A 57,671-nucleotide genomic window follows, 5' to 3' on the forward strand; every position below is an offset into this window, starting at 1 on the left:
ATATGGCAGGACGTTGCACAGTGGCTTCAAAACTAGCGATTGCGGGCATTCTGCCGGATGGCGGCTAACGCCTTATCCGGCCTACAAATACTATGCCCTAATGTCTGTCGCGTTTATCGGCGCGTTTCGCCAGCCAGTCGCCGAGCATCTGTACAACCTGCACCAGAATAATCAATGCGACCACGGTGACAATCATCACCTGGGTTTCGTAGCGGTAATAACCGTAGCGAATCGCCAGGTCGCCGACCCCGCCGCCGCCGACAATCCCGGCCATCGCGGAATAGCCAATCAGACTCACCAGCGTGATGGTCAGCCCGCGTAGCAGACCGGCGCTGGCCTCTGGCAGCAGTACGGTGCAGATAATGCGCATCGGGCTGGCGCCGAACGCTTCTGCCGCTTCGATAATCCCTTTATCCACCTCACGCAGCGCGCTATCAACCAGACGCGCATAGAACGCTATCGCCGCAACAGAGAGAGGGACGGAGGCGGCAATCGGCCCGATGGTATTGCCGAGCAAAAATTGCGTGAGCGGCAACAGCAGCACCAGCAAAATCACGAACGGCACCGAGCGGATAATGTTCACCAGAACCGAACTCACCAGATACACGAAGCGATTCTGCCAGAACAGATTCCGGTCGGTGACAAAGATAAGGAAGCCGAGCGGCAGCCCGCCGACAACCGCCAGCACCGTTGAAATGCTCAGCATTTGAAAGGTTTCATTGAACGCCAGCGTTAAATCCGGCAGTAAATCATCCACGAATCACCTCCACCTGCGCAGTACGTTGCCGAATATGCGCTACCGCGGCATCCACCGCTGACGGGTTGTGCGGCGCAGTCAGTTGCACCACTAAAATCCCCAGCGCGCGTTCGCCGATATATTCAATTTTGCCGTGCAGAATGTTCACCGCTACGCCGAACTTCACCGCCACATCAGACAACACCGGCTGCTCCGCCGAATCACCGATAAACAGAATTTTCAGTAACTGACCGGGCAGATGCTGGCGCAGACGTTCCGGTAGCGTCAGATTGAGAGTGTGCGACACCAGTTGCTGTGTGAAGGCGTGTTGCGGATGAGCGAAAACATCAAACACGTCGCCCGACTCTACCACTTTGCCGCCGGACATCACCGCCACGCGATCGCAGATGGACTTGATCACATTCATCTCGTGGGTGATCAGCACGATCGTGATCCCCAGCTGTTCGTTAATCTGTTTGAGCAGCGCCAGAATGGTCGCTGACGTTTCCAGATCCAGCGCGGAAGTCGGTTCGTCGCAGAGCAGTACATCTGGATGGTTGGCGATCGCGCGGGCAATCCCCACTCGCTGCTTTTGACCGCCGCTAAGCTGTACCGGAAAGCGGTTCGCCTTATCCGCCAGCCCGACCAGCGCCAGAATTTCGGCGACGCGCGGGGCGATCTTGCTGCGCTCCCATCCGGCGGATTTCAGGCTGAAAGCGACGTTTTGCGCCACCGTGCGGGTATGCATCAGATTAAAGTGCTGGAAAATCATCCCAATACGCTGGCGGGCTTTACGCAGATTCGCCCCTTCCAGCGCAGAGATCGCCACACCGTTCACTTTCACGCTTCCCTGACTCGGGCGCGTTAAGGCATTAAGGGTACGCAGCAGCGTACTTTTTCCCGCGCCGCTGGTGCCGACAATGCCAAAAATTTCGCCCGCCGCTATCCGCAGGCTGACGTCATCCACCGCGCGGGTCGATGCGCCACGGCCTGCCGTGAAATCCACGCAGACCTTTTCAATCTCAATCATGCTCACCTCAGAAATGCGAAAAGGGCAGTCGCCGCTGCCCCGTTAATTCCCTTGCGCAGCGATTATTTGTCTGCGGTCATCCATTCCGGTTTCTGGAAGGCGCTGTAAATATTCTTCGGATCGTCAATGACCTCACGGTAGGCCGGAGATTTCACCGCATCGACAATATCTTTCGCGAACGGCTTGTCGGCATCTTCACTGCGTACGGCAATGATATTTTTCAGGTTTTCATCCAGTTGCTCTTGTTTTAGCGCGCTGGAAAGATCCAGCCCCGCCGCAACGGCGAAATTACCGTTAACCAGCGCGCCGGTCACGCCATCCAGCGTGCGCGGCAGCTGCGCCGCTTCCAGCGGTTTAAACACCAGCCCTTTCGGGTTGCTGGCGATATCACGCTCGGAGGCTTTCGTCGGGTCGATATTGTCTTTAATGGTGATAAGACCGATTGATTGCAGGAAACGCAGACCGCGCGCCAGATTGGTCGGGTCATTCGACAGGGTAATAATGTCCCCTTTCTTCAGCTCGTCCAGGCTGTTGATTTTACGGGAATAGAACCCCATTCCGGCCGTCGGCACGACGATCAGCTTCGTCAGTTTCAGCCCTTTATCGGCAGTGAATTTTTCAAAATAGAGCGTATGCTGGAACAGGTTAGCGTCAATGCTGCCGTTGGATAACGCCATGTTTGGCTGAACATAGTCGCTAAATTCGCGCACCACGACCTTGTAGCCTTTCTCCTTCAGCGTTGGCGCGATGGCCTGTTTAACCATATCGCCATACGGACCCGGCGCGACGCCGAATACAATAGTCTGTGGATCGCTATTAGCATGAGCAAATTGCAGGCCGCAGGCCAGCAAAAGCGCCCCGGCGGCAACGCGTAAACTCTGACGCAGTCCCATAACTTCTCCCTTTTAAATGTTGTGATGCAGTGCGGTACGCCGTGCGATGCGGCGTTGTTCATTTGGGCCTGAATACAAGGCTATTTGTTAACATGACACAGTTCACAACCTGTTGTCCTTGAAATTATTTCATGATGTTGCAGAGTATGTCGTTGGAAGGGGATGGGCAGAAATGAAAAAGCCGGATAGCGGCATAAATGCCTTATCCGGCCTGGACGCTCTATTATTGCGCTGCACTCGTAGGCCCGATTAGCGCAAGCGCCATCGGGCATTCGGTTTGGCAGGCGTCAATTAGAAGTCGTAACGCAGACGAACCAGGTTCATATCGCCCAGATCGTCGGTGCTGGAGGTGAATACGTGTTCGTAATCCACGCGGAAACCATAATCCAGTTGGAAGCTAATACCAACGCCATTATCAATACGCTGGTAGTTACGGCCGTTCACATATTCAATACGGTCACCCATAAAGTACGGCTGAATAGATTTCACCGCATACTGGTTGATCGGGAATTTATAACCGGCAAAGTATTCAACACCCCATGCGTCGCCCGCAAAGTAGTCATGCGCGTCTACGCGTTTGGTGGTCATGAAGTTCTGATACCAGCCGCCGCCCAGCGCGAAGGTCCAGTTATCCGGCGTCCAGCTAAGCGCAGTACCAACGATATTTTGATCGTAGTCTTTACCGTCGCCGCCGTTACCTGGGCGCATTTCCGCACGCGTATAGTTCCACGCCGTACCCCAGGTCAGATCGTCCGTGATGTGGTAATCCGCACCCAGAGAACCGCCGCCTTTACGCTTGTAGCGCAGGCCGTTGTTCGGGTTGTAATCATCGCTGAACAGATAAGACGCGTAGAGATCGACGTCGCCAACTGTTTTCTTATACTTCAGGGATTTACGGGTACGGTAAGAACCGTCGTAGTCGCCGTTGATACCGTTGCCTGGCGCCTGACCAATCATGTCATAGTCCCAGATATCGGTTTTCACGCCAACCACATCATAATAAACGCTGTTCTGTTGACCGAAAGTCAGCGTACCCCAGGTATCGCTTTTCAGACCGGTGTACAGCATACGACGAGTGGTGTCGTTCGCGCCGTCTGCGTAGTGGTTATCCCAGTTGAACATCGCCGGGAAGTTAACGCCCAGCTCGTAGTAGCTGACCCAGCTAATGTCATCAAACAGATAGTAATCAGCCGCGAAACGGAAACGGGTGCCGCCATCGAAGCCATTACGTTTGTAACCATTTTTACCGTCGTCGCCAGCCATATTCTGGAACTGAGGACGAATACTGCCGCCAACGGTGAAGTTAAGACGGCTCAGCGGATTACCCGCCTGTGGATCTTGTTTCAGAACAGTGATTTCCGCCTGAGATGCGAAAGACGTTAATGCCACTGCCGCGCCGATCGATGCCGCCAGCGCTGTTTTTTTTATTGTCATTATATTTTCCTTGGTAGATTTACCCGTCATTATTCGCACTGCTGGCAAAATACCGGCAACGTAAAAAACAACGGGCATAGCCCGCTAACTATTTAGCAATTAAATATTAACTGGTATTAATCCTGTCGTGTTGGCGGGTTTTTAATGTTTTGTGCTACTAAAAATCGAGGGGTTAACAATTCGTGCCACATAGGGAGTACACACCAGTATAAACACCGGTGCGTAATCATCACGTATATAAATTATATTATTAAAACTACACACCGGTATAAAAACCGGTGTGTGATCATCACATCTATAAATTAATTATTAAATTGGCGAAATAACGCTTTGCCTTTTAACAGACTCGCGCCGAGCCATCCGCCGCATAATGAAAGTAATAATGCGCCGCAGACGGGCAAAATAATCCACACGCGCCAGTCCGGTTCCCACGGAAAATCGAACACCTGGCTTTGCAGCACCGCCAGCGCAGTTTCCGCGCCGATCGCCGCCACCAGCCCGGAGACCATACCCAGCATGGCAAATTCACACCAGAGCGTGGTGCGCAGCAGTTTTTTGCCCGCGCCTAAAGTGCGCCAGACCACCAGTTCCTGATGACGTTGACGCATTCCGACCTGAACCTGCGCCAGTAACAACAGCATGCCGCAGGCCGTGACCAGCACCACCATCACCTCCAGCGCCCGGCTGACTTGCTCCAGCACCTGACCGACCTGTTTCAGGATCGCGCCGATATCCAGCAGGCTGATGGTCGGGAACTCGCGATTAAGCTGCGTCAGCATGCCGTTGCCATTTTCCCAACGGAAGCTGGTAAGCCAGCTCTGCGGCTGCCCGTCCAGCGCGCCGGAGGGGAAGATAAAGAAGAAGTTAGGCCGCAGACTTTCCCAGTCTACTTTGCGCAGGCTGCTGACCGTCGCGCTAAAGTCCTGGGTATCGCCCATAAAGGTCACGCGATCGCCGAGTTGTATATTCAGCCGCTTCGCCAGCCCTTCCTCTATCGAGACCTCTCCCGCTTTTGGCGGCCAGCTTCCGGCGGTAATCGGGTTATGATCCGGGCGCGTATCCTGCCACGTCAGATTCAGCTCACGGTTAAGCGCTTCGTCCTGATTTCCTTCGGTCGGCAGACCATTAATCTCCGTCAGTCGCGCCCGCACGATCGGGAAGAATGCCTCCGGGATCACCTGATGCTCAGACAGGAAGGCTTTCAGCGGCACCACCTGTTCAGAAGCGATATTGATGAGGAAATAGTTCGGACTTTCCGGCGGCAGTTGTTGTTGCCAGCGATCCAGCAGATCGCCGCGCAGCACCAGCAGAAGCGCCAGCAGCATAAAGGAGAGCGAAAAAGCCGAGAGCTGGCTTAACGTGGACCACGGCTGGCGCAGCAGTCGGCTTACGGCCAGGCGCAGAGGCAGCGATGTCAACGTCATACCGCGCAGCACGTTCAACAGCATCCAGCCCAGCACACCGCAAAGTAGCGCCAGCACCACCGCGCCGGCCAGCACCGCCCACAGCAACATGCTGCCGCCCATCAACCCCGCGAGCAGCGCGACGACGACAACCGTGACCACCGGAAGATACATCTTCAGCGGCCAAACACGCGCAACCACATCACGCCGCAGCACACGCAACGGCTGCGTCGCCAGCAGCAAACGATACGGACGCAGTCCAACCAGCAAAGAAATGATGATCATCGTTCCCAGCGCCCACAGCCACGGCCAGAGGCTGGCTGGCGGCAGAACGGCGGGTAACACCGGTTTAAGCAGCACCATTAGCACGTTCTCGAACAGTAACCCAATGGCGCCTCCCGTCACGGCGGAAAGAGCCAGCAGCATCCCCCACTGCCCGACGATCAGTTTGCGCAGCTGCGCCCTGCCCGCCCCCAGCGTTTTGAGGATCGCAATCAGATCGTAGCGGCTGCGGCAGTAGTGGCTCATCGCCACCGCCACGGCCGTGACTGCTAACAGCAACGTTAACAGCGCCGACAGCAGCAGGAACTGCTGCGAGCGTTCAAGCGATTTGCCCAGCGCGCCTTCATCTTGTTCCAGTCCGTACCAGCGATGTTCAGGCTTAAGCTGCGGCAATAGCCACTTTTCATAGCCGTCCAGCTGCTGCGGCGTACCGCCAAACTTATAGCGCCACGTCACGCGACTTCCCGGCTGTACTGCGCCCGTTTTTTCAACATCCGCAATGTGCATCATCAGGCGTGGAGCCATCTGGAAAGGGTTAAACCCGGAATCCGGCTCCTGTACCACCGCGCCAGCAATACGCAGCGTGGCGTCACCGACGTCGATGCTGTCACCCGTTTTCAGGTTGAGGAGCGCCATCAGTCTTGGCGCCAGCAACACGGAACCCGGCTGCGGTTTTAACCCCGGCGGATTCGTTTGCAGCTCACCGTACATCGGATAAACGTCATCCACCGCTTTGACGCTGGCCAGCTGCGGCGTATCGTCTGCAAAGGTCATGGTGGCGAAAGTCATCTGTTCGCCCACTTTCAGACCGCGTTTGCGCGCCTCATCAATCCACGCCAGCGGCACCTCGCGCGAACTGCGCAGCGCCCGGTCTCCGGCCATAAAATCACGGCTTTGCTGACTTAAACCCTTTTCCATGCGGTCGCTGATATTGCCCAGCGCCAGCACGCAGGCCACCGCCAGACTCAGCGCCAGCCAGACAATCAGTAAGGAAGGTGAGCGCCATTCGCGCCAGAACCAGCGTGCAATCATGCCTCCTCCTGCAACTGCCCATCCACCAGGCGTAATCGCCGGTCGCAACGCGCCGCCAGCTGCGGATCGTGCGTCACCAGAATCAGGGTGGTGCCATGTTCGCGATTAAGCGAAAACAGCAGGTCGGCGATTTTATCCCCGGTCTGCCGGTCAAGGTTTCCCGTCGGTTCATCGGCAAACAGCACGTCTGGCCGCCCGTTGAACGCTCTCGCCAGCGCCACACGCTGCTGCTCGCCGCCGGAAAGCTGGGCCGGAAGATGATCAAGACGTTTCCCCAGACCCAACTGTTCCAACAACGCTTTCGCGCCATCGCGGCTTTTCCCGCTGTTCTCCCCCCGCAGCAAGGCGGGCAGTTCAACGTTTTCCAGGGCATTCAACGTGGGAATCAACATAAAAGACTGGAAAACAAAGCCGACATGCTGCGCGCGCAGCTGCGCCCGCGCCTCTTCATCCATCGTGTGCAGAGACTGCCCGACCAGATTCACCTCGCCGCTGCTGCCATCATCCAGCCCGGCCAGAATCGCCAGCAGCGTCGATTTCCCCGATCCTGACTCGCCGATCAGCGCAATGGTCTCGGCGCGTTTGACAACCAGTTCAACTCCGGTAAGGATGGAAAGCTCATGCTCACCCTGACCGACGGACTTCTTAAGACGATGAACTTCAACAATGTTTTCCGCTGGCATTTGCCCTTCCTGTTTCTGGTCCTGTTAACGTTCCGCGCCGCCGCAGCGGACACGTTATTAATTCTGGGTGACAGCCTGAGCGCCGGATACCGCATGTCCGCCAACGCGGCCTGGCCTGCGCTGCTTAACGACAAATGGCAGGATAAAACGCCGGTCATCAATGCCAGCATTAGCGGCGACACCTCGCAGCAAGGCCTGGCGCGTCTGCCTGCGCTGCTGAAGCAGCATCAGCCCCGCTGGGTTCTGGTCGAGCTTGGCGGCAATGACGGCCTGCGCGGTTTTCAACCTCAGCAAACCGAGCAAACCCTGCGTAAAATCCTGCTGGATGTGAAGGCCGCAAACGCCGAGCCGTTGCTCATGCAAATTCGTCTGCCCGCAAACTATGGTCGCCGTTATAATGAAACCTTTAGCGCCATCTACCCACGGCTTGCTAAAGAGTTTGATATTCCGCTTCTGCCCTTTTTTATGGAAGAGGTTTATCTGAAACCACAATGGATGCAGGACGACGGTATTCATCCTAATCGCGACGCCCAGCCGTTTATTGCTGACTGGATGGCGCAACAACTAACCCCATTAGTTAACCACGACTCGTAAATCAACGGAGATCCTGACAGGTAAAGTTATGCAAAAATCGGTCTTAATTACAGGATGTTCCAGCGGAATCGGTCTGGAAAGCGCTCTTGAACTGAAACGTCAGGGTTTTCAAATTCTGGCAGGTTGCCGTAAACCCGATGACGTCACGCGGATGAACAGCATGGGATTCACCGGCGTGCTGATCGACCTCGACTCGCCGGAAAGCGTGGATCGCGCCGCAGACGACGTGATCGCCCTGACCGATAATCGTTTATATGGGATCTTTAACAATGCCGGATACGGCGTGTATGGCCCGCTTACCACTATCAGCCGCACGCAGATGGAGCAGCAGTTTTCCGCCAATTTCTTTGGCGCGCACCAGCTCACTATGCGCCTGCTCCCCGCTATGCTGCCGTACGGCGAAGGGCGCATTGTGATGACCTCATCCGTGATGGGGCTGATCTCCACGCCAGGGCGCGGCGCCTATGCCGCCAGCAAATATGCGCTGGAAGCCTGGTCTGATGCGCTGCGCATGGAGCTGCGCCACACGGGTATTAAGGTCAGCCTGATCGAACCCGGCCCGATTCGTACCCGGTTTACCGATAACGTCAGCCAGACCCAGAGCGACAAACCGGTAGAAAATCCGGGGATTGCCGCGCGTTTTACGCTCGGGCCAGAAGCCGTTGTCGCTAAAGTCCGCCATGCTTTTGAGAGCGACAAACCGAAATTACGCTACCCGGTTACGATGGTGACGTGGGCGATCACGCTGCTGAAGCGCGTGCTGCCGGGACGCGCGATGGACAAAATTTTGCAGGGTTGAGTTGAAGCGCGCGCGTCAGCCCCCATGTAAAAGAGAACCAGACATAAAGAGAGTGACTCCATGTCCGTACAAAATATTGTCAATATTAACGAATCTAACCTGCAACAGACCCTCGAACAGTCGATGACCACCCCGGTTCTGTTCTATTTTTGGTCTGAACGCAGCCAGCATTGTCTGCAACTGACGCCAGTGCTGGAAAGCCTTGCCGCACAGTACAACGGCCAGTTTATCCTCGCGAAGCTCGACTGCGACGCCGAGCAGATGATCGCCTCCCAGTTTGGCTTGCGCGCTATTCCTACCGTGTATCTGTTCCAGAACGGTCAGCCGGTCGACGGCTTCCAGGGGCCGCAGCCGGAAGAAGCGATTCGCGCGCTGCTCGACAAAGTGCTGCCGCGTGAAGAAGAGTTGAAAGCGCAGCAGGCGATGCAACTGATGCAGGAAGGCAACTACATTGAAGCGCTGCCGCTGCTGAAAGACGCCTGGCAGCTCTCTCATCAGAACGGCGAGATCGGCCTGCTGCTGGTGGAAACCCAGATTGCCCTCAACCGTACGGAAGACGCCGAAGCCGTGCTGAAAACCATTCCGTTACAGGATCAGGACACCCGCTATCAGGGTCTGGTCGCGCAGATTGATTTACTGAAACAGGCGGCCGACACCCCGGAAATCCAGCAACTGCAACAGCAGGTTGCGGACAATCCAGAAGATGCAGCGCTGGCGGCGCAACTGGCGCTGCAACTGCATCAGGTCGGGCGTAACGAAGAGGCGCTGGAGTTATTGTTCAGCCATTTGAAGAAAGATCTCGCCGCCGCAGACGGTCAGGCACGGAAAACGTTCCAGGAGATCCTCGCCGCGTTAGGCACCGGCGATGCGCTGGCGTCGAAATTCCGCCGTCAGCTGTACGCGCTGTTGTACTAATCCGCTGCATTTTGCCCGATGGCGCTACGCTTATCGGGCCTACAAACGCTAAAAATACCGATCCCCCTGGCATCACATCTTCTTTAAATGCGTCACCACCAGTTGGTGGCGCGAATTATAGAATTTCCGGTAGGTTAAATAGCAGGCGATAATGGTCGACAGGCTTGCTGTGGATAGCAGCATAAAAGTCACCATTATCTGATACTTAATCGCTTTTACCGGATCGATACCGGCAAAAATCAACCCGGACATCATCCCCGGTAAGCTCACCAGCCCAACCGTTTTTGCCGAATCAATGGTCGGGATCAGCGACGCGCGAATACTGTCGCGAATAAGCCCCGCAGACGCCGTTTTCGGCGTTGCGCCCAGACTGAGCTTCTCCTGAATTTGCTGCTGCTCGCTGCTGAATCGCTGGCCCAGATTGTTGTAGCACAGCCCTACCGCCACCATCGCGTTACCCGCAATCATGCCGGAAATCGGGATCACCTGCATCGGCGTAAACTCGATAGATCCTGACAATACCAGTACCGCCAGCGTCAGCCCCGCTCCGGTCGTAATCGCAATAAACGACGAGGTAAACGCTTTATCAATATATTTACTGCGTTTTTGCGCGTTATACGCCGCGTTAAAACAGATAAACAGCACCATCAATAATGTCAGGATGGCGTGATTGACGCCAAAAATGTATTTCAGAACATAGCCGACGATAACAAGCTGGATTACCGCACGGGCAACGCTCCAGAGAATATCTTTTTCCAGCGCCAGTTTCTCTTTGTGGCTAATCAGAATAGCCACAACCACCAGCATCATCGATAACGCCAGCGACTCATTCGTTATATTATGCTCGTTCATAGGTAGCTTCCTGCATTTCTCCGGCATGAGGCTGAAGCGTAATCACATTATCCGCATGATTAATTTCATCTTTATCGTGTGTTACCCACAGCACGGCAATATTTTTATCGCGAACATAGCGATGAATAATGTCATTCACATTCTCTTTATTACGCTCATCCAGCGCACTGGTGATCTCATCCAGCAGCAGAACCTGCGGCAGAAACTGTAAATTACGGATCAATGAGATACGTTGTTTTTCCCCGCCGGAAAGCGCCGTAATGTTTTTCTGTAAAATGGTTTCCGGTAGCTCAAACTGCGCCAGATCGGCAAGAAAAGCCTTCGGTTCCGGCGTTTTGTTGCGGATCTGCCAGGGAAAAATCAGGTTGTCATACACCGTATCGCCAAACAGCACTGGCGTCTGGGCGCAATAAGAGACCTGCTGGCGGTAAGTTTCGGGCTTAAGCGTGGCAATCTCTTCGCCTTCAAACAGGATATCCCCCGTATCCGGGCTGATTAATGACGCCACAATCTTTAGCAATGTGCTTTTACCGCACCCGGATGGGCCGGTAATCAGTTTAAATTCCCCGGCATTCAGCATGAAACTGATGTTATTGAGAATTTTCGTGGCGCCAGCCTGGTATCCCACCTTTCTTAGCTGGAGCAAAGGGCTGCTCTCTTTCATCTCACATCCATTTTTCACATCTTTAAAGTAAACAGTGTATCCCTGTAATTTATAAGAGGGGAACTCACTTTGATTAATCGGGTATAATTTGATTAAACAGACCGCAAAGACCGTTTTTTTACATGGACAGCACGACAGGAGGTTTATCAATGCTTATTTTTATCCCTATTCTCATTTTCGTGGCGTTGGTGATAGTCGGCGCAGGCGTCAAAATTGTCCCACAGGGATACCAGTGGACCGTGGAGCGTTTTGGCCGTTACACCAAAACCCTGCAACCAGGCCTGAGCCTGGTGGTGCCGTTTATGGACAGAATTGGTCGCAAGATCAACATGATGGAACAGGTACTCGATATCCCGTCGCAGGAGGTTATCTCAAAAGATAACGCCAACGTCACCATTGACGCAGTGTGCTTTATTCAGGTTATCGACGCTCCGCGCGCGGCCTATGAAGTCAGCAATCTTGAGCTGGCCATTATCAACCTCACCATGACCAACATCCGTACCGTACTGGGGTCAATGGAGCTGGATGAAATGCTTTCCCAGCGCGACAGCATCAACACGCGCCTGCTGCACATTGTCGATGAGGCCACCAATCCCTGGGGCGTCAAGGTTACGCGTATTGAGATCCGCGATGTTCGTCCACCGGCGGAATTGATTTCATCCATGAACGCCCAGATGAAAGCAGAACGTACCAAACGCGCCTACATTCTGGAGGCGGAAGGGGTGCGCCAGGCTGAAATTCTGAAAGCTGAGGGTGAAAAACAGTCGCAGATCCTGAAAGCGGAAGGCGAACGCCAGTCTGCCTTCTTACAGGCTGAAGCGCGTGAACGTTCCGCCGAAGCGGAAGCCCGCGCCACCCAGATGGTCTCTGAAGCGATCGCCGCCGGGGATATTCAGGCGGTGAACTACTTCGTGGCGCAGAAATACACCGAAGCGTTGCAGCAGATTGGTTCGTCGGGCAACAGTAAGGTTGTCATGATGCCGCTGGACGCCAGCAGTCTGATGGGCTCCATTGCCGGGATCACCGAACTTATCAAGGACAGCACCAGCGAACGGAACAAATCATGATAGCGATGATTCTGGTTCACCCGCATATTTTCTGGCTGAGTCTTGGTGGGCTACTGCTGGCCGCCGAGATGCTGGGAGGGAACGGCTACCTGCTGTGGAGCGGTGTCGCCGCCGTGATTACTGGCCTGGTGGTCTGGCTGGTGCCACTCGGCTGGGAGTGGCAAGGCGTTATGTTCGCCGTATTGACGCTGCTGGCGGCCTGGCTGTGGTGGAAGTGGCTGGCACGGCGCGTGCGTGAGCAAAAACCGGCTGACAGTCACCTCAATCAACGCGGGAAACAGCTGGTAGGCCACCGCTTTATTCTGGAAACCGCGCTGGTCAACGGACGCGGCCACATGCGCGTCGGCGACAGCTCCTGGCCCGTCAGCGCCGACGCGGATCTGAGCGCCGGAACGCAGGTGGAGGTGATTGCCATCGAAGGGATAACGTTGCGCATTAAGGCCGTGTGATCAACGGCGGGCTTTACCTTTGTGATGACAGCAGCCGGAAAGATTATCAATGATCGGGCAATCGGCGCTGTCATTACCCGGGCATGACTCCGCCAGGGTCAGTAATTGCGTGCGCATAGCCTGCAATTCGCTGATGTGGCGTTCAATCTCAGCGACCTTTTCCAGCGTACGTTTTTTCACATCTGCGCTATGGCGCCCCGGATCGTTAAACAAATTCACCAGTTCACCGCACTCTTCCAGGTTAAAACCGACCTGACGCGCCTGACGCAACAGCGTTAACTCGTTTAAATGCTGCTGGCTGTAAGTGCGGTATCCGTTTTCACTGCGCAGCGGCGGCGTCACCAGCCCTTTCTCTTCATAAAATCGAATAGCCTTGCTGGTTAAGCCTGTTTTTTTCGCAACATCGCTAATATTCACATCTCCCCCCCCGCAGAGCATGTTGATGCCGAAGCTCATTATAACCCACATCGCCCCCATGCTATCACGGGGTGGAATGCCCCTGGCGCCTGTGCAATAAATCCTTAGCAATCCTACTGTTATGTGCGATCTCGCTCACACTTATGGTTGTCTTGCTTGCAACATATTGATACAGATCAAAGGTGCATTAATTATACACCTTTCAACCTTGAACTTGTGGATACATCTTCTATATAAACGCGAATGATAATGATGATCATTTACATACTCATAAAGGTTCTCACATGTTGCCACGGATTAGCCAACGGCCATTTATTCTTTCGGCCCTGACATTATGCGTTTCAGGTGCTGTTTCAGCAGCCACGACAACTACAGCACAACATCATAAAGTATCGGATGACGACACGTTAATCGTCACCGCTAACCGCTCAGAAAGTAGCCTTTGGGAAAGCCCGGCCACGATTCAGGTTATCGACCGCCAGGCCATACAGAATTCCACCAGCGTGTCGATTGCGGACGATCTACAGGACATCCCCGGCGTTGAGGTTACTGATAACTCTCTGGCAGGACGCAAACAGATCCGCATTCGCGGCGAAGCCTCTTCACGCGTATTAATTTTGATTGACGGCCAGGTCGTCAGCTATCAGCGCGCCGGGCAAAACTACGGCGCCGGCTTGCTCATTGATGAATCGTCGCTTGAGCGTATTGAAATCGTTAAAGGCCCCTACTCGGTGCTCTATGGCTCGCAGGCCATTGGCGGCGTGGTGAACTTTATTACGAAAAAAGGCGGCGATAAGCCGCTCGGCGGAAGCGTCAAAGCCGTTTACAACTCCGCGACCGCAGGCTGGGAGGAGTCGGCCGCCGCCTGGGGCAGCATCGGCAACTTTGACTACCGCATTAACGGCAGTTATTCCGATCAGGGCAACCGCGACACGCCTGACGGCAGATTGCCCAACACCAATTTCCGCAACAACAGCCAGGGCGTCTGGCTTGGCTACAATCTCGATCGCCATAAATTTGGACTATCACTCGATCGCTACAAAACGTCTACCCAAACCTGGATTAGCGATGCGGATAACCAGTATGACGAATTCAGCGTCCGTATTCCGAAACTGGAACGCGAAAAGGTCGGCGTTTTCTATGACTATGATGCCGATGGCGATTACCTGAAAAAAATCCACCTCGACGCTTACAGCCAGACCATTGAGCGTAAATTTGAGAATCGGGTAAAAACCACCCAGGTAATCCCAAGCCCGATGATTCAGGCGCTGACAGTCAGCAATCAGACCAACACCAATGATAAACAGTACACGCAGGGTGTGACGTTACAGAGCAACTTCTCACTGCCAGCAAACAACGAGCTGGTTATCGGGACGCAGTATCAGCACGACAAAGTGAAGCAGGACACCAATAGCAGCACGCGTCAGACAGCGGCAACCGGCGTCTTCGATATCCAGACCAATACCCTGTCACATATTGAGGCTGAACAAGGTAACGCCTCAATATTTGCGCAAAACGACTGGCGTTTTGCCGATGACTGGACCTGGACCGTCGGCGCACGTCAGTACTGGCTCTCTTCTAAACTGAACCGTAGCGACAGTCTGAGCGGCACAACCTGGCAGTCATCCGGTGGAAAGTCAGCGCATGACGATGAGTTAGTCACCTCAACCAGCCTGCGTTACTCCGGTTTTGATAATCTTGAGCTACGCGCAGCCTATGCTCAGGGATATGTCTTCCCGACGCTGGTTCAGTTGTTTATGCAAACGTCTGCGGGCGGCAGAATCACCTATGGCAATCCTGACCTGAAGGCTGAGCACTCCAATAACTATGAGCTGGGTGCGCGTTACAAAGGCAATATGTGGCTGATTGACGGGGCGATTTACTACTCCGAAGCCAAAGACTATATCGCCAGTCTCGCCTGTTCAGGGCAAGCAATTTGTAATGGCAGCAGCACCTCATCCTACTACTACGACAACATCGACCGCGCCAAAACCTGGGGGATGGAGTTGACGGCGGAATACAACGCCTGGGCCGTATCGCCTTATCTGAGCGGCAACCTGATTCGTCGTCAGTATGAAGGCGACGTGCAGAAAACCTGGGATACCGGCGAACCGATGCTGACAGGCCGCGCAGGTCTGAAACACACGCTGCTACTCAATGCCGCGAATATCACTTCCGATCTCTTCATCCGTGCGGCATCCAGCGCCAAAGACAACACGGGAGAGACTGAAATTCGCTATCCGGGCTGGGCGACGCTTAACCTCGCCTTTAATACTGAGTTTGGTCCGCAGGATCAGTATCAGGTCAATCTGGCGCTGAACAACCTGACCGATAAACGTTATCAGACCGCTCATGAATCTATTCCAGCGGCGGGCTTTAACGCAGCGATTGGTTTTGCGTGGAATTTCTGACGATGAAGAGACTTGTCATTGGCTTGCTGGCGCTGGTTAGCGCCTTCAGCGTGCAGGCGGCCGAACGACTGGTGGTGGCGGGCGGCTCTCTCAGCGAGCTTATTTTTGCGATGGGCATCGGCGATCGCGTTGTCGGGGTGGATGAAACCACCTCTTATCCCCCCGAAACCGCTGCACTGCCGCATATTGGCTACTGGAAACAACTGAACAGTGAAGGCATTTTATCGCTGCGCCCGGACAGCTTTATTACCTGGCAGGACGCAGGTCCGCATATTGTGCTGGAGCAGTTGCGCACCCAAAAAGTCAACGTTGTCACCCTGCCGCGCGTTCCGGCCACCGTTGACCAGATGTATGCCAATATTCATGCCCTGGCGAACACACTCCAGGTTCCTGAGCAGGGCGACGCGCTGGTTAACCACATTCGCCAGCGACTGGATCGTGTGCAGGACAGCGTGAAGGCGAAAGGCGCGCCGGTTAAGGCGATGTTTATTCTTTCTGCGGGGGGCAGCGCCCCGCAGATCGCCGGTAAGGGCAGCGTCGCTGACGCGATTCTGACCCTCGCAGGCGCGCAGAATGTCGCCCAGCATGCGCAATATAAAAGTTACAGCGCGGAATCGCTGATTGCGGCAAATCCGCAGGTGATTGTTGTGACATCACAGATGGTCGAGGGCGACATCAATCGCCTGCGCGCCATTGCCGGTATCACCCATACCTCCGCCTGGAAAAATCAGCGGATCGTCGCCATTGATCAGGCGTTGATTCTGGGGATGGGTCCCCGCGTCGCTGACGCCGTTGAAACTCTGCACCAGCAACTCTGGCCTCATTAAATGGATTTGGCATTACAATTATGAATACTCAACACACGCTGGATCTCACTCCACATTTCGCGCTGGAGGGGAACCAGCCCTTTAAGGATCGTCGGGCCACAATGCCGTGGCGTGGTGCGATTCCTGTTGCAAAAGAGCAATTGTCGCAAACCTGGCAGAACGTCATCAGCCAGACCGTTCCACCGCGCAAAAGACTGGTGTATTTACATATCCCTTTTTGCGCAACCCACTGTACTTTCTGCGGTTTTTATCAGAACCGCTTTGAAGAGGATCATTGCGCACGCTATACCGACGCTCTGCTACGTGAAATAGAGATGGAAGCCGACAGCACGCTGCACCAGTCAGCGCCCATTCATGCGGTGTATTTCGGCGGCGGAACGCCATCTGCGCTGTCGGCCAGGGATCTGGCCAGGATCATCACCACGCTGCGTGAAAAACTGCCGCTGGCGCCGGATTGCGAAATCACTATCGAAGGTCGGGTGCTCAACTTTGATGATGCCCGTGTTGATGCCTGTCTTGATGCGGGCGCCAATCGGTTTTCTATCGGCATTCAGTCTTTCAACAGCAAGATCCGCAAGAAAATGGCGCGCACCTCGGACGGCCCAACCGCCATCGCCTTTATGAACGGCCTGGTGCGGCGGGATCGCGCCGCCGTGGTGTGCGATCTGCTGTTCGGCCTGCCCGGTCAGGATGCCGCCCTGTGGGGTGAAGATCTGGCGATAGCCCGCGATATCGGGCTGGATGGGATCGATCTGTATGCGCTGAATTTGCTTCCCAATACGCCGCTCGGTAAAGCGGTTGAAAGTGGCCGGACGACCGTTCCTTCCCCCTCAGCGCGTCGCGACCTCTACCTTCAGGGCTGCGATTTTATGGAGAGCGCGGGCTGGCGCTGCATCAGCAACAGCCACTGGGCGCGTACCACCCGAGAACGCAACCTGTACAATCTGCTGATCAAGCAAGGCGCTGACTGCCTCGCCTTCGGCTCCGGCGCAGGCGGTTCGGTCAACGGCTACTCCTGGATGGTGGAGAGAAACCTTTCCACCTGGCATGAAACTATAGCCGCCGGGAAAAAGCCGTTAATGATGATGATGCGTACCGCCGAACGCGGCTTTCAGTGGCGCCATACGTTACAGGCGGGGATTGAAACGGCGCGCGTACCGCTTGATGAGCTGACGCCTCACGCGGAGCAACTGATTCCGTTACTGACCCAATGGCACAACGCGGGGCTGACCCGCGATGCGTCAACCTGCCTGCGTCTGACCAACGAAGGACGCTTCTGGGCAAGCAATATTTTGCAGTCTCTTGACGAGCTGATTCAGGAACTTAACGCACCGCGCATCGCGGTAGATAAACCATAAAAGGAGTAACTTATGAGCCATGTCTCTTTACAGGATTTTTTGCGCACTGAGCCGGACGGAACGCTGGAAGCGATCGCCGCACAGTACAACACCACGCTTTTAGACGTAGTCAAAAACCTGCCCTCTCATACCCTGGTCAGCGGCGATAAATTCGATACCGTCTGGGACACCGTCAGCGAATGGGGCAAAGTCACAACCCTGGTGCACACCGCCGATGTCATTCTCGAATTTACCGGTGAACTGCCCTCCGGCTTCCATCGTCACGGTTATTTCAATCTGCGCGGTAAAAAAGGCATGACCGGCCATATCAAAGCGGAAAACTGCACGCACATCGCCTTAGTGGAACGCAAGTTTATGGGCATGGACACTGCGTCTATTCTGTTCCTCAACCAGGCGGGCAGCGCCATGTTTAAAGTCTTCCTCGGTCGCGACGAGCATCGTCAGCTACTGGGCGAACAGGTTGACGCCTTCCGCACACTGGCCTCCTCTCTGAAGGAAAACACCTGATGACGCCGTGGTTACTTTTCGGTGCCGGCGGTACAGGCGTGGGTGCCAGAACGCTTGAACTCGCGCTGGCGCAACAGCGCCCGGTCGTTGCCGTGATTCGTCACCCGGAAACCGCGGCCCTTTTGCAAAGCAAAGGCGTTCAGGTATTTATTGGCGATGCCTGCGACGCAAGCGTCGTGTCCTGCGCCTGCCATGCCGCAGGGCCGGAGGCGCTTGTCATTTCATCAATGGGGGGAAACCAGGATTATCTGGCGCACAGAACCGTTATTGATGAAGCCGAAAAAGTGGGCATCAAACGCATGATTCTGGTGACGTCGCTGGGATGCGGCGACAGTTGGGCATTTTTATCCCCTCGCGCGAAAGCCGCATTCGGCCAGGCCGTGCGGGAAAAAACGCTGGCGGAAAGTTGGCTGCAAACCAGTCAGCTGGATTATGCCATCCTGCGGCCAGGCGGTTTACTGAATGGCGATGCGACAGGTAAAGCGCAGCGCTACCAGGGACAGGAGTGCCACGGGTTTGTGATGCGTGCGGATGTCGCCGCCCATATTCATGAACTGGCCTGCGCGCCTGCGCTTAACAATCAGATCTACAGTCTGGTTGAGCCTGAACTAAAGCCGGTGTGATCCCCTCGCGGCGCGGACATCCGCGCCGCAATGACGTTATGGAGATTCGAGTGTTCAAGGATTCACTCTCTTCCCTCAGTGTATTGACGGGGCTTTCACTCTTGCTGATCGCACTGGTGCTGTTCGGCGCCAGCCAGGGGGCGCTGAACATCAGCTTCAGCGCGCTGTTTAACGAAGAGTACCGGGATATCTGGCTGAACATCCGTTTGCCCCGCGTTCTGTTGGCCGTGCTGGTTGGCGGCGCGCTGGCGACAGCGGGCGTGATCATGCAGGGACTTTTTCGCAACCCGATGGCCGATCCGGGGTTGCTCGGCGTCAGCAGCGGCTCCGCGTTAATGGTCGGCGTCGCGATCGTTTTCCCTCTTTCGTTGCCCGTCGTTCTGGCGCTCTATGAACAGATGATCTTTGCCGTCGCCGGCAGCGTGGTGGTCTGCGCGGTTATTTTTCTGATCAGTCTGCGCCACGCTCACGGCGGCATGATGCAACTGCTGCTGGCCGGGATTGCGATTAATGCGCTGTGCGGGGCGGCTATCGGCATACTGAGCTATGTTGGCGACGAACAGCAATTACGTCAGTTGACGCTATGGATGATGGGCAGCCTCGGTCAGGCGCAGTGGCCGACGCTACTGGTGGCCAGTTCGTTCGCGCTGCCCGCCATCGCCGCCACCGCCTGTCTTTCCGGGACGCTGAACCTGCTGCAATTAGGGGATGAAGAGGCGCACTATTTGGGGGTAAACGTAAAGCGTAAACGTCAGCAGCTGTTGTTGCTCAGCTCCCTGCTGGTGGGCGCTGCCGTTTCGGTAAGCGGCGTGATTGGCTTTATCGGTCTGGTGGTTCCCCATTTAATTCGCATGATCATCGGCGCAGACCATCGCTGGCTCATTCCCTGCTCTACACTTGCAGGGGCATGTTTGCTCCTGGTTGCCGACACGCTGGCACGCACGCTGGTACAGCCTGCGGAGATGCCGGTCGGCCTTCTGACCAGCCTGATTGGCGGCCCCTGGTTCCTGTGGCTCATTCTGAACAGCCGGAGGGTGGTATGATTGATGCCCAAAATCTGGTTTACAGCATTCATGGACGCCGTTTAACGGACAATGTTTCGCTGACTCTGCCTGGTGGTGAAATCGTCGCTATTTTAGGGCCGAATGGTGCCGGGAAATCCACGCTGCTGCGCCAGCTTACCGGGTATCTGAAGCCCGACTCTGGTCGCTGTACGCTTCTGGGCAAGCCGCTGACCGAATGGCCGCTAACGGAACTGGCGAAGACCCGCGCGGTGATGCGCCAGAACAGCCACATGGCGTTCCCGTTCAGCGTTCGGGAAGTCATTCGCATGGGCAGGCACCCTCATCGGACGCATAATCTACGCGATGAAACCGAGCACATCATGGCGTTGTGCGATTGCAGCCAGCTGGCCTCGCGTGATTACCGGCAGTTGTCGGGCGGCGAACAGCAGCGGGTACAGCTGGCGCGCCTGCTGGTTCAGCTCTGGGAACCCGAGCCCTCGCCCAAATGGCTGTTTCTGGATGAACCCACCTCCGCGCTGGATATTCACCACCAGCAGCATCTTTTCCGTCTGCTGCGCCAACTGGTGCGTGAACGACAGTTCAACGTCTGCTGCGTGCTGCACGATCTCAATCTTGCCGCACGCTATGCCGACCGGGTGGTGCTGATGGCAAACGGCCGCCTTATTGATAACGGCAGGCCGCTGGAGGTGCTGAAACAACAGGCGCTGAAAACGCTTTACGGCGCGGATATCACGGTTTTAAACGATCCATCAAATCTCTCACCGCTGATCGTCCTCGATCGGTAAAACTTGCGGAGCATCGAATGCTGATGCTCCATTTTCTGTAACAATTGCCTGTTATAAGTGATCGCTTTCTCAATTCTGACTCTTTCAACTGGTCATTCTACGCGGGTAGATTTATTAATCTGCGGTAAAAATATAATATCTACGCGAGTAGAACGTGAAGAGTATAAACCTGCGACTTATGTCGACAGCTAACTTCAAGGAGTTCTTATGAACACGCATTCATCCTCTGTTCCCCTGACGGACGGCCAACAGGCAGCTCAGGAACGACTGGAAACCCCCGAGGGGCGCCGCGAATTCTGGCGAGCGACATTTTCCTGCTGGTTAGGCACGACAATGGAATATGCCGATTTTGCGCTGTATGGCCTCGCCGCAGGCATTATCTTTGGCGACGTCTTTTTTCCTGAAGCCACACCAGTTATGGCGCTACTTTCCAGCTTCGCCGCCTATTCCGTCGGGTTTATAGCACGCCCCATCGGCGCGCTGTTGTTCGGCTGGATAGGCGACCGTCATGGCCGGAAGACTGTCATGGTTATCACTATCGGGTTAATGGGCATGTCGACCATGTTGATCGGTTTAATTCCCAGCTACGCCCAGATTGGCGTTTGGGCGCCGGTATGCCTGGTCATCTTACGATTTTCCCAGGGGCTGGGCGCCGGGGCAGAGCTTTCAGGCGGCACCGTCATGCTCGGTGAATATGCCCCAGTTAAGCATCGCGGACTGGTCTCCTCGATTATCGCTCTGGGCTCAAATAGCGGAACATTGCTGGCTTCTTTAGTCTGGCTCATCGTACTGCAAATGGATAAAGACGCCTTGCTTAGCTGGGGATGGCGCATCCCTTTTCTTTGCAGCTTCCTCATCGCCGCCGCAGCACTGTTTATTCGCCGCCATATGCGTGAAACGCCCGTCTTTGAGCGTCAAAAAGCACTCCTGCAAGCCGAGCGAGAGAACGCGCTTCGCCAGGGTCAGGAGATGCAACAGTATGACACCCGTAGCTTCTGGCAACGCACCAGAGCGTTCTGGACCATGGTCGGATTACGCATCGGCGAAAATGGCCCCTCCTATCTGGCCCAGGGATTCATCATTGGCTATGTTGCCAAAGTGCTGATGGTTGATAAATCTGTCCCCACTGTTGCGGTATTTATCGCCTCTATTCTGGGATTTGCCATTATTCCGCTGGCGGGTTGGCTTTCTGACCGGTTTGGTAGACGTATCACTTACCGTTGGTTCTGTCTGCTACTGATTCTGTACGCATTTCCGGCATTCATGCTGCTGGATTCTCGTGAACCGTGGATTGTTATCCCGACGATCATTACCGGAATGGGGCTCGCTTCACTGGGCATTTTCGGTGTTCAGGCTGCATGGGGCGTTGAGCTTTTCGGTGTGACCAACCGTTATACTAAAATGGCTTTCGCAAAAGAGCTGGGGTCCATTATGTCTGGCGGTACGGCGCCACTTGTCGCCTCGGCGCTGCTCTCATTTTACGGACACTGGTGGCCTATCGCCGTCTATTTCACCCTGATGGCCGCAATTGGGCTGGTGACGACTTTCTTCGCGCCAGAGACTCGTGGGCGGGATCTCAACTTGCCCGAGGATGCAATTTGAGGCCAGAGAACGTGAGTTGCGCGTTCTTTACCAAAGATTTTTGGGTCATAACGCCTTATGCTGTCAGGAAAAAAGATCACTCTGAACTCAATCAGGTAGGTGCCTTGTGACCCAATCACATTCACAACGCGTAACACGTTCTGATGTTGCAAAAGAAGCGGGAACATCTGTCGCTGTTGTCAGTTACGTTATTAATAACGGTCCGCGCCCCGTCGCCGAAGCGACCCGACAGCGCGTATTGCAGGCCATAAAAAAAACCGGTTATCGACCTAATGGTATAGCGCGCGCCCTGGCTTCAGGCAGCACGCAAACCTATGGACTCATTGCGCCAGACATCTCTAACCCGTTTATCGCCTCAATGGCGCATGCCCTGCAACGTGAAGCATTTTCTGATGGGAAAGTGCTCCTGCTGGGCGATGCGGGCGACAACAGCGGACGTGAGCGTGAACTGATCAACAATATGCTACACCGTCAGGTCGACGGGCTTATCTATACCAGTGTTGACCGGCATCCCTATATTGAGCTGATTCAGGAGAGCGGAACCCCCTGCGTCATGCTGGACCGCGTGGACCCTGGGTTGAATGTCAGTGTTATTCAGGTAGATGAACAACTGGCGGCCTGGCAGGTGACGAAGCATCTGATTGATCACGGTTACCGCGATATTGGCATTATTTGTGGTCCGCGTGAAATGTTGAACACCCAGGATCGTATCCGGGGATGGCAGCTAGCGCTGGAAGAGTCATCGCTAATTATCAACCCCTCCTGGATCTTTTCGACTAACTATACCCGCGCCGGAGGTTACGAGGCGACAAAACGCATGTTGCAAGGTAAACCACCGCGCGCGCTGTTCGCAACCAATGAACAGCAGGCGCTTGGCTGTTTACGCGCTCTGGCAGAACAAGGATTACGCGTTCCACAGGATGTGGCGCTGGTCTGCTTTAACGCAACACAAGAATCGGCTTACAACGTACCTTCCCTGACCGCCGTCCGACAGCCTGTCGACAAAATGGCTCGTGCGGCAATTGATATGTTGAAAAACTGGGATGGAGAAGTTCGCCGCGTTGAATTTGAGTTTTTTTTACGAGTGGGAGAGTCGTGTGGCTGCCAGGGACATGAAGTACAACCTGAAACCAGATAAAAATAAATCTATGCGCGTGATTATCGACTGCGATCCGGGTAATGGCATTCCCGGCGCCAATATCGATGACGGCCTCGCGCTGGCACTCGCCATTGCCGCGCCGCAAATCTCTCTGGAGATGATCACAACGGTGGCTGGTAATACACCGGTAGAAATCGGATATGCAGTAGCCAAAGACTTCGTCCAACAATTAGGTGTACCCGTTTCTGTCTACCGTGGCGCCGCACGCGCGCTCAGAGAAGATCCGCAGCCCTGGCGGGAAAAGCTTGATCATGGTGTAGACCAATATGGCTTACGCCAACTCTGGGCTGATGTCCCCGTTCCGCAGGCATACCAGGCCACGAAGCCTCTTGCGCCTGAGGCGATAGGTGAGCTGATATGCAATAACCCCGGTGAGATAACGCTGGTTGCAACAGGCCCACTCACCAACGTCGCCATTGCTCTACAGCTCTATCCGCAGCTCGTTCATACGGTGAAGAATATCGTGATCATGGGCGGAGTATTCAATGTTCCTGGCTACCTGAAAGACACTAATTTTGGCCTTGATCCAGAAGCAGCTCATGCCGTACTCACCAGCGGTGCGCCGGTCACATTGGTTCCGATGGATGTCACGACAAAAACCCAAATGCTTCATACCGATTTGGATCGTCTGGCTGCGGCAGAAAACGTTCTTGGTCGCTATCTGGAGAAAACCATTCGCCCGTGGATCACCTACTCTATGCAGACCCGCAATCTGCCTGGCTGCTGGATCCACGATGTTCTGACGATCGCCTGGTTGCTTGATCCCTCGCTCGCCGCAACGACAGAAGACTTTCTGGACGTCTCGCTTGAAGGCCTTACTCGTGGTATGACCTGTCGTTATGGACGTGACACATTACGCCTGGATGTGGGAATACCCGAGCCCAAAGGCGCGATGATAAAAATTCTACAGACTATCGATAACCATCAACTTCTTTCGCTGATTGAACACTACATCCATCGCTACGGCGCATAGCGATGCTGCACAGAAAAAGAAGATATTCGCGCAGTGTGTAAGGTTATGTTTTTCTGGAGGAAAAATGAATACGTTAGCACTCATCCTCTCTGGTGAAGGAGAACCAATTTTAATTACATTATGCAAAATTTGCGTCGCTTTTTTCCTGGGAGGAATCATCGGGCTTGAAAGAGAATCAAAGGGAAAGCCTGTCGGGTTTAAAACATGTGTGATTATTTCAGTAGCCAGTTGTGCCCTGACCATTGTTTCGATTCAATCAGCGGAGTATTACGCTGAGATTTCAATGAATATCCGTAGCGATCCTATGCGCCTGGCCGCACAAATCATCAGTGGCGTGGGTTTTCTCGGTGCCGGGGTTATCCTCCATCGCCATGATGATGCGATATCCGGGCTAACAACCGCAGCCATCGTCTGGGCTTCTGCTGGCATAGGAATTACCAGCGGAGCCGGTTTTTATCTTCATGCCCTGCTTGCCACAGGGTTATTTCTGCTGGCTATAAAGCTCAGTTATTTTGTGATCTTTTTACAAACAAAAAACCAGCTCCCCGGCAAAGTAAAAATCCGCATTATTCTTGACGAAAAATCAGGGCTACAAACGCTGGTAGAAAGTATTAATCAGCAAAAAAGCATTATTGAGACCATTACTATCCGCGATGTAAAAAAGGGAAAAATAGAGGTCAACCTTAAGGTTGTGATCAGAAAAAAAATAACCTTGCCCGAACTGTACAGCAACCTTTCTACGCTCGAACACGTCTGCGCTATCGCGCTGGAACACTGAAAAACACGAGTATAAAACAAACTTCTTGACCTTCCCCTTGATGGAAGGTTTACCCTTTATCACAGTCAGTTAATCCTGTCATAAAGGAGTGTGTTATGTCTCAAACTATCGACCTGACCCTGGACGGTCTGTCCTGTGGCCACTGCGTCAAACGCGTGAAAGAAAGTCTTGAACAACGTCCTGACGTTGAACAGGCAGACGTCACGGTAACTGAAGCGCACGTTACCGGCAGCGCCAGTGCCGAAGCGCTTATTGAAACCATTAAACAAGCCGGTTACGGCGCGGAGTTAAGCCACCCAAAGGCTAAACCGCTGGCGGAGTCATCAATCCCGTCGGAAGCACTGACAGCGGTTCCCCCTGAGCTTCCGGCAGCGACGGCCGATGATGATGAAAGCCAACAGCTGCTGTTAAGCGGCATGAGCTGCGCCAGCTGTGTTTCCCGGGTGCAAAACGCGTTGCAAAGCGTACCGGGCGTCACACAGGCACGGGTAAACCTGGCGGAACGCACTGCGCTGGTAATGGGCAGCGCGTCCGCCGCAGATTTAGTGCAGGCGGTAGAGAAAGCAGGCTACGGCGCAGAAGCGATCGAAGATGACGTTAAACGCCGCGAACGCCAGCAGGAAACCGCACTCGCCACCATGAAACGCTTCCGCTGGCAGGCGATTGTCGCGCTGCTGGTCGGCGTGCCGGTGATGGTCTGGGGGATGCTCGGCGACAACATGATGGTCACCGCCGATAACCGCAGCCTGTGGCTGGCAATCGGCCTGGCGACCCTTGCCGTGATGGTTTTTGCGGGTGGACACTTTTACCGCAGCGCATGGAAAAGCCTGATGAACGGCACCGCCACGATGGATACGCTGGTGGCGCTCGGCACCGGGGTGGCCTGGCTCTACTCGATGAGCGTCAACCTGTGGCCACAGTGGTTCCCGATGGAAGCGCGCCATCTCTATTATGAAGCCAGTGCGATGATCATCGGTCTGATCAACCTCGGACACATGCTGGAAGCCCGCGCGCGTCAGCGCTCTTCTAAGGCGCTGGAAAAATTGCTCGACTTAACCCCGCCGACGGCGCGCGTGGTCACTGATGACGGTGAAAAAAGCGTACCTCTGGCGGATGTACAGCCGGGTATGTTGCTGCGTCTGACCACCGGCGACCGTGTGCCGGTAGACGGTGAAATCACTCAGGGCGAAGCCTGGCTGGATGAAGCGATGCTCACCGGCGAACCGATCCCGCAGCAGAAAGGCGAAGGCGACAGCGTTCACGCCGGAACCGTGGTGCAGGACGGCAGCGTGCTGTTTCGCGCAAGCGCAGTCGGCAGCCATACCACCCTGTCGCGCATTATTCGCATGGTGCGCCAGGCACAGAGCAGCAAACCGGAAATCGGTCAGCTTGCCGATAAAATCTCCTCGGTGTTCGTGCCAGTCGTGGTGGTAATTGCCCTGGTGAGCGCAGGTATCTGGTATGTCTTTGGGCCAGCGCCGCAAATTGTTTACACGCTGGTGATCGCCACCACAGTCCTGATTATCGCCTGTCCGTGTGCGCTGGGTCTGGCAACACCGATGTCGATTATCTCGGGCGTCGGGCGAGCAGCTGAATTTGGCGTCCTGGTACGCGACGCCGACGCGCTGCAACGCGCCAGCACGCTGGACACCGTGATATTTGATAAAACCGGTACGCTGACGGAAGGTAAACCGCAGGTCGTCGCCATCAGGACATTTGGCGATACCAATGAGGCGAGCGCCTTACGTCTGGCGGCCGCGCTGGAACAAGGCTCCAGCCACCCGCTGGCGCACGCTATCCTGGAAAAAGCCGCCGACGCCGCCCTGCCTCAGGTGAATAACTTTCGGACGCTACGTGGCTTAGGCGTTAGCGGCGAAGCGGACGGGCATACGTTGCTGTTAGGCAATCAGGCGCTGCTGAATGAACAACAGGTTGTCACGACCGCAATGGACGCTGAAATTTCAGCACAGGCTTCTCAGGGGGCAACGCCCGTATTGTTGGCGATTGACGGAAAAGCTGCGGCGCTGCTGGCGATCCGCGATCCGCTGCGCAGCGACAGCGTCGCAGCGCTTCAGCGCCTGCACCGCGCCGGGTATCGTCTGGTGATGTTAACCGGGGATAACCCGACCACCGCCAACGCCATTGCCAAAGAAGCCGGGATTGATGAGGTGATCGCGGGCGTGCTGCCGGACGGTAAAGCCGATGCGATTAAACGTCTGCAAAGTCAGGGGCGTCAGGTCGCAATGGTCGGCGATGGCATCAACGACGCACCGGCGCTGGCGCAGGCGGATGTCGGCATCGCGATGGGCGGCGGCAGCGACGTGGCGATTGAAACTGCGGCGATAACCCTGATGCGCCATAGCCTGATGGGCGTAGCTGACGCGCTGGCCATCTCACGGGCGACCCTGCGAAACATGAAGCAGAACCTGCTCGGCGCGTTTATCTATAACAGCATCGGCATCCCCGTTGCCGCCGGGATTCTGTGGCCGTTCACCGGCACACTGCTTAACCCGGTTGTGGCAGGCGCGGCAATGGCGCTTTCCTCAATTACTGTGGTGAGCAACGCCAACCGGTTGTTGCGCTTTAAACCAAAAGAGTAAGGCGCCTTATCGCCGGGTGGAGCTAACGCTTATCCGGCCTACGCAGCACTCTCATCGTAGGCCGGATAAGATGCTTTTGCGTCGCCATCCGGCATTTCACGCATTGCACCTTCCAGAGCCACACGCTAGCATGGTTTTCCACTAAGGGAGGGCGTATGGATCTGTTATACCGGGTAAAAGCGTTATGGGCTGCACTGCGCGGCAACCATTATACCTGGCCTGCCATCGACATCATGTTACCCGGCGATCGCTGTTTTCATCTTGTGGGCAGTATTCACATGGGAACGCGCGATATGGCCCCCCTTCCGGCAAAACTGCTTAAAAAGCTCAGGCAGGCGGACGCGCTGATTGTTGAAGCCGATGTTTCAGGCAACGATTCGCCTTTTACCGACCTGCCTGCCTTTGCCGACCTGGATGAGCGAATTAGCGACGAGTTACGTCAGCGCCTGCATAAAATCACCCATGAACTGGGCATTTCCCCTTCTCTCTTTTCGACCCAGCCGTTATGGCAAATCGCCATGATATTGCAGGCGACTCAGGCGCAACAACTGGGGCTGCGACCGGAATACGGTATTGATTACCAGTTGCTGAAAACGGCAAAACAGGCGCAAAAACCGATCATCGAACTGGAAGGCGCTTCCAGCCAGATCGATCTGCTGTGCCGGCTCCCTGATAACGGACTGGCGCTACTGGATGATACCCTGACGCACTGGCATACCAACGCCAGACTGCTGCAACAGATGATGAGCTGGTGGCTGAAATCGCCCCCGCAGAATAATGCTATTTCGTTGCCGAATACCTTCAGTCAGTCGCTGTATGATGTGCTGATGCATCAGCGAAATGTCGCCTGGCGGGAACGTCTGCATGCCATGCCGCCGGGTCGGTACGTCGTGGCGGTCGGCGCGCTTCATCTTTACGGGGAAGGCAATTTGCCTGCGCTAATGCGTTAAAAAAATGGCCAATATTTCTATTGGCCCGTCAAAGAGGAATTTCATCGTTATTATTATGCCAGGACGTAGCGCCCTGGTTATGTCGATTGTCGCTCAAAGTCACCATCCTGCCAATACTATTGCGCAAGATGGTACTATTTTTTAGACCACCATCAGGCGTATGCTTTAAGGGTATTTTGTCTGGGCCAGGAATAATTGCTATGACACCCGCCGTAAAATTACTCGAAAAAAACAACATTACTTTTCAGATCCACGCCTACGATCACGATCCGTCAGAAACCAATTTTGGCGATGAAGTGGTGCGCAAATTAGGCCTGAATCCTGATCAGGTTTACAAGACGCTGCTGGTTGCCGTAAACGGCGATATGAAGCACCTGGCGGTCGCGGTAACGCCCGTTGCCGGACAGTTGGATTTGAAAAAAGTAGCGAAAGCGCTGGGGGCTAAAAAGGTCGATATGGCCGATCCGATGGTCGCCCAACGGACGACAGGTTATCTGGTCGGCGGCATCAGCCCGCTGGGGCAGAAAAAACGGCTGCCGACGCTGATTGACGCGCCGGCCCAAACGTTTGCCACCATTTATGTTTCCGGCGGCAAACGCGGGCTGGACATCGAGCTGGCGGCGGGCGATTTAGCCAAAATTCTGGATGCGAAATTCGCCGATATCGCTCGCCGGGATTAAGCGATTTTAGAATGATAGCCTGATGGCGCTACGCTTATCAGGCCTACAAACCGCATTGACCCGTACCGGCACTACGCCTTATTACTGCCAGCTGACTTCGCCCTTCGGCTCATACGCGCTGGCATCCAGCGGTGAGTTCTTCTGCACGTACTCTTTCAGCACTTCCGCATCAATAAACCCGGTATTCACGTATCCCGGTTTATTATCAATTTGCGGATACCCGTCGCCGCCCGTCGCATTGAAGCTCAGCGTCGCCATCCGGTAGGTTTTCGCCGGATCAACAGGCTCGTCTTTAATTTTCAGGTCATTAAGTTTGCCGTCTTTCGCCACAAAACTGACGTTCGCAAACTGCGGATACGCCCCGGAATCCGGCTTCATCTGCGCGACGGCGGTCAGGTAATCAATTACTTCTTTACCGCTCATGTCAACATAGACCACAACGTTGCCAAACGGCTGCACCTTGAGCACGCTTTTATAGGTAATGTTGCCGCCTTCAATCGAGTCGCGAATCCCCCCGCCGCTCATCACGCCGAAATCGGCGCTGGTGCGCGCGATTTGCGCGGCCAGAATCAGATGGCCCATATTAGTCTGCACAAAGCGAACTTTGTTGCGATCCCCTTCAAGACGACCATTGACGCTGCCAATCTTCACGTCCAGTTGCGCTTTACCTTTGTTCTGGAATGGCGTCAGAAGCGAGAGCATTTGCTGATTTTCTGAAATTTCCGGGGTGTAAAGTACGCGCTCACTTTTCCCGTTATCCCAGGTGACTTTCTTCTTCAGGTTTACCGGAATGAGCTGATAGTTGACCATTTTCATCTCGCCGTTACGGAACTCAAAGTCCGCGCGGCCAACGTATTTCCCCCACTCATGCGCCTGCACAATCCAGATGCCGTTCTGCTTATCCGGCGCGCAAGGCGTACCCGGCACATAATCAACCTGCTTTTTGTTTTCAGACGCCATGCACACCGGGTCCTGTGAGTGACCACCCACAATCATCGCCAGCGAGCCTTTTGGCAGACTACGCGCCATTTCAACATCGCCCGGCGCGTTCGAACCGTGATCGCCGTTGTCATAGTGCCCCATGTGGGTAGTGGCGATAATGATGTCCGGCTTTTCATTCACTTGCAGTTCCTGAATCACCACCTTCGCCTCTTCGGCCGGTTTACGGAACTCGATATCGGTGAAGAATTCCGGGTTACCGATCTTCGCCGTGTCGTCCGTCGTCAATCCGAGGACGGCGATTTTCAGATCCTGGCGTTTAAAAATAGCCCAGGGCTTGAACAGGCGTTCTCCGGTACTCTTTTGGTAGATATTGGCGGAGAGGAAGGGGAATTTAGCCCACTTTTCCTGCTGACGCAGCACGCTAAGCGGATTATCAAACTCATGATTACCGACGGCCATCGCATCGTAGCCAATCAGGTTCATACCACGAAAGTCAGGTTCCGCGTCCTGCAAGTCGGATTCCGGTACGCCAGTGTTAATGTCGCCGCCGGAAAGCAGCAGCACGCTGCCGCCTTCAGCCGCAACCTCTTTGCGAATGCCGTCCACCAGCGTTTTTTGCGCCGATAAACCGTACTCGCCGTATTCGCTGCGCCAGAAATGGCCGTGGTGATCGTTAGTATGCAGAATGGTGATTTTATAGGTTTTATCTTTTTCATAAGCCTGAACAGGCTGGCTTGCCAGCGTAAACGCGGCAAACAATGCCAGCGCCACACCCCGTTTCAAAAATTTCATGCTTCTCTCCCTGACTCAATATCAACCGCTGAAATTACAATGATCTGAAATAATAGTCGAAAATGTTTTCAGAATTGAGACTTCCTTCAAACACCGTCCACAGGTATGTTAGTCGAGTAATAATTACAAATTCGATTATCCCCAACATCGCAAACAAAACAGAAGTGACATTCTATGGCAATGAGTGAACCAACCCAGCCGTTAGCGGGCGCCTCTGCTGCGGCGACTAAAGCACGCACCTCGTTTGGCATCTTAGGCGCGATCAGCCTGTCTCATTTGTTGAACGATATGATCCAGTCGCTAATTTTAGCGATTTACCCGCTGCTGCAATCAGAGTTTTCCCTGACCTTTATGCAGATAGGGATGATTACCCTGACCTTCCAGCTCGCCTCCTCCCTGCTCCAGCCGGTCGTCGGATACTGGACGGATAAATATCCCATGCCGTGGTCGCTCCCCATTGGGATGTGCTTTACGCTGAGCGGTCTGGTACTGCTGGCGCTGGCGGGCAGTTTTGGCGCCGTGCTGCTGGCGGCGGCGCTGGTCGGCACCGGTTCTTCGGTGTTTCATCCAGAATCTTCCCGCGTGGCGCGTATGGCCTCCGGCGGACGCCACGGGCTGGCGCAATCCATCTTCCAGGTTGGCGGCAACTTCGGCAGTTCGCTGGGGCCGCTACTGGCTGCTGTCATCATCGCGCCATATGGCAAAGGTAATGTGGCCTGGTTTGTACTGGCCGCGTTGCTGGCCATTATTGTGCTGGCGCAGATCAGCCGCTGGTATGCCGCGCAACACCGGATAAGTAAAGGAAAACCGAAGGCGACCATCGTCAATCCGCTGCCGCGCAATAAAGTGATACTCGCCGTTAGCGTGCTGTTAGTCCTGATTTTCTCCAAATACTTCTATATGGCGAGCATCAGCAGCTATTACACCTTTTATCTGATGCAAAAATTCGGATTATCGGTACAAAACGCACAGTTTCATCTGTTTGCCTTCCTGTTTGCCGTTGCGGCTGGAACGGTAATCGGCGGGCCTCTGGGGGATAAAATAGGCCGAAAATATGTTATTTGGGGCTCAATTCTGGGTGTAGCGCCGTTTACTCTCGTTTTACCCTATGCAACCCTGCACTGGACGGGGATTTTAACCGTGATAATTGGTTTTATCCTCGCATCGGCCTTTTCTGCCATCCTGGTGTATGCGCAGGAACTGCTTCCGGGGCGTATCGGTATGGTTTCTGGGCTCTTTTTCGGTTTCGCGTTCGGTATGGGAGGCCTTGGCGCTGCGGTATTAGGCCTGCTCGCCGACCACACCAGTATTGATTTGGTCTACAAAATATGTGCTTTCCTGCCACTTCTGGGGATACTGACCATATTCTTGCCTGACAACCGACATAAAGCCTGATTTTCCTGCGGCCAAAGGTAAACTTTGGTCGCACTCTCTTCCAGTCACCGTAAGCCTTTAGCTCACAGACACCCCGCCAGTTTTCCAATCCGTGCCTTTTTTATTCTAAATTCCACTTTTCATCAAATTTCAACAATTATTCATAAACATAAACATCGAAATTGTCATAAACTATTACCTGGAATTTTGGTTTCTCTGGCGCCATCGTTTGTGAGGCTGTGCGAGCGATGACGCCAGGGCGACCAAAAATGGATCAACATAACGACCAAAGGAGACGGAATGCATCACGCCACCCCGCTTATTACCACCATTGTTGGCGGCCTCGTGCTCGCTTTTATACTCGGCATGCTTGCCAATAAACTGCGTATTTCTCCTCTGGTGGGATATCTGTTAGCGGGCGTTCTTGCGGGGCCATTTACTCCGGGTTTTGTCGCGGATACCAAACTTGCGCCTGAACTGGCGGAGCTTGGCGTAATCCTGCTGATGTTCGGCGTCGGGTTGCACTTTTCATTGAAGGATCTGATGGCGGTAAAGGCCATCGCCATTCCCGGCGCGATCGCCCAGATAGCCGTGGCGACGTTGCTGGGTATGGCGCTTTCAGCGGTGTTGGGCTGGTCGCTCATGACCGGTATCGTCTTCGGGTTATGTCTTTCAACCGCCAGTACCGTGGTGCTGCTGCGCGCGCTTGAAGAGAGACAGCTTATTGACAGTCAGCGCGGGCAAATCGCCATCGGCTGGCTGATTGTGGAAGATCTGGTGATGGTTCTGACGCTGGTTCTTCTGCCCGCCGTGGCGGGAATGCTGGAAAAAGGCGATGTCGGCTTCGCGTCGCTGGCAGTTGATATGGGCATCACCATTGGTAAAGTGGTGGCGTTTATCGCCATTATGATGCTGGTTGGGCGCCGTCTGGTGCCGTGGATTATGGCGCGCAGCGCCGCTACCGGCTCCCGTGAACTGTTTACCCTTTCCGTGCTGGCGCTGGCGCTGGGCATCGCCTTTGGCGCCGTCGAGCTGTTCGATGTCTCCTTTGCGCTGGGCGCTTTCTTTGCCGGGATGGTGCTAAACGAATCAGAATTGAGCCACCGCGCCGCGCACGATACGCTGCCGCTTCGCGACGCCTTTGCGGTCCTGTTCTTTGTCTCCGTCGGGATGCTGTTTGACCCGTTAATCCTGATTCAACAGCCGATGGCGGTACTGGCTACGCTGGCCATTATTATCTTCGGTAAATCGGTTGCCGCTTTCTTCCTGGTTCGCCTGTTCGGGCACTCGCCGCGCACCGCGCTGACCATCGCCGCCAGCCTGGCGCAGATTGGTGAATTTGCCTTTATTCTGGCAGGTCTGGGCATGGCATTGGATCTGCTGCCGCAGGCAGGGCAGAACCTGGTGCTGGCGGGCGCGATTCTGTCGATTATGCTCAACCCGGTGCTGTTTGCGCTGTTAGAGAAATACCTCGCCAAAACGGAAACGCTGGAAGAGCAGACGCTGGAAGAAGCGATCGAAGAAGAGAAGCAGATTCCGGTGGATATCTGCAACCACGCGCTGCTGGTCGGTTTTGGCCGCGTCGGTAGCCTGCTGGGCGAAAAACTGATGGCGGCAGGCATTCCGCTGGTAGTCATTGAAACTTCACGTACCCGCGTGGATGAGCTGCGTGAACGCGGTATTCGCGCCGTACTGGGGAATGCCGCTAACGAAGAGATCATGAATCTGGCGCATCTGGACTGCGCTCGCTGGCTGTTGCTGACCATTCCAAACGGTTACGAAGCCGGTGAAATCGTGGCCTCCGCCCGCGAGAAATGCCCGCACATTGAGATTATCGCACGCGCGCATTATGACGATGAGGTGGAATACATCACAGAGCGCGGAGCGAATCAGGTGGTGATGGGCGAGCGTGAAATTGCCCGCACCATGCTGGAGCTACTGGAAACCCCGCCCGCAGGCGAAGTGGTGACGGGTTAAACGGTGTGATGCCGGATGGCGGTGTAATCACCTTATCCGGCCTACGATTTTCTTGTAGGCCCGATAAGCGCAGCGCCATCAGGCAATAACTCAGCGATCCCAGTAAGACTCTTCGAGGCTGTCTTCCCGTTCCGGCAGACCGCGCGTCAACCGCGGGGAATGCTGGTTCAATACCTGATAACTCACACGGTTCGCATACTTACACACCTGCGCCAAAGACGAATAGGTCAGCCAGGTGAATTTATGCTTGCTGGAGTTAGGCACATTGGTGCGGTGATAATTATTGGCGGTAATATCATGTAACAGCGCCGCCAGCGCGCCGTCTCCCGCGCCATTGGTGTTCATGATTTTTTCCGGCCCGCCCATGTACGGGGCGATGTGCGAGTAGACCCGCAGCGGATGGAGACAATCTTTATGCCGCATCGCACGGCTGAACTCATACTGATTAAACTCGGCAATCGCCCCCGGCAGCAGCGGGTGCTGGGTTTTGCGTTTCGCTTCATCTTCGGTAAAGCCCGCCATATACAACCCAATCGGCCCGGCGGTACACAGCACCAAATCCACCCAGTCCAGCGCCTTATCAGACGCCAGCAGCGGATCGTTCTCGCCGGTTAGCGCTTCCGCCTCTTCTTCATTCATCGCCAGAATGGAGACATGCTCTTTGAGGAACGCCTGCCACCACTGCGGATTATCGGCGATAACAAACTTCGTCCCCAGGGTCAGCACCACCGGCACATTATGCTTTTTCGCGTACTCAATGGCTTTCATGGTCGCTTCCGGCATCGGCTCGCCCGGTTTACAGCGCACCAGATAGGAGGTCAGCACCAGCGCAGATGCGCCCGCAATCACCGATTCCGGGATGCTCTCCGCCCGAAGCTGGTTCATGTGGCCGGGACTGATGGCGAAGGTACGCTCGCCGGATTCGCCAATCAGCGTAAAGCAGCGGCCAATGGGGCCATCAACCCCTTGCAGGTGGTTGAGGTCGGTACGGCTCGATGTGTTACATAAATAGCGATAGGCGTAGCTGCCAATCTCAATGTTGCTGCACATCACGCCCAGCAGAACGGAGCGATCGTCCGCCAGCACCGAGTAGTTGTGCATGGTGTTACCAATGGTGCCACCGGCAAACTGGTGGGTGATCAGGTTTTCACGCACCAGCTCCTGATACAACGCTTCTGCGACATCATCCTCAATCACCAGAGAATGCCCGGCGCTCAATCCATAACGTTTCACAAAGTCATCATCGACTTTCGCTTCAATATCCACCAGCGTCTGATCGATACCAACCACCCATGACGCGCTGGTTTCATTTTCAGCCTGAATTTGTTGCAACAGCGGGTCACGGGCATTAACGGGGAAATAGTGTTTGGATTTACGTTTACCGGGAAATTTCATGATTGTGTTTACAGGTGGATAACTGAGCGGTGCATGGTAGCACATTCCCCCCTGCCCGCGCGACGAGGCGCGGAGTTTCAATATCGGACGGTGAGATCGCAGTTTATTGGCGATCGCTTTCTACAATGGAGGCATTTCACAAGGAGCGCGTTATGAAGCCAGAAAACAAAATTCCCGTTATCGATCTTATTTCTGCGCAGATGAGGGCCGTCATCAACGTTCATCAGGCGGAGCTGCCGCCGTGGCCTGCGGATGACATTGCGGCGCAGCGCCAGCACTACACCCGCGAGCGCCGGTTCTGGAACGCCGGAGCGCCGCAGATGGCAACGCGGACGGCGGCGGTTCCCACACCCTACGGCGAGGTCGCCACGCGTCTGTATTATCCACAGCACAACAGCAGGGCAACGCTGTTTTATCTGCACGGCGGCGGATTTATTCTCGGCAATCTGGATACCCACGACCGCATTATGCGGCTGCTGGCGAGCTATACGCGGTGTACGGTCGTCGGCATCGACTATACGCTCTCTCCCGAGGCGCGTTTCCCACAGGCGATTGAGGAGACCGTCGCGGCATGTCGGTTCTTTCATCAACGCGCCGATGAATACGCATTGAACATGGCGCAAATCGGTTTTGCCGGGGATTCCGCAGGCGCTATGCTGGCGCTCGCCAGCGCACTGTGGCTGCGCGATAAGCAGATTGTATGCGGGAACGTGGTCGCCACGCTGCTGTGGTATGGTCTCTACGGGTTACAGGATTCGCCCAGCCGCCGTTTGTTTGGCGGAGAATGGGACGGCTTAACCCGTCAGGATCTGGAGAGGTATGAAAACGCCTATCTGCGTGACGAGCAGGATCGCGAATCCCCCTGGTATTGCCTGTTCAATAACGATCTGACCCGCAATGTGCCGCCCTGCTTTATTGCCGGCGCGGAGTTCGATCCGTTACTTGATGACAGCCGTCTGCTGCACCAGACGCTCCAGGCGCATAATCAGCCCAGTGAGTACCGGATGTACCCCGGCACGCTGCACGCCTTCCTGCACTATTCACGCATGATGAAAACCGCGGACGATGCGCTACAGGATGGCGCGCGTTTCTTTATGGCGCAGTTAAAATAGCCTCAGAGGTACGGTGCGGTCAGCTTCAGCATCATATCGATGTGTTCCGGCGCGGCATTGAGCGCCGGAATGTATTCGTATTTTTTACCGCCCGCCTCAAGGAAGATTTCCCGGTTTTGCAACGCGATCTCCTCCAGCGTTTCCAGACAATCCGCCGCAAAACCCGGACACATCACCTGAATATGCCCGGTGCCTTTTTCGCCCAGCATTTTCAACGTTTCGTCAGTATACGGCGTCAGCCACGGCTCGCGGCCAAAGCGCGACTGGAAGGTCATCATCACTTTTTCTGGCGCCAGACCAAGCGCAGAGACCAGTTCACGGGTAGTATCGCGACAGCGTTGCGGGTAGTCGTCGCCTTCGTCAGCGTAACGCTGCGGGATGCCGTGATACGAGAGCAGCAGCAAGTCCGGCTCGCCATGTTGGGCAAACGAGGCACGGGCGCTATTTGCCAGGGCGGTGATATAGCTATTGTCATCAGCGTAGTCACGAATAAACGAGACGCCTGGAATACTGCGTTTACGCGCCAGAATACGCGCCAGTTCGTCCCAGACGGCCGCCACCGTCGAACAGGAGTATTGTGGGTAGAGCGGCAGCACCACGATGTGATCGACGTGGTTCGCCAGCAGTTCATCGACCGCGCTTTCCAGCGACGGCGAACCGTAGCTCATCCCCAGCGCAACGGGCGTATCCGGGAGACGCTCTGCCAGCGCCTGCTGTTGCTCCCTGCTGTAAACCAGCAACGGCGATCCGCCTTCCTGCCAGATAGACTGGTACAGTTTTGCGACACGCGGCGCGCGCAGCGGCAAAATCACACCACGCAAAAGCGGCCACCACAGCAGGCGGGAAGTATCCACCACGCGCTCATCGCTTAAAAATTGCTTCAGATAGCGTTTAACCGCTTCAGGAGTTGGGGCATCGGGAGTGCCGAGGTTAGCCAGCAGGATACCGGTTTTCGTCTGACGCATTACCGCCTCTTATTGATTCAAATTGTTGATAATTGTAGCGGAAAAGCGAGGAAGAAGAACTAATTGCTGCGAGAGGTAAGATGAGAATTTGCCTGATGGCGCTACGCTTATCGGGCCTACAAGTCCGTAGGCCCGATAAGCGTAGCGCCATCGGGCAATTTACGGATTAACCGAGGATTTTTTCAAGGTCGGCACGCACATCGGCAACGGCCTGAGTACCGTCCACTTTCGCGTATTTAGTGTTACCCGCTTCCGCTTCTTTCTGGTAGTAACCAATCAGCGGCGCAGTCATCTGATGGTATTCCACCAGACGCTTACGAACGGTCTCTTCCTGATCGTCTTTACGGGTGGTCAGCTCTTCGCCGGTCACATCGTCCTTGCCTTCCACTTTCGGCGGATTGAATTTGATGTGATAAACACGGCCAGACGCCGCATGCACGCGACGGCCCACGATGCGGTCAACGATCAGCTCGTCCGGTACGTCGAATTCGAGAACATAGTCAACCGCAATGCCCGCTTCTTTCATGGCGTCAGCCTGCGGAATTGTACGCGGGAAGCCGTCCAGCAGGAAACCGTTGCGGCAATCGTCCTGCGCGATACGCTCTTTTACCAGCGCAATCACCAGCTCATCGGTCACCAGCTTGCCGGCGTCCATGATGTCTTTCGCTTGTTTACCCAGCTCGGAGCCAGATTTCACGGCGGCACGCAGCATGTCGCCAGTGGAGATTTGCACAATACCATATTTCTCCATGATGAACTGAGCCTGAGTTCCTTTACCCGCGCCCGGAGCGCCAAGCAGAATGATACGCATTACGAAAATCCCCTTAAAGGTTGTCGATATTTTTTAAAAAAGCGCTAAACGATACCACCATCACGCAATTCGCTCAAGGAAGGCGCCCTGCGCTGAAACGGTTAACGGCGGGAAAATGAAGAAAAAGAGAGGATAAAATAAAAAATGCCCGATGGCGCTGCGCTTATCGGGCCTACATAAGCAACCTGCTCGTAGGCCGGATAAGCATTAGCGCCATCCGGCATGACGCGGTGCCGATTAAGACACCAGCAACTGGTTCATACGACGGATAAACTGGTTCGGATCTTCCAGCGTACCGCGTTCGGCAAACAGCGCCTGATCCAACAGCAGCTCTACCCACTCGTTAAACTGCGCTTCGTCCTGGGTATCCGCCGTGCGTTTCACCAGTACGTGATCCGGGTTGAGTTCAAAGATGTATTTCACTTCCGGCACGGCCTGACCAGCAGCGGCAAACAGCTTCGCCATCTGGGTACTCATCTCGTCAGCGTCGGTGGTGACAATGGCCGGAGTATCGGTCAGACGATGCGTCAGACGCACCTCTTTCACACGATCGCCCAGCAGGGTTTTCACGCGCTCAACGAACGGCGTCAGCGCTTTTTCCGCTTCTTTTGCGCTTTCATCGACTTCATCCGCCAGTTTTTCCAGCGATTCGTCAACTTTAGATACGGACTGGAACGCCTTACCGTCGAACTCGGTCAGGTAATTCATCATCCACTCATCAATGCGATCGGAAAGCAGCAGCACTTCGATGCCTTTCTTACGCAGCAGCTCCAGGTGCGGGCTGCTCTTCGCCGCCGCGTAGCTGTCTGCCGTGATGTAGTAGATCTTCTCCTGCCCTTCTTTCATGCGGGAGATATAATCTTCCAGAGAGACGGTTTGTGCGGAAGAGTCCGTATGCGTTGAAGCAAAGCGCATCAGTTTCGCGATGGCTTCCTGGTTGGCATGATCTTCCGCCGGGCCTTCTTTCAGCACCAGACCAAACTGTTTCCAGAAGGTCTGGTATTTTTCCGCATCGTCTTTCGCCAGTTTTTCCAGCATTTGCAGAACACGTTTGGTCAACGCGCTGCGCAGGTTGCGGGTAACGGTGCTGTCCTGAAGAATTTCGCGGGAAACGTTCAGCGGCAGATCGTTGGAATCAATCAGACCACGCACGAAGCGCAGATAGTTCGGCATAAACTGCTCGGCGTCGTCCATGATAAAGACGCGCTGTACGTACAGTTTCAGCCCATGTTTGTGATCGCGGTTCCACATATCCCACGGCGCCTGAGACGGGATGTACAGCAGGCTGGTGTACTCCTGCTTACCTTCCACGCGGTTGTGGCTCCAGGTCAGCGGGTCGGTGAAGTCGTGAGCAATGTGCTTGTAGAACTCGTTGTACTCGTCGTCTTTGATTTCTGACTTATTACGCGTCCACAGCGCCTGCGCCTTATTGATTTTCTCCCAGGAGACGATCGTTTCACCGTCTTTTTCTTCCTGTTTTTCAATCTCTACCGGCAGTGCGATATGGTCGGAATATTTACTGATGATGGAGCGTACGCGCCAGTCATCAAGGAACTCGTCTTCGCCTTCACGCAGGTGCAGGGTGATTTCCGTACCGCGATCGTCTTTAGTGATATCCGCGACGGTGTACTCACCTTCGCCCGCCGATTCCCAGAACACGCCGTTTTCCGGCTTATCGCCCGCCGCGCGGGTACGCACGGTCACTTTATCCGCGACGATAAACGCAGAGTAGAAGCCGACCCCGAACTGGCCGATCAACTGGCTGTCTTTCGCCTGATCGGAACCCATTGATTCGAGGAAAGATTTAGTGCCGGATTTCGCAATGGTCCCCAGATGATCGATAACGTCATCACGGTTCATCCCCACGCCATTATCGGCGATGGTCAGCGTACGCTTATCTTTATCGAAGGAGACACGCACGCGCAGCTCGCCGTCGCCTTCATACAGATCCGGGTTCGACAGCGCGCGAAAACGCAGCTTGTCCGCCGCATCTGAGGCGTTAGAGATAAGCTCACGCAGGAAAATTTCTTTATTGGAGTACAGAGAATGGATCATCAGGTGCAGAAGCTGTTTTACTTCTGACTGAAAACCACGAGTTTCTTGTCCTTTCATTGGATAAATACCTCAACAATGCCATTTACAAGGTCAAAATGCGTTGAGGGAGAGATGGGGACGGGAAATGAGTTTTCAAGCGGGAGAACGCGAATGTTCTCCCGTTTGATTAAAAACGAATCTTATGACGCCCGGCAAGCGAGTGGGACAGCGTGGTGCCGTCGACCATTTCCAGTTCGCCGCCCACCGGTACGCCGTGGGCGATACGGCTGGCTTCAACGCCATATTGCGCACAAAGTTCGGCAATATAGTTCGCGGTAGCCTCCCCTTCGACCGTCGGGTTGGTCGCGAGGATCACTTCGCTGAGCTGTTCTGACGCCAGACGCTGCTCCAGACGATCGAGACCGATATCGTCCGGCCCGATGCCGTCGAGCGGCGACAGATGCCCCATCAGTACGAAGTAGCGGCCAGAGAATTGCCCGGTCTGCTCAATGGCGTAGATGTCCGCCGGACTCTCCACCACGCAGATTTGACCGTTTTCCTGACGACGCGGATTCGAACAGATATTGCACACGTCCTGCTCAGTGAAGGTGCGGCAATCGGCACAGTGGCCGATTTCCGACATCGCCCGGGTGAGCGCTTGCGCAAGACGCATCCCGCCGCTGCGGTCACGCTGAAGCAGCGTAAACGCCATGCGCTGCGCTGACTTCGGGCCAACGCCCGGCAGACAGCGCAGTGCTTCCATAAGCTGAGTTAACAGCGGGCTGGTTTGCATCAGAACGGCATCTTAAAGCCAGGCGGCAGTTGCATACCGGAGGAGACAGACGCCATCTTCTCTTTCTGGGTCTCTTCAATGCGACGCGCCGCATCGTTGAACGCCGCAGCGACCAGATCTTCCAGCATCTCTTTGTCGTCTTCCAGCAGGCTTGGGTCGATTTCCACGCGACGGCAGTTGTGCGCACCGTTAATGGTCACTTTCACCAGACCTGCGCCAGACTCGCCGGTGACTTCCAGTTTGGCGATTTCTTCCTGCATCTGCTGCATTTTTTCTTGCATCTGCTGGGCTTGCTTCATCAGGTTGCCCAGACCGCCTTTTCCAAACATAAGCTCTCTCTCTTGATGGTTTACAATCGCAAGCCGGGCTTACGATCAAATGGGGCGAATACTCTCTTCATCCAGATCCGCGTCAAAGAATCGACGCAGCGTCTGAATGTTGTTATCCGCAATAATCGACTCACGCGCCTGCGCAAGTTTCTCTTCATAAATCGCCTGACGCCACTCCAGCGGCGTTCGCACCGCCGGATTATCATCTTCAACGATGGTCAGTTCAACCGTCGTTCCCGTCAGGGCGCTCAATGCTTCCGCCAGCTTTTGCTGCGCGCCAGTGGAGTTAAGGTGTCGCTGCGTGGAGCGCAGATGCAGGCAAATGGTATTGCCGTTCTCCTCTTTCCAGGCGTTTAACGCCACCTGTTCCACCAGCTTCGGCAGGGAGAGCTGGCTAATTTGTGCCGCCCACGGATCGCGTTCAGTCGCTTCCGCGGCCAGTTTGGTCGCCAGTTCCGGTGTTTTTTCATGCTCCAGCGCCTTTTTCAGCGCTTTCGGCGTGGCCACAACCTCTTTTACTTCCACCACCGGATTGGTCGCCTTCCAGCGGTAGGCTTCTTTCTTCGTCGGCGTCTGTTCCAGCGCAGACGGCGCCGGACGCGCCTGAACGCGTTCAGAGACAGAGGCTAATCTTTCCAGCGCAGCGTTATTTACCGGCCGCGCGCGGGAAGCGGCTGCCGGTTCACTCTTTTTTGTTTTGGTTGCTCCCTGAGCACGCTGAAGCTGGTTGCGCGCCGCCAGCACCTGGCTGGTGGCATCTGGCAACGGCACCTCCTGGCGTACCGGAGCGGATTGTTGCGAAGGCACCTGCGTCGGCGTCATCACCGCCGTTGGCGCGACCGGCGCAAAAGATTGCTGCGGTCTTTCCGGTTCCGGCAGCGGCATACGTGGGTGGAATGCCAGCGCGCGTAATAGCGTCATTTCAACGCCCATCCGTCTGTCCGGGGCATAGGGCAACTCTTTGCGCCCAATCAACAGCGTCTGGTAATAGAGCTGTATGTCCGCTGGCGGCACGGTTCGCGCCAGTTCACGCATGCGCTGCTCAATCGCCGCCATATCGTTACCCAGCGCGGCAGGCGACAGCTGCACCATCGCAATGCGGTGCAACAGCCCCAGCATTTCGACCAGCAGCGCTTCCCACTCAATACCGCGCGCGGCGGCATCATTCACCAGCGACATCACGCGCTCGCCATTGGCGGCAACCACCGCCTCGACCAGCGAAAGCGCCTGGTCATCATCCAGCGTACCGAGCATCGCGCTCACCGCCTGGGTGGAGACCTGCCCGTCACCGCTGGCGATCGCCTGGTCGGTCAGGCTTAGCGCATCGCGCAGGCTGCCGTCCGCTGCGCGGGAGAGCAGTTGCAGCGCGCGCGGCTCATGCGCGATATGTTCTTCGTTAAGGATATGCTCAAGCTGATGGCGAATTTGTTCGACATCCAGCGCCTTGAGATGGAATTGCAGACAGCGCGACAAAATCGTCACCGGCAGCTTCTGCGGATCGGTGGTCGCCAGCAGGAATTTGACGTGCGCGGGCGGTTCTTCGAGCGTTTTAAGCAACGCGTTGAAACTGTGCCGCGAGAGCATATGCACTTCGTCGATCAGATAGACCTTAAAGCGGCCGCGCGCGGGCGCGTACTGGACGTTGTCCAGCAGGTCGCGGGTATCTTCCACTTTGGTGCGCGACGCGGCGTCGATCTCAATCAGATCGACAAAACGCCCCTGCTCGATTTCCCGGCAGTTGTCACATACGCCGCACGGCGTGGCGGTGATACCGGTTTCACAGTTCAGTCCCTTCGCCAGCAGACGGGCGATGGAGGTTTTACCGACGCCACGGGTGCCGGAAAAAAGATATGCGTGATGAATACGCCCTAACGACAAGCCGTTCGCCAGTGCGGTCAGCACATGTTCCTGGCCGACGACGTCAGCAAAGGTTTGTGGGCGCCATTTTCGGGCTAAGACCTGATAACTCATTGGCTGGCTCTGAAACGCTGGAAGGTGGATTCATGGGGGGAATGCTAACACAACCTCGCAAATACAGCGAGGTTGTGAGGCTTTATTCGCGACGCTCACCCTTTTGAGCCGCCGCAAGCGGCGTTCAAAACGCAAATGCGTTTTGTCGAGCGCTGGCCGGAACCAGAGTGGCGAATAAGATAGCCTGAATCAGTGCCCCGGGAAGGGAACCAGGCTATAACAGGTAATCCCCTGTTTTGCCAGACGCTGCTCACCACCCAGATCGAACAGATTGATGATGAAAGCGGCATCGGTCACTTCCCCACCCAGACGACGGATCAGCTTCACAGTCGCTTCGATTGTGCCGCCAGTCGCCAGGAGATCGTCCACCACCAGCACTTTATCGCCCGGTTTGATGGCATCAACGTGGATTTCCAGCTGATCGGTGCCGTACTCCAGCTCATAGCTTTCAGCGATCGTTTCACGCGGCAGTTTGCGCGGTTTACGCACCGGAACAAACCCGACGCCCAGGCCCAGCGCGACCGGCGCGCCAAACAGGAAGCCACGCGCTTCGGTGCCGACAACTTTGGTGATGCCTGCATTTTTGTATCGTTCAACCAGCAATTCAATGCTGAGCGCATAGGCTTTCGGGTCTTCCAGCAAGCTGGTGACATCACGGAAAAGAATGCCCGGTTTCGGGTAATCGTGAATGCTTTTAATGCTATTTTTGAGAAACTCAAGCTGCTGTGCAGTCGCGGTCATGGATATATGCCTGCTATTACGGTGTTACTCACGGCGCGAATTAAGGGGGTCAAAGTAACGATTGTTTAACCTTTAACCGTCTGCGCCTGTGCTCGAAAACGGTCGAATTTACTGGCTGCGTAAGACAATTGCAACAGCGATTATTGCGCTTCAGTGCTTTTGTTGCTTTTCATCAATCACCGGTATCCGCCACATAAAAATCAACAGGCAGGCCAGGATCGCCAGCAGCAGTATTCGTACCCACATCATATGCACCAGCCAAAGCGAGATACCGAATGTAATCAATATCAACGCAATAGCGCGTGGTTTCGCCCCCGGCGGCATCGCGCGATGCTTTTGCCAGTGACGCAAATAGCCGCCAAACCAGGAGCGGTAAAGCAGCCAGTCATGAAAGCGCGGCGACGAACGGGCAAAACACCAGGCCGCCAGTAAAATAAACGGCGTAGTAGGCAATAGCGGCAACACGACGCCCAGCGTCCCTAACACTACCGCCAGCCAGCCAATGATGATTAAAATAGTACGTTTCATAATGACAGTACGTAGCACACAAGGCTGCTACTGTAGCATAACAGTTATCATTTTCATCGGAGTGTTACATTGAAAACCACCATGCTGTTATACAGGCTGGAAAACCAGCTCGCCAGTCTGCGCCAGCAGAGCGCGCCGCTGGCACAGCATGCGACGCTCAGCGCACGCTTTGACAGGCATCTTTTTCGCACCCGCAGTACGCTATTGAAGGCGTATCTGGATGAAGCCGGAACCAACCTTGACGCGTTGCGCCATGCGGTTGAACAACAGACGCTGCCGCAGATTGCCTGGCTGGCGGAACGCCTGGTTTCACAGATTGAGGCGATAACACGAGAAACCGCGACCTGGTCGCTCAGGGAGTGGGACAGCGCCTCCCCGGGGCTGGCGCGCTGGCAACGTAAACGCGTAAAGCATCAGGAGTTTGAGCGTCGTCTGCTGGAAATGACCGAGGAGCGTAAAGCCCGTCTGGCGCAGGTCACCGGCTTCACCGAGCAGCAGGCGCTGCACCGAGAAATCGAGGCGTTTGAAGGCCGTCTGGCGCGCTGTCGTCATGCGCTGGAAAAAATAGAGCGCGTACTGGCGCGCCTGACCCGTTAACCACTGGAGAAAATATGTCGCTTGAGAATGCCCCGGACGACGTCAAACTGGCCGTCGATCTGATCGTCCTGCTTGAAGAGAATCAGCTGCCCGCGCAAACCGTGCTACGCGCGCTGGAAATTGTGAAGCGTGATTATGAAAACAAACTAAAAAACGCGGAAGACGCCTCGCAAAGCGATTAAAAGGGAGCTGGTGCGTCCTCACCGTCAATGTCAGAGTCTGCATCGGGACACAATGACGACGGACAGTTCATGGAACGACTTTCAACCACGCCGCATGATGCGGTATTTCGGCAACTGCTGACGCAAAAAGCGATCGCGCGGGATTTTTTACAGATCCATTTACCTGACACCTTTCTTCGCATCTGCAATCTGGATTCCCTGACGCTGGAGTCAGGAAGTTTTGTCGAAGAGAACTTACGGGCCAGCTATTCAGACATCCTCTACTCCCTGCAAACTACGCATGGACCAGGCTACGTTTATGCGCTGATTGAGCATCAAAGCAAACCCGATAAATTCATGGCGTTTCGCCTGATGCGTTATGCCATCGCCGCCATGCAGCGGCATCTTGATGCCGGGCACGACACGCTGCCGTTAGTGGTTCCCTTACTGTTCTACCACGGGTCAATTAGTCCGTGGCCCTACAGCCTGAACTGGCAGAATATGTTTTGTGAGCCCGCGCTTGCCAATAGCCTTTACAGCAATGAATTTGCGCTGGTAGACCTGACCGTAATGCCGGATAATCAGATCATGCGGCATCGGCGAATGGCGATGCTGGAGCTACTGCAAAAGCATATACGCCGACGCGATCTGGCCGAATTACAGGATCAATTAATCACGCTATTAACGCAGGAACACCTGACCCGTAGCCAAATCAGCGTGCTGATACACTATATGTTGCAGGTTGGGAATACCACGAACCCCGGCGCGTTGATCCGCAAACTGGCCAGCAGCGCCCCCCAGTATAAGGAGCAACTGATGAGCATTGCCGAATGGCTGGAAGAGAAAGGCAGAGCAGACGGGCTGCAAAAAGGAATGCAGCAAGGACGGCAGAAGGGCTTAGAAGAAGGTCGTCAGGCCGAAGCACGCAGCATCGCTCTCAAAATGCTCGACAGCGGTCTGGCCCCCGATCTGATCACCCACCTAACCGGACTCTCGCCAGAAGAGCTGTCTGCGCTCTCCCATTAGAGACACTCAGGGCGGCCTGGCCGCCCTGAACAGAACTTAGCCCACCGATGGCGTCGGATCGTCGCCTTTGATTTCGCGTTTAACTTCCGTCACTTCGTCACCTTTCTCATTGCGCAGATGCACTTCAAGCTGGTTAAAAGCGATGTCGATGTTATTTTCACGGCACAAACGATCGATGGTCCGGTTCAGCTCATCCACTGTATGGCTGCGATCGCGCAGTTCACGCACGTACAGACGCAGTTCATGATCGAGCGTACTGGCGCCAAACGTGGTAAAGAACACCGCAGGTTCTGGCTCACGCATCACTTTCGGGTGCTCCGTCGCCGCCTGCAACAGCACTTTTTTCACTTTGTCCAGATCCGAGCCATAGGCGACGCCAAGGCGGATCACCAGCCGGGTGGTGGTGTCGGACAGCGACCAGTTGATCAATCGTTCGGTCACGAAGGCTTTGTTCGGAATGATCACCTCTTTACGATCGAAGTCGGTAATGGTGGTCGCACGAATACGGATCTTGCTGACCGTCCCGGAGAAGGTGCCGATAGTCACCGTATCGCCAATGCGTACCGGGCGTTCAAACAGGATAATAATGCCAGAGACGAAGTTACCGAAAATCTCCTGCAAGCCGAAACCAAGACCAACCGATAACGCCGCCGCCAGCCACTGTAGTTTGTCCCACGATACGCCAAGCGATCCGAATACCGTCATCGCGCCAACGGCAATGATGATGTAGTTGAGGATCGTGGTGATCGCATACGAAGCCCCCTGGCGCATTTTCAGTCTGGAAAGTACCAGAACTTCCAGCAGGCCAGGTAAGTTACGGATCAGCGCCCAGGCCACCATTGACACAATAATGGCAAACAGCAGGCTACCCATCGTAACGTTTTTAACCACCGCGGCGCCCGCTTCCGTGCCGTTGTAGTGCCAGAGCGTGATGCTGTCGAGATAGCTGAACACGGTGATCAGATCGGACCAAATCGCCCAGAACATCACCCCGAACAGGGCAATCATCAGCAGCATGGTGATGCGCAGCGTTTGCTGGTTAACCTGTTCCAGCGCAATGGTCGGTTCTTCCTGCGGCTCCGCGCCTTCCGCCCCCTCTTTCACCAGATTCTGGCGACGCGCCAGCGCACGGCGCCAGGCAATACGACGCGCCGCGACGCTCAGGCCGCGTAACACGGTCTGATACAGCAGGTTCCAGATAATCACCAGATAGACGGTTTCAATCCAGCGCCCGGACAGGCGTAGCGTGGTATAGAAATAGCCCGTCGCGGTCAACACCATCAACGCGACGGGAATGATGGAGAGCACGGTAATCGTGATCAGACGTAAACCATGCGACTCCTTATCACGCCAGCTATCGCGGCACATTGGCCACACCAGCAGAGTAATAAGCAGAAGGTTGAGGAAAATCACCACCTGCCCCAGCACATCGTCCATCAGATGCAGCGGAGAAAGTTCAGCGACCACCGACCAGAAATGCAGCGGCAGTAGCGCCAGACTGATGCGCACAATCTGGCGGCGCCAGTGGCTGGTCAATTTCGCCGGCATGCCGAAGTGCCGAATGGCAACGCCCTCTTTCTCCAGCACCTTCCAGCACAGACCGAATACCAGCCAGAACAACGCCAGCTTTTTACTGAACGCCCATAACAGGTCGCTAATATTCAACTGCATGGTGAGGAGGATCAGCCCCACCGCAAGGATTATCAGACAAACCGGCAAGGCGCGAATCAGATCGATGAAAATCGCTTTCGGCGTATTGAGCTGGCTGTCGTTACGCAATGATCCCACCGCGGCCGCCAGCTTCTCCTGGTACGCTTTAAGCCATTTCAGTCGCCAGCGAATCACCCCGGCGATCAGCAGCAAAGGCAGCCCCGCGAGGAATGCGATGAATACCGCAGGCCAGGCCTTTTCCCAGTTCACCGTAATTTTCATCGACCTGAACTGATCTTTCAGCGTTTGCGGGAAGGCTTTAATCCAGTCCCAGTCCATCGGGCGGTTACTGTTAACCCAAAAGATTTGCTGAGTCAGGATCTCTTTAAGGTTTTTCGAGACGCTCATCAGCTGCTGTTGATTGATTTGCAGGTTAATGGCCATCATCAGCTGATTGCCCAGTTGCTTATTCAACTGATCCAGCAATTCCCTGCGCATATCAACCACTTGCAGCAGCGCATCATGCACTTCGTCATTAACCTCGTCAGTGTGCCCTTCTTCCAGTTTGGCCACAAAGGCATCGTTCTGGAACAAAGCGTCACGCTGCTGGTTAACTTCAAACTGCTCCAGACGCAAATCCGCAATCCGGTTGGTCATATCGACAAGTTCATCTGCCGACGGCAGCGTTTGCTGCTGCTGATACAAGATACGCGACAACAGCAAACTGCCTCTCAGCACCGCAATCTGCTCTTTGATATTGCGCTCTGATTGCAGCGCGCGATCAAGCCAGTTTTTGACTTTGATGTTCTGCTGCATGAGCGCGTTGCCGTTTTCGGTTGCCGTGATCAGGCGCTGGCTCAGTTGATGATTGACATCCAGCTCCTGCTTCACAAGAGGGTTAGCCTGAATACGCGCCGTTTCATCCGGCGAGATCGCCTCCTGCGCCGTCTTCTCGGTTAGCGTCAGACGTTTGCTGTTGACCGCTTCCTGCAAAAGCTGGAGCTGGTGTTCCAGTCGATTGGTGTTCGCCGTAACGTAATCGCGCTGCTTTTGCAGGGTATCCTGCAAAACTGTATTGCCTTCCAGACTTTTGCGCTGCTGATCGATTTGCGCGTTAAGCAACGCCTGTTGCGCCTGTAGCAGAGCCTGTTGACTCGGGCGCAATGCGCCGTCCCCGACACTGGTGCCGTCCAGTCGATTACGGATTTGCTGCATTTGCTGCGACGCGGTATACATCGCGTTTTGCACACGCTCAGGCTGCGTCTGGAGCGAAACCAGCTGACTATTGTAAGTCGCCAGATCGTTTTGCGAGTTCTGCAAATCATCCAGCACCTGCGCAACCCGAAGTTCCAGCTGGCGCAGCGAAAGCGTGCTCAACGTTTTTCGCGTTTCGTCGTCATTATCCACATCGCTGAGGGCATTCAGCGCGTCCGTCGCCTGACGCATTTTTTCCGGCGCCTGCGCGACTTTCTGACGTAATTGCGTGGTCTCCTCTTTTACCCGATCGATTTTATCAAGCGTGGCGAGCGTATCGATGAGATCCTGCTGAACCAGTTTATCCAGCGCCGAGAGGTCTTTCTGTTTACCCAGCGCATCCAACTGGCTTTGCACGTCTGCTTTCGACGGCAGATCGCCATTCGTTTGCGCACGGGCAAACGCCAACGACTGACCGCACAGCAATAACACAAAGAAAATGATTGAGATAAAAACAAGATGCGATGAACGTTTATGGAGCTGCAACATAGTCATGGGAGTGAAGGTTTCTGAACCGGAAGAATGACCGGAAATAGTCAAGCCGCAAGAATATCACGGCGGTGACGGACAGAATAGCGGAACGGAAAATGTCCAGGATAATTCCTGGAATGATATCAGGGGTTTTCGAGGGCAGGCGCCGCTCTCAGCGTCGGGCAAAGCAGATACATTTCCAACAAGATGGCGACGTAATCTCGCGCTTCTTTTTTCAGATCAAAGGATTGCGGCGCAAAGAGCCAGTTTTCCATGATGCCGGAAATATAGCCGCGCATTAATATTGCCGCACGACGCGTCATCAGGTTTCCCGGGAGCATTTTTGCTTTAATACAATGTGTTAGCGTTTGTTCAATGCGATCATAGCTTTCCACGCAGATGCTTCGCTGCGCCTGTTGCACTACCGCCATTTCACCCACGAATTCGCATTTGTGGAATATAATTTCCATCAATAAACGTCGGCGCTCTTCCGTCACGGTTGCTTCAAGAAGATGGACTAAAATTTCTCTTAATACTGATAGTGGATCGTCGGGGAATTTTGCCTGATACTCAATCTCAAGCTCACCAATATTGGATTCTGATAGCTCCCAGATTTCACTGAATAAATCCGACTTGTTTTTGAAGTGCCAATAGATTGCACCGCGTGTGACGCCAGCGGCTTTTGCAATCTCCGCGAGCGAAGTGGATGATACCCCTTGTCGCGAGAACAAACGCAGAGCTACATCCAGGATGTGTTGCCGAGTTTCCTGTGCTTGTTGTTTGGTTTTTCGTGCCATATGTCGGTGAATTTACAGGCGTTAGATTTACATACATTTGTGGATGTATGTACCATAGCACGACGATAATATAAACGCAGCAATGGGTTTGTGGACTTTTGACCATTGATCAATTTGAAATCGGACACTCGAGGTTTACATATGAACAAAAACAGAGGGTTTACGCCTCTGGCGGTCGTTCTGATGCTCTCAGGCAGCTTAGCGCTAACAGGATGTGACGACAAACAGGCCCAACAAGGTGGTCAGCAGATGCCAGAAGTTGGGGTTGTGACGCTCAAAACTGAACCTCTACAGATCACTACTGAACTCCCGGGTCGCACCAATGCATACCGTATTGCGGAAGTTCGTCCTCAGGTAAGCGGAATTATCCTGAAACGTAACTTTACGGAAGGCGGCGACATTGAAGCGGGTGTGTCTCTCTATCAGATTGATCCTGCGACTTACCAGGCGGCTTACGAAAGCGCCAAAGGCGATCTCGCTAAAGCGCAGGCGGCTGCAAATATCGCTCAGTTAACGGTTAAACGTTATCAGAAACTGTTGGGTACGAAATACATCAGCCAACAAGACTACGATAGCGCGCTGGCAGATGCGCAACAGGCGAATGCGTCCGTTGTGGCGGCAAAAGCGGCCGTTGAAACCGCACGCATTAATCTGGCGTATACCAAAGTGACCTCCCCGATTAACGGCCGTATCGGTAAATCATCCGTAACGGAAGGCGCGCTGGTACAAAACGGCCAGGCTACCGCCCTCGCGACAGTACAGCAACTCGACCCGATCTATGTGGATGTAACGCAGTCAAGCAACGACTTCCTGCGCCTGAAACAGGAGCTGGCGAGCGGCAAACTGAAGCAAGAGAACGGCAAAGCGAAAGTCGAGCTGGTCACCAGCGACGGCATTACCTATCCGCAATCCGGTACGCTTGAGTTTTCTGACGTCACCGTTGACCAAACCACCGGTTCTATTACGTTACGCGCAATCTTCCCTAACCCGGACCATACCTTACTGCCTGGTATGTTTGTTCGCGCACGTCTGGAAGAAGGCACCAATCCTGATGCATTGCTGGTTCCCCAGCAGGGCGTTACCCGTACGCCACGCGGTGATGCCAGTGCGTTGGTTGTCGGCGCCGATGACAAAGTGGAAACCCGTCAGATCGTCGCAAACCAGGCGATTGGCGATAAGTGGTTAGTCACTGATGGACTCAAGTCGGGCGATCGCGTGATTGTTACCGGGCTGCAAAAAGTGCGTCCTGGCGCGCAGGTTAAAGCGCAGGAAGTCACCGCGGATAATGAACAGCAAGCCGCAAGCGCTAACCCGTCTGAACAGTCTAAGTCTTAACTTAAACAGGAGCCGTTAAGACATGCCTAATTTCTTTATCGATCGCCCTATATTTGCGTGGGTGATCGCCATTATCATCATGTTGGCAGGGGGCCTCGCGATCCTCAAACTGCCGGTAGCGCAATATCCAACGATTGCGCCGCCCGCAGTGACGATCTCCGCGACTTACCCTGGCGCTGATGCGAAAACCGTGCAGGACACGGTGACGCAGGTTATCGAACAGAACATGAACGGTATCGATAACCTGATGTACATGTCCTCAAACAGTGACTCCACGGGTACCGTGCAGATCACCCTGACCTTCGAATCCGGTACGGATGCAGATATCGCGCAGGTTCAGGTGCAGAACAAACTGCAACTGGCCATGCCGCTGCTTCCTCAGGAGGTTCAACAGCAGGGTGTGAGCGTTGAGAAATCATCCAGCAGCTTCCTGATGGTTGTGGGCGTCATTAACACCGACGGCACCATGACCCAAGAGGATATCTCTGACTACGTTGCGGCGAACATGAAAGACGCCATCAGCCGTACGTCAGGTGTGGGTGACGTGCAGCTGTTTGGTTCACAGTACGCGATGCGTATCTGGATGGACCCAACGAAGCTGAACAACTTCCAGCTCACGCCAGTGGATGTGATTAACGCGATCAAAGCGCAGAACGCCCAGGTTGCGGCCGGTCAGCTTGGCGGTACGCCGCCGGTGAAAGGCCAGCAACTGAACGCCTCCATCATCGCACAAACGCGTCTGACCTCTACGGAAGAGTTCGGTAAAATTCTGCTGAAAGTGAACCAGGACGGCTCCCAGGTTCGCCTGCGCGATGTAGCAAGAATTGAACTGGGCGGTGAGAACTACGACATCATTGCGAAGTTCAACGGACAGCCTGCGTCTGGTCTGGGGATCAAGCTGGCGACCGGTGCGAACGCGCTGGATACCGCAAACGCCATCCGTGCAGAACTGAAGAAGATGGAACCGTTCTTCCCGTCAGGGATGAAGATCGTTTACCCGTATGACACCACCCCGTTCGTGACGATCTCCATTCACGAAGTGGTGAAAACGCTGGTAGAAGCCATCATCCTCGTGTTCCTGGTCATGTACCTGTTCCTGCAAAACTTCCGTGCGACGTTGATTCCGACAATCGCGGTGCCGGTGGTGCTGTTAGGGACATTCGCCGTGCTTTCGGCGTTCGGTTTCTCGATAAACACGCTAACAATGTTCGGGATGGTGCTCGCCATCGGCCTGTTGGTGGATGACGCCATCGTGGTGGTAGAGAACGTTGAGCGTGTAATGTCCGAAGAAGGATTGCCGCCGAAAGAAGCCACGCGAAAATCAATGGGCCAGATTCAGGGCGCGCTGGTGGGTATCGCGATGGTGCTGTCAGCGGTATTTATCCCGATGGCCTTCTTCGGCGGGTCTACAGGGGCTATTTATCGTCAGTTCTCCATCACCATTGTGTCCGCAATGGCGCTGTCAGTGCTGGTGGCACTGATCCTGACGCCAGCCCTGTGCGCCACCATGCTTAAGCCGGTTGCCAAAGGCAGCCACGGGTCAACCAAAGGTTTCTTTGGCTGGTTCAACAACATGTTCGAGAAGAGCACGCACCACTACACCGACAGCGTAGGCAACATCCTGCGCAGCACCGGTCGTTATCTGCTGCTCTATCTGATCATCGTTGTCGGCATGGCTTACCTGTTCGTTCGTCTGCCAAGCTCCTTCTTGCCGGACGAGGACCAGGGGGTCTTCCTGAGCATGGCGCAGTTGCCAGCGGGCGCAACCCAGGAGCGTACGCAGAAAGTTCTCGATGAGATGACCGACTATTATCTCACCAAAGAGAAAGATAACGTTGAATCCGTCTTTGCGGTTAACGGCTTTGGTTTTGCTGGTCGTGGTCAGAACACCGGTATCGCGTTCGTCTCGTTGAAAGACTGGGCCGACCGTCCGGGGGATGAGAATAAAGTCGATGCGATCACCGGTCGCGCGATGGGCGCATTCTCCCAGATTAAAGATGCGATGGTGTTCGCCTTTAACCTGCCAGCGATTGTCGAACTGGGTACGGCAACGGGCTTCGACTTCCAGTTGATTGACCAGGGCGGCCTCGGCCATGAAAAACTGACGCAGGCGCGTAACCAGCTGTTTGGCGAAGTGGCAAAACACCCGGATCTGCTGGTCGGCGTTCGTCCGAACGGTCTGGAAGATACGCCGCAGTTCAAGGTCGATATCGATCAGGAAAAAGCGCAGGCGCTGGGTGTTTCCATTAGCGATATTAACACGACGCTGGGCGCAGCATGGGGCGGCAGCTATGTGAACGACTTCATCGACCGTGGTCGTGTGAAGAAAGTTTACGTCATGTCTGAAGCGAAATACCGTATGTTGCCGGAAGATATCGGAAACTGGTATGTGCGCGGTAGCGATGGTCAGATGGTGCCGTTCTCGGCCTTCTCCTCCTCGCGCTGGGAATACGGTTCACCGCGTCTGGAACGCTATAACGGTCTGCCTTCAATGGAAATCCTCGGCCAGGCGGCACCAGGTAAGAGTACCGGTGAAGCAATGGCGATGATGGAAGAGCTGGCAAGCAAACTGCCATCCGGCATCGGCTATGACTGGACCGGGATGTCTTATCAGGAACGACTGTCCGGCAACCAGGCGCCTGCCCTGTACGCCATTTCACTGATCGTGGTCTTCCTGTGTCTGGCGGCGCTGTATGAGAGCTGGTCTATTCCGTTCTCCGTTATGCTGGTGGTGCCGCTCGGGGTTATCGGCGCGCTGCTGGCGGCAACCTTCCGTGGCCTGACCAACGACGTTTACTTCCAGGTGGGCCTGCTCACAACCATTGGGTTGTCGGCGAAGAACGCGATACTTATCGTCGAATTCGCCAAAGACTTAATGGATAAAGAAGGCAAAGGTCTGATAGAAGCAACGCTGGAAGCGGTACGTATGCGTTTACGCCCGATCCTGATGACGTCTCTGGCGTTTATCCTCGGTGTTATGCCGCTGGTTATCAGCTCTGGCGCAGGTTCCGGCGCGCAGAACGCTGTGGGCACCGGTGTAATGGGCGGGATGGTCACCGCAACGGTTCTGGCTATCTTCTTCGTTCCGGTCTTCTTTGTGGTGGTACGCCGCCGCTTTAGCCGCAAGAGCGAAGACATTGAGCACAGCCATTCGGTAGAGCATCATTGATTCATCTCCTGTGAAAAGGCCGCGCAAGCGGCCTTTTTTCTGGATAAAAATCATAAAAAGCGCTTATTGTTAGTTTGTTTATTCACCGTAGAATAAATAAGACATATAATCCCCAGCGTGCTAAAGGCTATTCTTAGAGAGTCTGGTCATTTCTTATTTTTTCCGTTAATTAAGAAATCATTAAGATTATTCCTGGTATATCGTGAGTGTAACAGCCTTCTTAACAATCGTTGTTAGCACAAATGACGATAACTCAATGATTGCAAAAACAATAAAAAGATCGCCTCATTTCAGGCATCGTCTTTTACGGTTAAAATGTAAAATTGCGTTGGGGCAACATACTTTTACCTAATTGTAATTTTTCGTAATAGGACGATGAAATCTTTTTTAGAGTGGATTATAGTTAAAACATCAGGAGAAGAGCGCAAGTTCCAGGTCAGTTAGTTGTATCCATCCCGAAAGGTGTTCGGTTAGTTCAAGCCACTAAGAAGGGGATGCGTTATGGATGAGTACTCACCCAAAAGACATGATATCGCACAGCTTAAATTTCTCTGTGAAACCCTGTATCATGACTGTCTTGCAAACCTTGAAGAAAGCAACCACGGTTGGGTTAATGACCCTACTTCGGCAATCAATCTTCAGCTCAATGAACTGATAGAGCATATTGCAACCTTCGCACTTAATTATAAAATTAAGTATAATGAGGACAATAAGCTGATTGCACAGATAGATGAATATCTGGATGACACCTTTATGTTGTTCAGCAGTTACGGCATTAATGCGCAGGATCTGCAAAAATGGCGAAAATCAGGAAACCGCCTGTTTCGCTGCTTCGTCAATGCCACCAGGGCGAATCCTGTTAGCTTGTCATGTTAAAAATTATTACAATCATAGGTAAGATTTATGTCCGATAAACCATTAACGAAAACAGATTATTTGATGCGTTTACGACGCTGCCAGACAATAGACACGCTGGAACGTGTAATAGAGAAAAATAAATATGAATTGTCTGACAATGAATTGGCTGTATTTTACTCAGCAGCGGATCACCGTCTTGCAGAATTGACGATGAATAAGCTCTACGACAAGATTCCCACCTCCGTGTGGAAATTCATTCGCTAATTTTTGCATAACGCTATGGAGAATACGTTCGTTCTGCCTGACCGAGGGTTTCCCTGTATTTACCGTTAATTCCTATTTTACGTCTCGTGATTTAGATCACATCAAGGTAACGGGAACGTTCCCTTAAAAGGCGTTGCGCTTTACTGTACTGCGGCAGTTAATCCACAAACAGAAGAGTGCATAATGAGCGAAGAAAAGCAGAAGATGATTGCCGGTGAGTTATATTGCCCGGCCGATGAGACATTGCGCAACGACCGCCTGCGGGCGCGCCAGTTACTTCATCGATACAACCACTCCGCACCGGACGAGAAGAATGCGCGACAGGCTATTCTGAGCGACCTGCTAGGCCAGAGCGACGGTGCGTATATTGAGCCCTCCTTCCGCTGTGATTACGGTTACAATATTTACCTCGGCAAAGCATTTTACGCTAACTTCGACTGTGTGATGCTGGATGTCTGCCCGATTCATATCGGCGACAATTGTATGCTCGCGCCTGGCGTGCATATCTATACGGCGACGCACCCGCTGGATGCCACAGAACGCAATAGCGGTAGGGAACTGGGTAAACCTGTAACCATCGGGAATAATGTCTGGATCGGCGGTCGCGCCGTGATTAACCCTGGCGTCACCATTGGCGATAACGCCGTTATCGCATCAGGCGCCGTCGTGACCAAAAGCGTTCCGGCCAACGTTGTGGTCGGTGGAAATCCCGCGCGAATCATTAAAACGCTGTAAAGCGAATTGTAACTGTTATGATAAATTGTGGTTAATCTGTTACTTTTTTCATGAAGTTCGCC

The 57,671-nt window shown here is 54.5% G+C and carries 52 protein-coding genes and 1 other annotated feature (1 of these 53 only partly in view); of the genes, 31 read left to right on the forward strand and 21 right to left on the reverse strand.

Annotation, left to right across the window (positions count from 1 at the left end):
• Positions 1-36 carry the final stretch of a tRNA 2-selenouridine(34) synthase MnmH gene (gene mnmH / locus OGX93_RS06815; protein WP_286449419.1) on the forward strand. 1,047 nt of this gene lie to the left of the window's left edge, so 36 of the gene's 1,083 nt are visible here — the last part of the coding sequence; the start codon falls outside the window, past its left edge; the stop codon is at positions 34-36.
• Positions 37-97: 61 nt separating this feature from the next.
• On the opposite strand, the gene OGX93_RS06820 is transcribed toward mnmH, so the two are convergent.
• From OGX93_RS06820 to ybbA, 6 genes are all read right to left on the reverse strand, one after another.
• On the reverse strand, positions 98-757 hold the full coding sequence (locus OGX93_RS06820; protein ID WP_012133464.1) for a methionine ABC transporter permease: 660 nt from the start codon (positions 755-757) through the stop codon (positions 98-100).
• On the reverse strand, positions 750-1,766 hold the full coding sequence (gene sfbB / locus OGX93_RS06825; protein WP_012133465.1) for a virulence-associated ABC transporter ATP-binding protein SfbB: 1,017 nt from the start codon (positions 1,764-1,766) through the stop codon (positions 750-752). The genes OGX93_RS06820 and sfbB overlap by 8 nt, the downstream gene beginning before the upstream one ends.
• 62 nt (positions 1,767-1,828) lie before the next feature.
• On the reverse strand, positions 1,829-2,659 hold the full coding sequence (locus OGX93_RS06830; RefSeq protein WP_058668722.1) for a MetQ/NlpA family ABC transporter substrate-binding protein: 831 nt from the start codon (positions 2,657-2,659) through the stop codon (positions 1,829-1,831).
• A gap of 291 nt (positions 2,660-2,950) precedes the next feature.
• Complete coding sequence (locus OGX93_RS06835) at positions 2,951-4,093, reverse strand: porin (protein ID WP_071259860.1); 1,143 nt, start codon at positions 4,091-4,093, stop codon at positions 2,951-2,953.
• Positions 4,094-4,395: 302 nt separating this feature from the next.
• Complete coding sequence (gene ybbP, locus OGX93_RS06840; RefSeq protein ID WP_286449418.1) at positions 4,396-6,810, reverse strand: putative ABC transporter permease subunit YbbP; 2,415 nt, start codon at positions 6,808-6,810, stop codon at positions 4,396-4,398.
• Complete coding sequence (gene ybbA / locus OGX93_RS06845) at positions 6,807-7,493, reverse strand: putative ABC transporter ATP-binding protein YbbA (RefSeq protein ID WP_012133471.1); 687 nt, start codon at positions 7,491-7,493, stop codon at positions 6,807-6,809. The genes ybbP and ybbA overlap by 4 nt, the downstream gene beginning before the upstream one ends.
• Here ybbA and tesA point away from each other — a divergent pair.
• Genes tesA through OGX93_RS06860 form a run of 3 tightly spaced genes read left to right on the forward strand, consistent with a single transcriptional unit; the run spans position 7,464 to position 9,801 of the window.
• Entirely contained in the window at positions 7,464-8,087 is a 624-nt protein-coding gene (gene tesA / locus OGX93_RS06850) for a multifunctional acyl-CoA thioesterase I/protease I/lysophospholipase L1 (RefSeq protein WP_047463735.1), read from the forward strand. The genes ybbA and tesA overlap by 30 nt on opposite strands.
• 28 nt (positions 8,088-8,115) lie before the next feature.
• The gene (locus OGX93_RS06855) at positions 8,116-8,886 is read left to right on the forward strand and encodes an SDR family oxidoreductase (protein ID WP_047458350.1); all 771 of its coding nucleotides are present in this window, start codon (positions 8,116-8,118) and stop codon (positions 8,884-8,886) included.
• A 60-nt stretch (positions 8,887-8,946) separates the two neighbouring features.
• The gene (locus tag OGX93_RS06860) at positions 8,947-9,801 is read left to right on the forward strand and encodes a co-chaperone YbbN (protein ID WP_102987557.1); all 855 of its coding nucleotides are present in this window, start codon (positions 8,947-8,949) and stop codon (positions 9,799-9,801) included.
• A gap of 72 nt (positions 9,802-9,873) precedes the next feature.
• On the opposite strand, the gene fetB is transcribed toward OGX93_RS06860, so the two are convergent.
• On the reverse strand, positions 9,874-10,653 hold the full coding sequence (fetB, locus tag OGX93_RS06865; RefSeq protein WP_047458353.1) for an iron efflux ABC transporter permease subunit FetB: 780 nt from the start codon (positions 10,651-10,653) through the stop codon (positions 9,874-9,876).
• Positions 10,640-11,317, reverse strand: coding sequence for an iron efflux ABC transporter ATP-binding subunit FetA (gene fetA, locus OGX93_RS06870; protein ID WP_047458355.1), 678 nt, complete (start codon positions 11,315-11,317; stop codon positions 10,640-10,642). Before fetA ends, fetB begins: the two co-directional genes overlap by 14 nt.
• A 149-nt stretch (positions 11,318-11,466) precedes the next feature.
• Between fetA and OGX93_RS06875 the strand changes: the two genes are divergently transcribed.
• Entirely contained in the window at positions 11,467-12,384 is a 918-nt protein-coding gene (locus OGX93_RS06875) for an SPFH domain-containing protein (protein ID WP_012133477.1), read from the forward strand.
• Positions 12,381-12,833 carry an NfeD family protein gene (locus tag OGX93_RS06880; protein ID WP_047458358.1) on the forward strand — a complete coding sequence of 151 codons (453 nt, stop codon included), beginning with the start codon at positions 12,381-12,383 and terminating at the stop codon, positions 12,831-12,833. The genes OGX93_RS06875 and OGX93_RS06880 overlap by 4 nt, the downstream gene beginning before the upstream one ends.
• Here the strand turns inward: OGX93_RS06880 and cueR are convergent, their stop codons facing one another.
• Positions 12,834-13,250: a Cu(I)-responsive transcriptional regulator gene (gene cueR, locus OGX93_RS06885; protein WP_104869161.1), complete on the reverse strand. Its 417-nt coding sequence runs from the start codon at positions 13,248-13,250 to the stop codon at positions 12,834-12,836.
• A 284-nt stretch (positions 13,251-13,534) separates the two neighbouring features.
• Between cueR and OGX93_RS06890 the strand changes: the two genes are divergently transcribed.
• The 14 genes from OGX93_RS06890 (at position 13,535) to ybaK (ending at position 29,528) form a co-directional block, all read left to right on the forward strand.
• Positions 13,535-15,661: a TonB-dependent receptor gene (locus OGX93_RS06890; RefSeq protein WP_012133480.1), complete on the forward strand. Its 2,127-nt coding sequence runs from the start codon at positions 13,535-13,537 to the stop codon at positions 15,659-15,661.
• 2 nt (positions 15,662-15,663) lie between these two features.
• A complete protein-coding gene (locus OGX93_RS06895) occupies positions 15,664-16,488 on the forward strand; it encodes a heme/hemin ABC transporter substrate-binding protein (protein WP_049010046.1) in 825 nt (274 codons plus the stop codon).
• A 20-nt stretch (positions 16,489-16,508) separates the two neighbouring features.
• Positions 16,509-17,846, forward strand: coding sequence for a heme anaerobic degradation radical SAM methyltransferase ChuW/HutW (gene hutW / locus OGX93_RS06900; RefSeq protein ID WP_049010050.1), 1,338 nt, complete (start codon positions 16,509-16,511; stop codon positions 17,844-17,846).
• Positions 17,847-17,858: 12 nt separating this feature from the next.
• Entirely contained in the window at positions 17,859-18,353 is a 495-nt protein-coding gene (gene hutX, locus OGX93_RS06905; protein WP_275055194.1) for a heme utilization cystosolic carrier protein HutX, read from the forward strand.
• On the forward strand, positions 18,353-18,976 hold the full coding sequence (gene chuY, locus OGX93_RS06910) for an anaerobilin reductase (RefSeq protein WP_012133484.1): 624 nt from the start codon (positions 18,353-18,355) through the stop codon (positions 18,974-18,976). The genes hutX and chuY overlap by 1 nt, the downstream gene beginning before the upstream one ends.
• Before the next feature lie 50 nt (positions 18,977-19,026).
• A complete protein-coding gene (locus OGX93_RS06915) occupies positions 19,027-20,019 on the forward strand; it encodes a FecCD family ABC transporter permease (protein WP_230032201.1) in 993 nt (330 codons plus the stop codon).
• Positions 20,016-20,786 (forward strand): heme ABC transporter ATP-binding protein, encoded by a 771-nt coding sequence (locus tag OGX93_RS06920; RefSeq protein WP_275055196.1) that lies wholly within the window; start codon positions 20,016-20,018, stop codon positions 20,784-20,786. Before OGX93_RS06915 ends, OGX93_RS06920 begins: the two co-directional genes overlap by 4 nt.
• Positions 20,787-20,993: 207 nt before the next feature.
• Positions 20,994-22,388: an MFS transporter gene (locus tag OGX93_RS06925; protein WP_024130581.1), complete on the forward strand. Its 1,395-nt coding sequence runs from the start codon at positions 20,994-20,996 to the stop codon at positions 22,386-22,388.
• A 106-nt stretch (positions 22,389-22,494) separates the two neighbouring features.
• Positions 22,495-23,526, forward strand: coding sequence for a LacI family DNA-binding transcriptional regulator (locus tag OGX93_RS06930; RefSeq protein WP_024130582.1), 1,032 nt, complete (start codon positions 22,495-22,497; stop codon positions 23,524-23,526).
• A gap of 10 nt (positions 23,527-23,536) precedes the next feature.
• Positions 23,537-24,520: a nucleoside hydrolase gene (locus OGX93_RS06935; protein ID WP_407057072.1), complete on the forward strand. Its 984-nt coding sequence runs from the start codon at positions 23,537-23,539 to the stop codon at positions 24,518-24,520.
• A gap of 64 nt (positions 24,521-24,584) precedes the next feature.
• Positions 24,585-25,298, forward strand: coding sequence for an MgtC/SapB family protein (locus tag OGX93_RS06940; RefSeq protein ID WP_047458375.1), 714 nt, complete (start codon positions 24,585-24,587; stop codon positions 25,296-25,298).
• Positions 25,299-25,393: 95 nt separating this feature from the next.
• A complete protein-coding gene (gene copA, locus OGX93_RS06945; RefSeq protein ID WP_286449417.1) occupies positions 25,394-27,898 on the forward strand; it encodes a copper-exporting P-type ATPase CopA in 2,505 nt (834 codons plus the stop codon).
• 155 nt (positions 27,899-28,053) lie between these two features.
• Entirely contained in the window at positions 28,054-28,848 is a 795-nt protein-coding gene (locus tag OGX93_RS06950) for a TraB/GumN family protein (RefSeq protein WP_286449416.1), read from the forward strand.
• A gap of 200 nt (positions 28,849-29,048) precedes the next feature.
• Positions 29,049-29,528: a Cys-tRNA(Pro)/Cys-tRNA(Cys) deacylase YbaK gene (gene ybaK / locus OGX93_RS06955; RefSeq protein ID WP_012133493.1), complete on the forward strand. Its 480-nt coding sequence runs from the start codon at positions 29,049-29,051 to the stop codon at positions 29,526-29,528.
• A gap of 81 nt (positions 29,529-29,609) precedes the next feature.
• On the opposite strand, the gene ushA is transcribed toward ybaK, so the two are convergent.
• On the reverse strand, positions 29,610-31,262 hold the full coding sequence (gene ushA, locus OGX93_RS06960; protein WP_110494581.1) for a bifunctional UDP-sugar hydrolase/5'-nucleotidase UshA: 1,653 nt from the start codon (positions 31,260-31,262) through the stop codon (positions 29,610-29,612).
• A 174-nt stretch (positions 31,263-31,436) separates the two neighbouring features.
• On the opposite strand from ushA, the gene fsr reads away from it, so the two are divergent.
• Both fsr and ybaL read left to right on the forward strand, forming a co-directional pair.
• On the forward strand, positions 31,437-32,657 hold the full coding sequence (gene fsr / locus OGX93_RS06965) for a fosmidomycin MFS transporter (RefSeq protein ID WP_012133495.1): 1,221 nt from the start codon (positions 31,437-31,439) through the stop codon (positions 32,655-32,657).
• A gap of 279 nt (positions 32,658-32,936) precedes the next feature.
• Positions 32,937-34,613, forward strand: coding sequence for a YbaL family putative K(+) efflux transporter (ybaL, locus tag OGX93_RS06970; RefSeq protein WP_012133496.1), 1,677 nt, complete (start codon positions 32,937-32,939; stop codon positions 34,611-34,613).
• Positions 34,614-34,703: 90 nt separating this feature from the next.
• Here the strand turns inward: ybaL and gsk are convergent, their stop codons facing one another.
• Positions 34,704-36,008 carry an inosine/guanosine kinase gene (gene gsk, locus OGX93_RS06975; protein ID WP_047458391.1) on the reverse strand — a complete coding sequence of 435 codons (1,305 nt, stop codon included), beginning with the start codon at positions 36,006-36,008 and terminating at the stop codon, positions 34,704-34,706.
• 152 nt (positions 36,009-36,160) lie between these two features.
• On the opposite strand from gsk, the gene aes reads away from it, so the two are divergent.
• On the forward strand, positions 36,161-37,120 hold the full coding sequence (gene aes, locus OGX93_RS06980) for an acetyl esterase (RefSeq protein ID WP_286449415.1): 960 nt from the start codon (positions 36,161-36,163) through the stop codon (positions 37,118-37,120).
• Between the two features lie 2 nt (positions 37,121-37,122).
• On the opposite strand, the gene hemH is transcribed toward aes, so the two are convergent.
• From hemH to OGX93_RS07020, 8 genes are all read right to left on the reverse strand, one after another.
• A complete protein-coding gene (hemH, locus tag OGX93_RS06985) occupies positions 37,123-38,085 on the reverse strand; it encodes a ferrochelatase (RefSeq protein ID WP_047458399.1) in 963 nt (320 codons plus the stop codon).
• A 166-nt stretch (positions 38,086-38,251) separates the two neighbouring features.
• Positions 38,252-38,896, reverse strand: a complete 645-nt coding sequence (gene adk, locus OGX93_RS06990; protein ID WP_012133500.1) for an adenylate kinase — start codon at positions 38,894-38,896, stop codon at positions 38,252-38,254.
• 237 nt (positions 38,897-39,133) lie between these two features.
• Complete coding sequence (htpG, locus tag OGX93_RS06995) at positions 39,134-41,008, reverse strand: molecular chaperone HtpG (RefSeq protein ID WP_012133501.1); 1,875 nt, start codon at positions 41,006-41,008, stop codon at positions 39,134-39,136.
• 109 nt (positions 41,009-41,117) lie between these two features.
• On the reverse strand, positions 41,118-41,723 hold the full coding sequence (gene recR / locus OGX93_RS07000) for a recombination mediator RecR (protein WP_012133502.1): 606 nt from the start codon (positions 41,721-41,723) through the stop codon (positions 41,118-41,120).
• A complete protein-coding gene (locus tag OGX93_RS07005) occupies positions 41,723-42,052 on the reverse strand; it encodes a YbaB/EbfC family nucleoid-associated protein (protein WP_001515903.1) in 330 nt (109 codons plus the stop codon). The genes recR and OGX93_RS07005 overlap by 1 nt, the downstream gene beginning before the upstream one ends.
• A 45-nt stretch (positions 42,053-42,097) precedes the next feature.
• On the reverse strand, positions 42,098-44,023 hold the full coding sequence (dnaX, locus tag OGX93_RS07010; protein WP_047458402.1) for a DNA polymerase III subunit gamma/tau: 1,926 nt from the start codon (positions 44,021-44,023) through the stop codon (positions 42,098-42,100).
• Positions 42,701-42,765, reverse strand: a sequence feature (DnaX frameshifting element). (Overlaps the previous gene by 65 nt.)
• Before the next feature lie 189 nt (positions 44,024-44,212).
• Complete coding sequence (apt, locus tag OGX93_RS07015; RefSeq protein WP_012133504.1) at positions 44,213-44,764, reverse strand: adenine phosphoribosyltransferase; 552 nt, start codon at positions 44,762-44,764, stop codon at positions 44,213-44,215.
• Between the two features lie 150 nt (positions 44,765-44,914).
• Positions 44,915-45,292 (reverse strand): DUF454 family protein, encoded by a 378-nt coding sequence (locus tag OGX93_RS07020; RefSeq protein WP_012133505.1) that lies wholly within the window; start codon positions 45,290-45,292, stop codon positions 44,915-44,917.
• Positions 45,293-45,361: 69 nt separating this feature from the next.
• Between OGX93_RS07020 and priC the strand changes: the two genes are divergently transcribed.
• From priC to OGX93_RS07035, 3 genes are all read left to right on the forward strand, one after another.
• On the forward strand, positions 45,362-45,889 hold the full coding sequence (gene priC / locus OGX93_RS07025; RefSeq protein ID WP_286449414.1) for a primosomal replication protein N'': 528 nt from the start codon (positions 45,362-45,364) through the stop codon (positions 45,887-45,889).
• A 14-nt stretch (positions 45,890-45,903) separates the two neighbouring features.
• Positions 45,904-46,071, forward strand: a complete 168-nt coding sequence (rsmS, locus tag OGX93_RS07030; protein WP_012133507.1) for a pleiotropic regulatory protein RsmS — start codon at positions 45,904-45,906, stop codon at positions 46,069-46,071.
• Between the two features lie 69 nt (positions 46,072-46,140).
• Positions 46,141-47,076 carry an Rpn family recombination-promoting nuclease/putative transposase gene (locus OGX93_RS07035; protein ID WP_286449413.1) on the forward strand — a complete coding sequence of 312 codons (936 nt, stop codon included), beginning with the start codon at positions 46,141-46,143 and terminating at the stop codon, positions 47,074-47,076.
• Between the two features lie 36 nt (positions 47,077-47,112).
• Here the strand turns inward: OGX93_RS07035 and mscK are convergent, their stop codons facing one another.
• A complete protein-coding gene (gene mscK / locus OGX93_RS07040) occupies positions 47,113-50,475 on the reverse strand; it encodes a mechanosensitive channel MscK (RefSeq protein WP_230011802.1) in 3,363 nt (1,120 codons plus the stop codon).
• Between the two features lie 119 nt (positions 50,476-50,594).
• Positions 50,595-51,248: a multidrug efflux transporter transcriptional repressor AcrR gene (gene acrR, locus OGX93_RS07045; protein ID WP_230011807.1), complete on the reverse strand. Its 654-nt coding sequence runs from the start codon at positions 51,246-51,248 to the stop codon at positions 50,595-50,597.
• Between the two features lie 141 nt (positions 51,249-51,389).
• On the opposite strand from acrR, the gene acrA reads away from it, so the two are divergent.
• From acrA to maa, 5 genes are all read left to right on the forward strand, one after another.
• Positions 51,390-52,583, forward strand: coding sequence for a multidrug efflux RND transporter periplasmic adaptor subunit AcrA (acrA, locus tag OGX93_RS07050; protein ID WP_047458420.1), 1,194 nt, complete (start codon positions 51,390-51,392; stop codon positions 52,581-52,583).
• A 22-nt stretch (positions 52,584-52,605) separates the two neighbouring features.
• Entirely contained in the window at positions 52,606-55,752 is a 3,147-nt protein-coding gene (acrB, locus tag OGX93_RS07055; RefSeq protein ID WP_012133513.1) for an efflux RND transporter permease AcrB, read from the forward strand.
• 501 nt (positions 55,753-56,253) lie between these two features.
• On the forward strand, positions 56,254-56,628 hold the full coding sequence (tomB, locus tag OGX93_RS07060) for an Hha toxicity modulator TomB (protein WP_012133514.1): 375 nt from the start codon (positions 56,254-56,256) through the stop codon (positions 56,626-56,628).
• A gap of 27 nt (positions 56,629-56,655) precedes the next feature.
• A complete protein-coding gene (gene hha, locus OGX93_RS07065) occupies positions 56,656-56,874 on the forward strand; it encodes a hemolysin expression-modulating protein Hha (RefSeq protein WP_002892050.1) in 219 nt (72 codons plus the stop codon).
• Positions 56,875-57,057: 183 nt separating this feature from the next.
• On the forward strand, positions 57,058-57,609 hold the full coding sequence (maa, locus tag OGX93_RS07070) for a maltose O-acetyltransferase (RefSeq protein WP_049009805.1): 552 nt from the start codon (positions 57,058-57,060) through the stop codon (positions 57,607-57,609).
• Positions 57,610-57,671 lie beyond the last annotated feature (62 nt).

The sequence above is a fragment of the Citrobacter sp. CK195 genome (assembly GCF_030333365.1).
Taxonomy (GTDB): Bacteria; Pseudomonadota; Gammaproteobacteria; order Enterobacterales; family Enterobacteriaceae; genus Citrobacter_B; species Citrobacter_B koseri.

Coding starts and splice junctions, on each gene's coding strand:
- sfbB (WP_012133465.1), bottom strand. CDS start 1,766: ATGATTGAGATTGAAAAGGTCTGCGTGGATTTCACGGCAGGCCGTGGC.
- OGX93_RS06830 (WP_058668722.1), bottom strand. CDS start 2,659: ATGGGACTGCGTCAGAGTTTACGCGTTGCCGCCGGGGCGCTTTTGCTG.
- OGX93_RS06835 (WP_071259860.1), bottom strand. CDS start 4,093: ATGACAATAAAAAAAACAGCGCTGGCGGCATCGATCGGCGCGGCAGTG.
- ybbP (WP_286449418.1), bottom strand. CDS start 6,810: ATGATTGCACGCTGGTTCTGGCGCGAATGGCGCTCACCTTCCTTACTG.
- tesA (WP_047463735.1), top strand. CDS start 7,464: ATGAACTTCAACAATGTTTTCCGCTGGCATTTGCCCTTCCTGTTTCTG.
- ybbA (WP_012133471.1), bottom strand. CDS start 7,493: ATGCCAGCGGAAAACATTGTTGAAGTTCATCGTCTTAAGAAGTCCGTC.
- OGX93_RS06855 (WP_047458350.1), top strand. CDS start 8,116: ATGCAAAAATCGGTCTTAATTACAGGATGTTCCAGCGGAATCGGTCTG.
- OGX93_RS06860 (WP_102987557.1), top strand. CDS start 8,947: ATGTCCGTACAAAATATTGTCAATATTAACGAATCTAACCTGCAACAG.
- fetB (WP_047458353.1), bottom strand. CDS start 10,653: ATGAACGAGCATAATATAACGAATGAGTCGCTGGCGTTATCGATGATG.
- fetA (WP_047458355.1), bottom strand. CDS start 11,317: ATGAAAGAGAGCAGCCCTTTGCTCCAGCTAAGAAAGGTGGGATACCAG.
- OGX93_RS06875 (WP_012133477.1), top strand. CDS start 11,467: ATGCTTATTTTTATCCCTATTCTCATTTTCGTGGCGTTGGTGATAGTC.
- OGX93_RS06880 (WP_047458358.1), top strand. CDS start 12,381: ATGATAGCGATGATTCTGGTTCACCCGCATATTTTCTGGCTGAGTCTT.
- OGX93_RS06890 (WP_012133480.1), top strand. CDS start 13,535: ATGTTGCCACGGATTAGCCAACGGCCATTTATTCTTTCGGCCCTGACA.
- OGX93_RS06895 (WP_049010046.1), top strand. CDS start 15,664: ATGAAGAGACTTGTCATTGGCTTGCTGGCGCTGGTTAGCGCCTTCAGC.
- hutW (WP_049010050.1), top strand. CDS start 16,509: ATGAATACTCAACACACGCTGGATCTCACTCCACATTTCGCGCTGGAG.
- hutX (WP_275055194.1), top strand. CDS start 17,859: ATGAGCCATGTCTCTTTACAGGATTTTTTGCGCACTGAGCCGGACGGA.
- chuY (WP_012133484.1), top strand. CDS start 18,353: ATGACGCCGTGGTTACTTTTCGGTGCCGGCGGTACAGGCGTGGGTGCC.
- OGX93_RS06920 (WP_275055196.1), top strand. CDS start 20,016: ATGATTGATGCCCAAAATCTGGTTTACAGCATTCATGGACGCCGTTTA.
- OGX93_RS06925 (WP_024130581.1), top strand. CDS start 20,994: ATGAACACGCATTCATCCTCTGTTCCCCTGACGGACGGCCAACAGGCA.
- OGX93_RS06935 (WP_407057072.1), top strand. CDS start 23,537: ATGCGCGTGATTATCGACTGCGATCCGGGTAATGGCATTCCCGGCGCC.
- OGX93_RS06940 (WP_047458375.1), top strand. CDS start 24,585: ATGAATACGTTAGCACTCATCCTCTCTGGTGAAGGAGAACCAATTTTA.
- copA (WP_286449417.1), top strand. CDS start 25,394: ATGTCTCAAACTATCGACCTGACCCTGGACGGTCTGTCCTGTGGCCAC.
- OGX93_RS06950 (WP_286449416.1), top strand. CDS start 28,054: ATGGATCTGTTATACCGGGTAAAAGCGTTATGGGCTGCACTGCGCGGC.
- ybaK (WP_012133493.1), top strand. CDS start 29,049: ATGACACCCGCCGTAAAATTACTCGAAAAAAACAACATTACTTTTCAG.
- ushA (WP_110494581.1), bottom strand. CDS start 31,262: ATGAAATTTTTGAAACGGGGTGTGGCGCTGGCATTGTTTGCCGCGTTT.
- fsr (WP_012133495.1), top strand. CDS start 31,437: ATGGCAATGAGTGAACCAACCCAGCCGTTAGCGGGCGCCTCTGCTGCG.
- ybaL (WP_012133496.1), top strand. CDS start 32,937: ATGCATCACGCCACCCCGCTTATTACCACCATTGTTGGCGGCCTCGTG.
- gsk (WP_047458391.1), bottom strand. CDS start 36,008: ATGAAATTTCCCGGTAAACGTAAATCCAAACACTATTTCCCCGTTAAT.
- aes (WP_286449415.1), top strand. CDS start 36,161: ATGAAGCCAGAAAACAAAATTCCCGTTATCGATCTTATTTCTGCGCAG.
- hemH (WP_047458399.1), bottom strand. CDS start 38,085: ATGCGTCAGACGAAAACCGGTATCCTGCTGGCTAACCTCGGCACTCCC.
- adk (WP_012133500.1), bottom strand. CDS start 38,896: ATGCGTATCATTCTGCTTGGCGCTCCGGGCGCGGGTAAAGGAACTCAG.
- htpG (WP_012133501.1), bottom strand. CDS start 41,008: ATGAAAGGACAAGAAACTCGTGGTTTTCAGTCAGAAGTAAAACAGCTT.
- recR (WP_012133502.1), bottom strand. CDS start 41,723: ATGCAAACCAGCCCGCTGTTAACTCAGCTTATGGAAGCACTGCGCTGT.
- OGX93_RS07005 (WP_001515903.1), bottom strand. CDS start 42,052: ATGTTTGGAAAAGGCGGTCTGGGCAACCTGATGAAGCAAGCCCAGCAG.
- dnaX (WP_047458402.1), bottom strand. CDS start 44,023: ATGAGTTATCAGGTCTTAGCCCGAAAATGGCGCCCACAAACCTTTGCT.
- apt (WP_012133504.1), bottom strand. CDS start 44,764: ATGACCGCGACTGCACAGCAGCTTGAGTTTCTCAAAAATAGCATTAAA.
- OGX93_RS07020 (WP_012133505.1), bottom strand. CDS start 45,292: ATGAAACGTACTATTTTAATCATCATTGGCTGGCTGGCGGTAGTGTTA.
- rsmS (WP_012133507.1), top strand. CDS start 45,904: ATGTCGCTTGAGAATGCCCCGGACGACGTCAAACTGGCCGTCGATCTG.
- OGX93_RS07035 (WP_286449413.1), top strand. CDS start 46,141: ATGGAACGACTTTCAACCACGCCGCATGATGCGGTATTTCGGCAACTG.
- mscK (WP_230011802.1), bottom strand. CDS start 50,475: ATGACTATGTTGCAGCTCCATAAACGTTCATCGCATCTTGTTTTTATC.
- acrR (WP_230011807.1), bottom strand. CDS start 51,248: ATGGCACGAAAAACCAAACAACAAGCACAGGAAACTCGGCAACACATC.
- acrA (WP_047458420.1), top strand. CDS start 51,390: ATGAACAAAAACAGAGGGTTTACGCCTCTGGCGGTCGTTCTGATGCTC.
- acrB (WP_012133513.1), top strand. CDS start 52,606: ATGCCTAATTTCTTTATCGATCGCCCTATATTTGCGTGGGTGATCGCC.
- tomB (WP_012133514.1), top strand. CDS start 56,254: ATGGATGAGTACTCACCCAAAAGACATGATATCGCACAGCTTAAATTT.
- hha (WP_002892050.1), top strand. CDS start 56,656: ATGTCCGATAAACCATTAACGAAAACAGATTATTTGATGCGTTTACGA.
- maa (WP_049009805.1), top strand. CDS start 57,058: ATGAGCGAAGAAAAGCAGAAGATGATTGCCGGTGAGTTATATTGCCCG.